Source organism: Brucella sp. NBRC 14130 (genome assembly GCF_040371715.1).
GTDB lineage: Bacteria > Pseudomonadota > Alphaproteobacteria > Rhizobiales > Rhizobiaceae > Brucella > Brucella intermedia.
Genome location: NZ_BAABTE010000018.1, coordinates 1 through 56,484, shown reverse-complemented (window position 1 = coordinate 56,484; position 56,484 = coordinate 1). Strand labels below are relative to the sequence as shown.

Genomic DNA, 56,484 nt, shown 5'->3' with positions numbered 1-56,484 from the left:
CATGGTCTTGACCAATGCGTTGGCAAGTTTCTGCGCATCTTCCTTATGTGTCTCAAGCCATGCGCTCTGCACGTAGAACGAAGCAGCCGGATAAGGTCCGCCAAGGGCTTCGATGGTTTTATCTGGCGTGCGCATGTCGACCAGCACCTTCGCATCGCCGCTTTTCAGCATATTGGCGACAGTCGGCTCCGTGGTCATGCCCGCCTGCACGGCATCCTGCTTGAAGGCTGCAATGAAAGTGTTGCCTGCGCCAACCGGCAACAACGTATAGTCGCCCTGCTTCAAGCCGTTGCGCATGGCAAGGTACTGGGTCAGGAAGTCTGTAGAAGAACCGAGACCCGTGACACCCAGCGTGTGGCCCTTGAAATCGGCGGGCGACTTGATCTGATCGGCATATTTGCTGGAAACGAGTTCCACTTCACCCGGCGCCTGGCTGAACTGTACGATCGACTGGATGAACTTGCCCTTCGATTGAAGATCGATGGTGTGATCGTAAAAGCCGACCACGGCCTGGGCTGCACCAGCCAAAAGCTCGTTTTCCGCATCGACGCCTGCACGGCTGTTGATCAGTTCGACATCAAGGCCTTCATCCTTGAAGTAACCGAGCTTTTCCGTCAGCACGGCTGGAAGGTAAATCTGCTTTTCCATGCCACCAACGATTACCGTCAGTTTTTCGGCATGGGCCGCGTTTGCGCCAATTACCATCGCGCCGCCAATAATGGCTGCGCCAAACAGATGGCGATATGAATCTATAGAGATTTTCATCTATGCTCCTCCGAGTGCTCCTGCTGGCCCGGCAAAACCAAGCCCCTCCTGATGCCGATTCCTCTATCGGTCTTGAATGGATATCGCAGGCAAGCTTTCAACCAGCTTTCAACACACTTGCAGCGGGATTTAGGGGCCAACGAAGTGGAAGACAGACTTTATCGCTGTTTGTATCCCATGAAACGGGGCTTTCGAAAACACTGTCCAACGTGGCTTGCGTCACTGTCATAAAACGATCAGTTGCATTCCCCTTAAATTAGGGGTTCAATCAGTTGAAGGGGAGGCCCCCAATGCCATTTCGCGGTAACAAATATCAAGGAACATACGCACCTGAAGACCTTCGGGTGCTTCAGGTTGCCTATAACCGTTGCTGTGCGGTTCTGGATCGCTGCCCCACAACACACGAAGATAAAGAGATACTCGCACGAGCAATCATCCGAACATATGAATCCGGTGCACATGACCCGGACAAGATTGCAGAAATCGTGGCCAAGCTCGAACTCGCGCGAGTCTAGTCAGTCGGCGTTGTGCAAGCGCTCGAATTAAGGACTGCGATGTAATTCTTTTGCACCCTGCCCTCACAGAGTATTTTACATAAAGTAAACAATTCTTCGATATAAAGTTTTGCAATCAGCTATATTTTAGTATAGTGGATCACGCGGATTTATGGGCTGACAGGACGATCGGTCGGCCAGCCATATGCGGAATGCATAGAATGCCATTTTCGAGAGATTACTATTTCGGGCGCTTCAAACCCGCCGAGTTGAAAGAGCTGCAAGCGGCTTATGTGAAGTCGTGCGAAGCAATGGCGCGTTGCCCGATCACCTCTCCCCATAAGGACGAAATGGCGCGCGAAATCATCCAGATTTATGAGTGCGGTGTCTGCGACGCCGAAAAAATCGCGGAACTTATGGTGCAGATCGAGGCGGTGAAGCCGCGTCCGATGAGCGAACTGTTGCTCGCACAGGTAAGTGCGGCCCAACCCAAAACCGCCTGATCAAGATCAATTCCATGCGATAACCGGATGCGAGGCTCGCATCCGGTTATTTTTCGTTCAACGTTTTGCAACGGGGCGGACAAGTGGCGTCACGCGACGGATGGTGACGCGGCGGTTCTCCTGCTCCGCTGCCTGTGTGCGAATTTTGAGGAAGCGTTCGCCATAACCCTGCGTCACGAGATTTTCAGCCGGGATATCATAGACTTCCGTCAAAAGGCTGGCGACGGACTCAGCTCGTTTGTCCGACAGGACCAGATTTGAGCGGTCCGACCCTACGGCATCAGTATGTCCTTCGATAAAGAAGGTCTCGCCAGGATCCTTCGCCAGCACCTTTTGCATGGCGGTCGCAACCTTGCGCAAGGTCTTGGCTTGCGACATCGAAACTTCGGCACTTCCGGTAGCGAAGTGGATCGTATCCAGATCGATGCGGCGCACCTTGTCACGCAGACGGGCAGAATGACGAACTTCATCGATCGTATAAACGCGCTCAACACGCTCCACCGGCGGCATGGCGAGGAAATCGTAGAAATCGCGATCCGGATCGTCAGCGACGTCAATGATATAATCTCTTACCGGAATCGTGAGACGCATTGGCGGCAGTTCGTAGCCGACATCGATAATCGAAGCATGCGGATTGTCGTCATATTCGGGCGCATAGATCATCAGATACTCGTTGCCGTCGCGGTCGATACGGGAACGCTGAAGAATGTCGCCGTAACGATCATAGATCGTGACAATCTGGTTCCCGCCGGGACGAACGATGGTTTCGCGGGTGCGTCCACGCGGCAATTCATCATAGTAAGTCTGCTCGGCATCGCGGCGCAGTCTCGGGCGGTCGTCGCCGCGAACGAAGATACGGTCGCCGACATCCAGGATGACGCGGTTGTCGACTTCCTCGATCACTTTGACGTTCGTGACATTGTTCGTCACGTTATTTACCGTCGTATTGTTTATGACCGTGTTGTTCACCACCGTGTTGTTGACGATATTGGTGGTTTCCGGCACGGCAAAGACGGGCGCTTCCTTGATCCGAGTACCCTCTTCCTTGAGATTGGCCTCGATCTTCTGAGGCAGCGCTGCCTTCACTTCTTCCGGCATAGCGACCTGCGCCGCCGCATCATTTGCGGGTGGCGGGGCGTTTTCCTCGGCTGAGCGCTGCTGCTCGCGCTGCTTGCGGCGCTCTTCACGCGACTGGCTTCCACCGGAATTGTCGGCATCCTTGTCGCTGTCGAGAATGGCGGCGCCATTTTCAACCGGCAAGACAACTGTGTCGTCGGTCTTCGCGGGATCTTTGGCGATCTCCTGTTTTTCCTCGGTCGAACGATGATCGACTATTTCCGGCGCAGGCTTTTGCAGACCGTCGGTCGATTGGGGCTGTTCAACCGGCTGTGCAGGCTGCGCTTCGTTCTGTGGAGCTTCCGTTGCTTTCGGCTCCTGCGGCGGAACCTCTTCCGGATGCTCAACGATGGACTCTTCTGCAGGTTCTTTCTGCTGAGGCGTCGCCGGAGATGCTTCTGCCGGTTGCTCGGCAGGCTTTTCCGCTTGCGGAGCGGGAGCTTCCTTCACGGGCTTCTCGAGTGCGGGGTGCTCGGGTTTCGCTTCGGGCTCACTTGCAGGAGCTTCCTTCACAGGTTTTTCGGCGGGCGCTGTCTGCTCCTGCGGTTCAGCGGCCTTGCGAGCAGCCTCTTCCTCTGCCTTCTTCTGTTCTTCGGCGCGACGCTGGGCTTCTTCTTCAGCAGCCTTCTGCTGCTGTTGTTCGCTCTGGCGCTGCGCCTCCTCCTCGGCTTTTTTCTGCTCGGCCGCCTGCCTGGCCTGTTCTTCGGCCTGCTTCTGCGCTTGGCGCTCTGCTGCCTTCTGTTGTTCCTCGGCTTGTTTCTCTGCCTCTCGCTCGGCCGCCTTCTGCTGCTCTTCGGCCTGGCGCTGCGCCTCCGCTTCCGCAGCTCGTTTCTGCTCTTCCGCCTGACGACGGTTTTCCTCGTCGGCAGCGCGCTGTTGCTCCTCAGCCCGGCGCGCTTCATCCTCTGCCGCCTTTTGCTGTTCCTCAGCCTCGCGCTGTTGCAGCAATTGCTCGTCGGATGGCTGGTCCCCATTCTCCTGTGCCAGCAGGATTGGAGCCGTCAGCGTATCTGCGAGCACGGGCTGCGCGAGAATGGAGGCCGACAGAACCGGCACCGCAACCGTGGCAAGAAGCTTCGAACGAATAGACATATATCCTTCTCCTTCTGGAAGGCAGAATTGGTGTGCGTCTGCCCATGGATTCGCAGGCAAGGACGCCGTACGTCGCCAGCGGTACCCACTGAATTGGGACAAATTCCGGCGACTTCACAAATCCGTTATCGCAATCCACATGAACGCAGGCTGAACTCAACCGTTCCTGAATTGAAAGATTTTTCGCATTCTTTTAGCCAGAAGTTCTATACCTTCCGCGATGCGGTTGAGTGGAATTGAAGAATAGGCGATGCGAAAATAACGGCAGGGCCGGTCGTCGCTCCAGAAGAACGGCGCTCCGGACTCTATCAGCACGCCGTCCTCTCGCAGATCACGTGCGAGCTTGTCGGCATCCATGCCTTCAGGTCCCTCGATCCAGAACGCAGTACCGCCAAACGCGGACTTGCCCGCGATTTTCAAACCTTCCCGATCGAGAGCCTCGATCATGGCTATGTGACGCTTGTGATATTCGATCCGCATTCGGTGAATGACTGCATCATAATGGCCAAGCGCCAGAAAATAGGCGGCAGTTCGTTGCAGATGTCCGGGCGGATGACGCAACATCAGCGCGCGCAACGCCCTCGCCTCGCGAATGACGGGAGCCGGGGCGACAAGATAACCGAGCCGAAGTCCCGGAAAAAGCGATTTGGAAAAGCTGCCCACATAGAGAACGCGACCATACTGGTCGAGCGATTTCAACGCCGGGGTCGGTGGCTGGAGAAAGCTCATCTCGAATTCGTAGTCGTCCTCGACGATGACGAAATCTCGTTCGGCCGCCGCCTCCAGCAACGCGATACGCCGCCCCCGGGGCATGGTGGCGGCTGTGGGGGATTGATGACTTGGCGTAACGAAGACCGCGTCAATCCCGTCCGGCAGAAGTTCGGGCGGCAAGCCGCCTTCATCGACATCAAGTGCCGTAACGCGGGCTCCCGTCAGATGGAGCGTAGCGCTGATGTCCGGATGGCCCGGATTCTCGCATACGACATGCGAACGCCGTGTCAAAAGCAGATGGCTGATGATCCAAAGCGCATTCTGCGCGCCAACCGTAACCAATATCTCGTCCTGCTCCGCGCGTATCCCTCGGCTCGGCAGCGTCCGGGAGCGGATATAATTGACAAGTTCAACATCGTCCGCCGCGGCGAAATCGCCTGCCATGAGGATGAAATCTTCCCGAGCAAGCGCACGCCGGGCGCAATCACGCCATGCGGCCAGGTCGAACAGGGTCTGATCCATCTGGCCATAAAGGAAAGGATAGCGGTATTTTCGCCAATCCAGCGGCTTGCGAATGGTCTTGGCGATATTAAAGCCGGGACGCAGTTTGGACGACCAGTCGACAGCGGTATCGGGGGTCTGCAAGAAATCCCTGTCGGGATGACTGATGGGCGGTGTCGTGGCCACATGGTAGGCACTGCGCGAACGCACTTCCAGATAGCCTTGGGAAACAAGCTCCTGATAGGCTAGCGTTACCGTCAGGCGCGAGACTTTCAGATAATCGGCCAGCCCTCGCGTCGACGGCATGCGCGCGCCCGGTAAAACGGCCCCAGACAGAATGGCCGATACAGTGGTTTCACGGATCTGCGATTGCAATCCGGTATTTCGGCTGCCGTCTATGAAGAATATCGTTGGCGAAACGGCGTCCAAAGCCCTGCTCCATTAGTAAATCTGCAACTGCGCCTCGGTTTGCGTCAGTTTTTCCGCTTCATGCTCCACTTAGCAATAGCGTTTCTTCTTTCTGATTTTCCCCATGGAATAATTGCGCCTGGCGAAAGTGTGTGCATGTCCGCATCTCCGGCGGCACCGTCTCCGCCGTCAAACTGGACTTATTGACTATTCCAACTGGATATAAGGCAAATGTGATGACGTGGCTATCGTTTGTAATCGGAACTGGAGATTGGCGAAAAACGCCAACGGTCATGACCAAGTCAGACGTGGTTCTTAAATGGAAGGGGAACTCCATGAACTATTTCAACAGCATAAAACGGGTGGTGTTATTTTCAGCCGCAGCAGCGCTTTCCACGTCTGCGGCCTATGCCGAAACCACGGTCGTGGTCGGTTATCAGCAGATCGTAGGGCCGTTTCTGACTGCGATTGCCAACGGAAAATTCGATGCGGCCGCCAAGGAGGCCGGATACAAGATCGACTGGCGCCAGTTCGCGTCGGGCGGGGATATTTCCACGGCCCTTGCGTCCGGCAACGTGCCGGTAGGTGTGATCGGCTCGACAGGAATCGCGGCAGCTGCCACACGCGGGGTCGACCTCCAGCTCTTCTGGATCCTCGATAATATCGGCAAGTCGGAAGCACTGGTGGCGCGCGAAGGTTCCGGCATCGAGAAGCCGGAAGACCTCAAGGGCAAGAAGATCGGCGTGCCGTTCGTCTCGACCTCGCACTTCCATCTTCTCGTCGGCATGGACGACATCTGGAAGATCAATCCACGCGATGCGGAAATCCTCAACATGACGCCGCCGCAAATCGTTGCCGCCTGGCAGCGGGGCGATATCGATGCGGCTTATGTCTGGCCCCCTGCTCTTTCCGAAATTCTCAAGTCGGGCAAGGAAATTGCCAATTCGGAAGAAATTGGCGCAAAAAGTGTTCCGACTTTCGACGGGCTTGTGGTCGACAAGAGTTTCGCCAGCGAGAATCCGAAATTTATGACCGCCTTCACCGCCGTGCTCAAGGATGCTTATGCCGACTACAAGGCCAATGGTGGCCAGTGGACGGCAGATTCGGACCAGGTGAAGGGTATGGTCAAGCTGATCGGCGGCAATGCCGCTGATATACCCGGCGCGCTCGCGCTGTTGTCCTTCCCGACAGTGGAAGAACAGGCATCGCCGAGCTGGCTCGGCGGTGGCAAGGACAGCGGTGCGCTCAAATCTGTCGCCCAGAGCGCAAAATTCCTCGTTGATCAAAAACAGCTCGACAAGGCTCTGGACGACTATAGCGGCAACGTAAATGGCAGTTTTGCCGAAGCAGCCGCAAAGTAATTACGTGAAGTAATTCAAGCGCCTCCGCCAGCGCATGTCTTTGAGGGACAGTCGCTGAACCGAGACGGTTCCAGCAATGATGCAACCTTTGGTTTATGCCGGAGCCGCTTTCTCGTTCCCGAAAGGTGACGTTATGGAAACCTTGAACGTATCGAATGTCAGTCTGACCTATCCCGGTCTTTATGTGGAAGAAGCCGTGATTGCACTGAAGGGTGTCAATCTGCGGATCGACAGCGGGGATTTCGTGGTGGCGCTGGGTGCGTCCGGCTGCGGCAAGACCACGCTTCTCAATTTGATGGCGGGTTTCATGATCCCGTCATCCGGTGAAATCACGCTGGGTGGACGGCAGGTGCGCGGCCCCGGCGCCGACAGGGGTGTCGTGTTCCAGAAACACGCACTTCTTCCCTGGCTCAATGTCATCGACAACACCGAGTTCGGCCTGAAGCTTCAAGGCGTGCCGAAGGCAGAGCGCCGCGCACGCGCCACAAGAAACCTGGCTCTGGTAGGCCTGCAGGATTTTCATAATCACAAGATCTACCAACTCTCCGGCGGAATGCAGCAGCGCGTGGGCATCGCCCGCGCTCTTACATGCGATCCAGCGATGCTGCTCATGGACGAGCCGATGGCAGCGCTCGATGCCCTCACCCGCGAGACGATCCAGGAGTTGCTGTTGCGGGTCTGGCAAGTGACCAACAAAATGTTCTTCTTCATCACTCACAGCGTCGAAGAAGCCCTGTTTCTCGGTTCGCGCCTGATCGTCATGTCGCCGCGTCCCGGACGGATCACTCACACCTACGATCTGGATTTCAACCGACGCTTTCTGGAATGCGGTGACGCGCGCGCCGTCAAGTCCAGTCCCGATTTCATCAAGATGCGTGAGACAATTCTGGGGATTATCTATGGCGATGAACGTGCATCAGGAAACCCGGAACTGGTCCATGCTTGAGTTCGTCACTCGGGCACGACCAGTCAAACCCGGTAAAATCTATGGCGCGCCCGGCGATGGCAACAGCGGCTTCATCAGCCTTGTGACCGCACTGATCTTGCTGGGGCTCTGGTTTCTCGTAACTGGAATGGGGTGGGTCAAGCCGCTATTTCTCCCCTCACCAATTGCGGTCTATGGCAAGTTCATGGTGGCGATGACCGACGGTGTGGCAAACTCCACTCTGGCCGAACATACGCTCGCCAGCCTTGGACGCGTATTGGGCGCTTTCGCGATTGCCTGTGTCACGGCAATTCCGATCGGGATCATGATGGGCATGAGCAGTTTCGTTCGCGGCGTGCTGGACCCGATTATTGAGTTCTACCGTCCGTTGCCGCCGCTTGCCTATCTGCCTCTGATCATCATCTGGCTCGGCATCGGCGAATTTCCGAAGGTGTTCCTCATCTTCCTCGCCATCTTCGCGCCGATGGCTATTGCGGCGAGAGCCGGTGTTCGCTCGGTCTCGACGGAACAGATCCATGCCGCCTACGCCATGGGCGCATCCCGGACACAGGTGATAACCCAGGTCATCATGAAAGCGGCGATGCCGGAAATCTTCACCGGCATGCGCATCGGCATCGGTGTGGGCTGGACGACGCTGGTTGCCGCGGAAATGGTGGCAGCACATCGCGGGCTTGGCTTCATGGTGCTCAATGCCGCGCAGTTTCTGGCAAGCGACACCGTCATCATGGGCATTATAGTCATAGGCGTGTTCGCTTTCGCCTTCGACCTCCTGATCCGTTATTTGGAAAAGGTGCTTATTCCGTGGAAGGGCAAAATCTGACGATGCCTCGACCGCTTTAAACAGCCCGTCCGAAATCCAATTCGTAAATATCAACCGCGCGGCAGTGCTGCCGCGCCACGGGCAAGCTTTGCCCAAAACAAGACGCATACCAGACTTGGCAGGGAGCAACCGAATGTCCGCAGGACAACTCACAGAGAAACATTTTTCCGATCTTTTCGACGCCTTCAACCGGCACGACATTGACGCGATCATGGCCTTTTTCGCCGACGATTGCGTGTTCTTCACCATCGGTGGCGATGAGGTCTACGGCACGCGCCTCGAAGGCAAGGACGCCATTGCCAAGGCATTCTCCGGGGTTTGGGCTGCCATGCCCGACGTGAGGTGGGACGGACACCGGCATTTCGTGAGCGGCGACCGCGCCGTATCCGAATGGACCTTTCGCGGGACCGATGCCAGCGGCGCGCGCGTCGAGGCCGAAGGCTGCGATCTCTTCACACAGCGCGGCGGCAAGATCGTCCGCAAGCAGGCATTCCGCAAGAACCGGCCTTTGCTGAAGGCGTAAGCCCCAACATTGTCCGTCGGTGATTTGGAGGACCGACATATGGATACCCACACGCTCAACAGTTTCTCGGCCACCCAACCATTCGATCCCGCCTATGATCCGGTGGTCTCAAAAACGCCAGGACAAGGCCGTGACTATGCGCCGACCTATTGGATCGGCACGGCCGGACCTGCGCCGGAAGATGACGGCCCCATTCTGGGCGACGTTGACGCAAATGTCGTCATCGTCGGTTCTGGTTACACGGGTCTTTCGGCAGCGATCCACCTTGCCCGCGACCATGGCGTCAAGGCCACGATACTGGAAGCGAACGGCGTGGCCTGGGGATGCAGCACCCGTAATGGCGGACAGGCGCAGATTTCCGCCGGACGGCTCAAACGATCGCAATGGATCGAGCGTTGGGGCGTGGACGTTGCCCGCAAGCTGCACAGGGAAATCGCCGAAGGTTTCGATCTCTTCCGGTCTCTGATTGCCGAACCCGAAATCGATTGCGACCCGCAGGATGGTGGTCATCTCTACATCGCCCATCGCGACAAGGTTCTCCCATCGCTGGAGAAGGAATCCCGCCTGCTGAATGACGTGTTCGGCTATCGCACACGGATGGTCAGCCGCGATGAAGTTCATCGCGATTTCATCCGCGATCAGGAAGCACGCGGTGCGATGTACGAACCGGACGGGATGGGGATTCACGCCGCAAAGTTGGCCTTCGGCTATCTCCGGCTGGCCCGCAAGCTTGGAGCGAAGGTACACACTTCAAGCCCCGTTCTAAGTTGCCGCAAGAACGGCAATGTCTTCCACCTCAACACGCCGAACGGCACGGTCAAGGCGCGACAGGTGTGCTTTGCGACGGCAGGGTATACCTCCCCCGGCCTTCATCCGCTCACCCGCTACCGGCTGATGCCGGTGCTGTCGAATTCCATCGTCACGCGGCCGCTGACAGCGGAGGAAATCGAGGCATGCGGTCCGAAAACGGGCATCCCGCTGACCGATACACGCACGCTTCGCCACTATTACCGATTTCTGCCGGATGGGCGGATGCAGATCGGCAGCCGCAGCGCCATTACAGGAGCTGATGCTCCAAACCCGAAGCACTACGATCTTCTGCTTTCTGGCCTTTACCGAAAATTCCCGGCCCTGAAAGGCGTCAAGATCGACTATTCCTGGTGGGGCTGGGTCGATGTCAGCCATGACATGATGCCCCGCATATATCGGCCTGATCCGTCGCAGGAAATCTATTATGCCATGGGTTATGGCGGCAATGGCGTGATGTATTCGGCGCAGGCCGGACGCCGCGTCGCCCAATTGATGACAGGTGGCGGACAGGGACTGGACCTGCCGATCTTCACCTCCGAGCTGCCGAGCTACGGCATGCTGACCCCATTCAGGCGCATAGGCCAGCGCGCAATGTATCGCTGGTATGCGCTGAAAGACGAAGTTCTCTGAATTCCAAGGAAAGGTACGCGCCATGAAAATGACGACGGAAGAGGCATTTGTTAAGGTTCTACAGATGCACGGGATAGAACATGCATTCGGCATCATCGGTTCTGCGATGATGCCGGTGTCTGATCTTTTTCCAAAGGCGGGCATTACCTTCTGGGATTGCGCGCATGAGACGAATGCGGCGCTGATCTGCGACGGCTATACCCGTGTGACCGGCAAGATGGGCATGGCCATTGCCCAGAATGGCCCGGGCGTGACCGGCTTCGTGACCGCCATCAAGACGGCCTACTGGAACCACACACCCATGCTACTTGTCACGCCGCAGGCTGCCAACAAGACCATTGGTCAGGGCGGCTTTCAGGAAGTGGACCAGATGGCGCTCTTCGAGGAAATGGTCTGCTATCAGGAAGAAGTGCGCGATGCGACCCGCATTCCCGAAGTGCTGAACCGGGTGATTGAGAAGGCATGGCGCGGTTGCGCTCCGGCACAGATCAACGTTCCGCGCGATTTCTGGACGCAGGTCATCGATGTTGACCTGCCGCAAATCGTGCGTTTGGAACGCCCGAGCGGCGGTCGCGAGGCGATTGCCGAAGCAGCAAAGCTTCTGACGGAAGCAAAATTCCCGGTTATTCTCAACGGCGCGGGTGTCGTCATCGGTGGCGCGATCCCGGAATCCATTGCACTTGCCGAAAGGCTCGATGCGCCGGTCTGTTGCGGCTATCAGCACAATGATGCCTTTCCCGGCACCCATCCGCTGTCCGTAGGCCCACTCGGCTATAATGGTTCGAAGGCCGCGATGGAGCTGATCGCCAAGGCTGACGTTGTTCTGGCCCTCGGCACCCGCCTCAACCCGTTCTCGACACTGCCCGGCTATGGCATTGATTACTGGCCGAAAGATGCAAAGATCATTCAGGTTGACATCAACCCGGACCGCATCGGGCTCACCAAGAAAATCTCGGTCGGCATTTGCGGTGATGCCAGGCAGGTTGCACAGCAGATCCTCGATCAACTGGGAGCCAATGCGGGCAATACCGGTCGCGATGAGCGCAAGCAACTCATCCATCAGCGCAAGTCCGCCTGGCTGCAGCAGCTTTCCTCAATGGATCATGAGGATGACGACCCCGGCACACAGTGGAATGCGGAGGCAAGGGACCGCGAAAAGGATCGCATGTCGCCGCGACAGGCATGGCGCGCCATTCAGGCCGGCATGCCGAAAAACGCCATCATGTCCACCGACATCGGCAATAATTGCGCCATCGGCAATGCCTATCCAAGTTTCGAGCAAGGCCGCAAATATCTCGCGCCGGGCATGTTCGGCCCGTGCGGTTATGGCTTTCCTTCCATCGTCGGCGCGAAAATCGGCCAGCCCGACACGCCGGTGGTCGGGTTTGCTGGCGACGGTGCGTTCGGCATCTCCATGAACGAGATGACCTCCATCGGCCGCAAGGGTTGGCCTGCGATCACCATGGTCATCTTCCGCAACTATCAATGGGGGGCCGAAAAGCGCAACACGACGCTTTGGTACGACAATAACTTTGTCGGCACAGAGCTCAATCCGAACCTGAGCTACGCCAAGGTGGCTGATGGCTGCGGCCTCAAGGGTGTGACCGTTGATAGCCAGCAGGCGCTCACCGAAGCCTTGCAGACGGCGATCGACGAACAGGCAAAGGGCGTGACCACCTTCATCGAAGTGGTGCTCAACCAGGAACTGGGCGAACCATTCCGCCGCGATGCAATGAAGAAGCCGGTTGTCGTGGCGGGCATCGACAAGGCCGACATGCGCCAGCAAATGCCGGTTTGACGAGTATGCCGGGAGGTTTTCCTCCCGGCCACTCCGGGGAAACACACTTCCATGCTGCCATTAGAAAAGATTATTGAAAAAGCGCGTTCGAGGCCGCGGCACATTGTGCTAGCCGAGGGTGAAGATCCGCGCATAATCGACGCGGCGCTGCGTGCAGAGCGCGAAGGTATTGCCCGCATCACGCTTCTGGGGTCCGAAAACGTTGTCGGCAATGGATCATCAATTGCAGTTATCGATCCCAAGACATCGGATAGAAGTGCGGATTATGCGCACAAGCTCTACCAACTGCGCCAGGCTAAGGGCACGAGGGAAGAACAGGCCGAGGCGATGGTGAAGACGCCGCTCGGCTTTGCTGCCATGATGGTGCGTGAAGGCGATGCCGATGGAACGGTTGCCGGTGCGGTTGCAACCACAGCCGATGTGGTTCGCCATGCGTTGCAGATCATCGGCAAGGCCGAAGGAGCATCGCTTGTTTCAAGCTTTTTCCTGATGCTTTTATGTCAGACCTATCATCAGAAGAAAGGCGCTTTCGTCTTTGCCGATTGCGGCCTCGTGGTGGAACCGGATGCCGCACAGCTGGCCGATATCGCCATCCAGTCGGCAGACTCTTATCGCCAGCTTACCGAAAAAGACGCAGCCGTCGCCATGCTGTCCTTCTCCACCGGCGGCAGTGCCGCACATGAGCGCGTGTCGAAGGTGGTGCAGGCGACGCGGACGGTCAGAGACCGGAATCCCGATCTGTGCATCGACGGCGAACTTCAATTCGACACGGCTTTTGTGGAGGCGATCAGCCACGCAAAATCGCCGGATTCACCCTTGAAGGGCAACGCCAACGTGTTCGTGTTTCCCAATCTTGAGGCCGCCAATATCGGCTACAAGATTGCCCAGCGCATCGGTGGCGCACAGGCCATCGGTCCCGTGCTTCAGGGGCTGGCCAAACCGGCCAACGACCTTTCCCGCGGTTGCAGCGCTGACGATGTCCTCCACATGATCGCTATAACTGTCAATCAGGCAAAGTGAGGACATCGCGCTATTTGCAACAGCTAGGGCTTGAGGAAACGCGCGGCTATGTCATAGAGAAACTGGGGCAGCACGGTAAAGGCATAGGGAGCGTAGACCCGTTCCAGCCGCTGATGGTACTCGCGGCCCCACGGACCGATATTCACCACAGGATATGAAAGCGCCTTCGGATTGGCACGGTCTATGAATTGAGCTGCCGGTGTGTTGGCCGCAATGACCTCGCTATCCGCCGCATCCGGCACATGGCCGAAGAAACTCATATCGGAGATACCGGCAAATATCTCCCGATACCGGATGGTCGTGTCGAACTGGCGCTCCGCGTCCACACGTGCGGTTTCCAGAGCTTCGGCAAAACGCTGTTCTTCTACCGTTTCAACTCCCATGCGAACATGCGGATAGACGAGACTTCCAAAGCCGATAACCACCGTCGGGCCAGTAACGCGGGCCTCCGCGACCATTCGGTCCACAAGTTCGCGCGTAATGAGGAGCGGGTTGTCGCTGCTTGAAAGTTCAGCTTCCAACACTGCGATCCGTCCCAGCGCCGCATCGCCGCCAACGCGGCGAACCTCCTCGCGCAACTGGGCTGTGGTCAGAATTCGGCCCTTGTGATTGACGTTCGCCTCGCTGCCGACCAGCTTTGCAAACCGGTCCGCCTCGACATTGAAATGTGTGATTGCACGATCCAGCGCCTCGCCGACAATCGACTTGAAACGCTGAAACAGGGCATCTGGCGAGACGGAATGGGTCAGCCAGTTGAACGCAACCCATGTCCGTTCCGGCGTGGTCACTTCATAACCGCCGCGGAAATCTCGTGCTTCAAGACAGATAGGCGGAGGCGAGACCTCGCCGTCGCCCGTATCGCAAACAGCCGCATTGGCTTCGACCGCCCGCATGATTTCGGACGCGATGAGATGCGCGCTGACACCTTCGAACGGATAGCTCGCATGGGATGGCTGGCCAACCACGAAAGCAAAGGGAAGCTGTTTGCCGATGGTGCCACGATAGATGGCGCGGCCTTCCGCACCCTCGCCCTGATCGCTTGTAGCATCCAGATTGATACCGGCAGCGATATCGAGACCCCAACGTTCGACAAGTTCCGGCAAGGCGTCGCGCAGACTGCGCATTCCCCGCGACCCGCGTTCTTCGTCAGGTGTAGCGTACAGGATCAGATTGCCTTCCCGGTCCGGCTGCTGCGAGAAACGTTCCAATACCGCAATACCTGCGGCGACCCCGCTTTTCATGTCGAGCATGCCTCGGCCGGGAATGTAATTTCCGCTCCTGAAATCGGCGAGAGCCTTTTCCTCGTTCGGTGCAAGTGGACGGCTCGAAAGGTCAGCAAGAAGCGCTTCAAGCAAGGCGTCGGGCTCAAAAGCCAGATGTTTCAAATCCCGGTAATTGCCGGTTTCCACCACATCGAAATGGCCGGCCAGCGCCAAAGTCCGCCGCCCGGTGCCGCGAACGACCGCAACGACATTCCTGGTCATTGGTGAACCGTGGCTGTCGATGACAGCAATGTCGTCAGGATTTTCCTGGAAGTAGGGAATCTCGCGCAAAAGTTCGGCAAGCTTGGGTCCGAACGATGCCTCGTCAGGTGTTCCGGTCTCACTTGGCCATTTCACCATGCGATAGGAGAGTTCTCGCACCCGTTCCGTCGGGTTCCATTCATTTGGGCTTGCCACGGTCTTTCCTCGCTCAATAGTTCCCCGTCTCCGTACCTTGGGCAAGGTACAGGCGGGTCTCATGATCTGTTTTAAAAAGTCACTTACTGGTTGAGATACTTTTTCAGGAACGCACGCGTTCTCTCATTTTCCGGATTGGTGAAGATCACATCCGGCTTGCCTTCCTCCACCACCACGCCCTTGTCCATGAACAGCACCTTGTCGGAGACTTCAGCCGCGAAACGCATTTCATGGGTCACGATCAGCATGGTCATATGCTCCTGCGCGAGCTGTTTCATGACCTGGTTGACCTCCTCGACCAGTTCCGGATCGAGCGCGGATGTCGCTTCGTCAAACAGCATGACTTTCGGCTGCATCGCGAGTGCGCGGGCGATTGCCACACGCTGCTTCTGTCCGCCCGACAGACGCGACGGATACATGGAAGCCTTGTCGGCGAGACCGACTTTCTTCAAAAGGGAAACGGCCAGTTCCTGGGCTTCCTGCTTGCTCTTGCCCTTCAACTTGATAGGCCCGAGCGTGATGTTTTCCATGACATTGAGATGCGGGAACAGATTGAAGTGCTGGAAAACCATGCCCATCTGCTGGCGCACGGCATTGATATGCCGCTCGAAGGCACGTCCGCTCAACGACTGGTTCACCTGTACGCCGTCAAGCAGAATCTGGCCCGAATTGACTGTTTCCAGATGGTTGATGGAGCGAAGCAACGTGCTTTTACCGGAACCGGAAGGGCCGATAATGGCAATGATTTGGCCGCGTTCGACCGACAGGTTGATGCCTTTGAGAACCTCGAGTGCGCCATAAGCCTTGTGGACGTCGCGCACTTCCACCATGGGTTTGCTGTTACTCATCGGTAAGCCTCGACTTTCTTTTCCATCCAGTGCAATCCGGCTTCCAGGATGAGATTGAGTACGTAGAAGATCACTGCGGCAGTGATGTAGAATTCAAACGGGCTGTAGGTTTCACTGATCGCCTGCTGCGATGCATGCACCAGCTCGGTAATCCCGATTACCGACACGAGAGCCGTGTCCTTCAGAAGGGCAATCAGGTTGTTGCCCACCTGCGGGAGCGCATTGCGCACGGCCTGCGGTACGATGATGTAGCGCAAGGTCTGACCGCTGCCGAAGCCTAGCGAACGGGCGCCTTCGTTCTGCCCCGGATCGACGGTCAGGATCGCAGTGCGGAAAAGATCGGAATTATAAACCGCGAAATGCAGGCCAAGGCCTATAATGCCGGTCCACAAGGCGGGAATGTTGATGCCGATCTGCGAGAGGCCATAGTAGAGCAGGAAGAGCTGCAGGAGCAGAGGCGTGCCCATGAACAGCCAGATGAAGAAACGAACCGGATAACGTACCAGCCAGTTGCCGTATAGGACGAGCAAGGCAAACGCGATGCCGCCGAAGAAGCTGACGATAGATGAGGACACAGCGATGATGAGCGTCCACCAGACGCCGGTCATCAGCAGTTCAGTATAAGGCGGGACGATGGAGAAATCGAGTTGCATGGTGTCACCGCCTATTTGAGTGCGTAGCGGGCTTCGAGGAAATCGACGAAGCGTGCAACGATATAGATGAGGACCATGTAGATGGCCGCAGCGATCCCGAAGATTTCAAAGGGCCGGTAGGTCGAGCCGATGAAGCGCTGGGCCGTATAGGTCAGTTCGACCACCGAAATCGCTGAAACCAGAGCGGACCCCTTGATCAGCATCACGGTGTTGACGCCGAGCGAGCGGATCATCAGGCGGGCTGCCTGCGGCAGCACTACAAAGCGCATCGACTGTCCGCTGCTGAAACCGATGGAACGGGCAGCTTCGTTCTGGCCGGCATCCACCGTCAGAATGGCGCCTCGCATGGCTTCGGCGTAATAGGCGCCGATATTGAGCCCAAGGCCAATGGCACCGGCTGCGAAAGGCTCAAGATTGATGCCGATCTGCGGCCCGCCGAAATAGAGAACGAAGAGCTGCAGAAGACACGGGGTGCCGCGAAACACGCTGACGTAAGCGGCTCCGATAAAACGCAAGGGCCAGAAGCGCGATAGTTTCGCAGCTGTGGCAAGTGCGCCGACGCTCAGTCCTATAAGAATGGCCAGCGCCGATATTTCGACGGTGACCAGGGCGGCTTCCAGAAAATATGGAAAGACCTCCGCCATCAAAGAGAAATTCATCATCTCCCCTTTCCTGTCTGGAGAACCAAGTCGGAAAGACATGTTGCCGGGACAATTGTGGAACAGCCATCCCGGCAAGGGGTTTCAAATAGTTAGCGGATGTCGCGGCCGATCCATTTGGTCGAGATCTTCTCGTAGGTGCCATCGGCCTTCATGTCGTCGAGAGCCTTGTTGATGGCATCCTTCAGCTCAGGATTACCCTTACGCAGGGCGATGCCGACATTGTCGGTGCCCTGAAGCTCAGGCGTATCGAGCTGGCGAACCTTCTCGCCGCTTTCCTTGATGGCGATCAGGATCGGAATATCATCCGAAGCAATGGCGTCGACGCGACCTGAACGAAGCTCCAGCAGTAATTCCGGAATGCCCTTATAGGTGCGAACCGTCCAGCCGCCCTGCTCGCGCGCCCACTTGTCGCTGGTTTCACCAAGCGTAACGGCGATGGTCTTGCCCTGCTTCAGTTCGTCCATGGACTTGATCGGGGAAGCTTCCGTCACGAAGATGCCACGGCCACCACGATAATAAGGGCCTGCAAAATCGACGGCCTTTTCACGTTCGGGCGTGATGCTCATGCTGCCGACGACCACATCGAACTTGCCCGCGCGCAGACCGGCAATGATGCCATCGAAAGCGGTGGTTACGACAACCGGCTTCACACCAAGGCGCTTGGCGATTTCAGTGCCGATATCGACGTCGAAGCCAACAACCTGGTTCTGACCGTCGACAAAGCTGAATGGCGGGAAAACGCCGCTCATGCCGATGCGCAATTCACCGCTCTGCTTGACCTTTTCAAGGTCATTCGCCTGCGCGGGTGCGAGCATCATCAGGGCACCGATGCCAGCGGCAATAAGTGAAGACAGAAGAGTTTTCATTTCGTTTTCTCCTAAGTGATCGTGACGCGATCACGGGCGACGCCCGTTCCGAGCGCCCGGCTGGACGCATCTTTCCAGATCACCGACGCCTGAAGGGCGGCGGCAAATTGCTCGGGAAAACAGATTCGGAACAGGCAAGATCGTCGCATCCTGGTTATCCAGGAGCGGAAAAACGAAACGTTTCATCGATCCACCTCCGAAATTCCCCCGCCGGTTGCGTTGCTGCTTGTCCGGCTTGTTTGTTTTCAAGCACGCTAACGGAGCAAAGGATCAACGAAAACGCCAATTCTGTATAGAAAAGTCCAACAATCTGCGATAAACGCAATCAAACTGACGAAATCGTCAAAAGGCGGTGTGACGATGGATGATCTGGATCAACGATTAATCTCGGAACTGCGTATCAATGCACGTGCGTCCATCCCGACACTGGCAAGCATCCTTGGGGTAGCGCGCGGTACGATCCAGAGCCGGATGGAGCGTTTGATCGCATCGGGCGTCATTGCTGGCTTTACGGTCCGGCTGAAAGATCATGGGTCTACAGACATGATCCGTGGCATCATGATGATCGAACTGACTGGACGAAACATCAAAAGCGTTATCGCGACATTGCGTAAAAATCCGGGCTTTTCCGCAGTGAACACGACAAACGGCACCTGGGACCTGATCGCCGAGATCGAAGTCCCCAATATGAATGAATTTCACCGGCTGGTAACAGGCATTCGTGCCATGGACGGGATTGCAAAGTCCGAGACGCACATCTTTCTCGGACCCGCATAAGTCCCGACGGTTATTCGGCAGCTTCCGCCCCGTAACCGAACTGCATAACCCCTTGCGGCGCAGAAACGCCGGGCAGAATACGACCATCATTCACCGGCGTTCCCATCTGGATAGTCATGGGAATGACACCGGCCCAGATCGGCAGCGCATAATCGGCATCGTCATCCTTCGGTGGGCCGGAACGGATTTTTGCTGAAGCCTCGTTCAGTTCCAGTTCGAGAAGCATGGTGGCCTTCAGCTCCTTTGCCATCATCGGGCGCAATCCTTCCCAGCGACCGGGGAAAAGGCCGTTTACGAAACTGCGCAGGTGATGCTCCTTCATCGCGACGTCGGAAACTTTGCGCGCTGTCCCAAAAGCCATGACCGAGCGATAATTGCAGGAATGATGAAACGCGGAACGTGCGAGAACCAGTCCGTCGAGCAGGGTAAAACTGACGCAGACTTCCGCCTGGTCGCAGCTTTCCAGCATTCGGCTGGCGGATGAGCCGTGCCAGTAGATGGAATTGCCTTCCCGCCAGACAAGCGTTGGCGTGACATAGGGCGTTCCGTTGAACACATAGGCCACATGTGCCAGAGGTTGGGCATCAATGATTGCATGAACCGTGGCTGCATCATAGGCGCCGCGTTCGTGCAGGCGCTTTACGCGACTGCGTTCGGTGGGGGCTTTCGTCATGGCCGATATTTCTCCTTTATATCTGGCCAAACTGCCTGCATAGTGGCTTTGACAAAATAGCCACTTTGACCGAATACGAAGATGCCAATTTCCAATACACTTCCGGAGTTCGGGATCGATCGCGGCAGCGATATTCCGCTTAGCGCCCAGTTGGTTGACCAGATAAGGCAAGCCGTTTTAGCCGGACGGCTGAAGCCCAATGCCAGACTGCCGTCCACCCGCGCCTTATCCTTGGAGCTTGGCTTGTCGCGAACAACGGTCCTTGCGGCATTCGATCAGTTGATTGCTGAAGGCTATCTGGAGGGAAGGCTGGGTTCGGGCACTCACGTCGCCGCTGAACTTCCCGACAGCAGCCTTACCGTAAATCAACCGCCTCTTCATGTGATTGACCAGCTGCATTTTCACCGGGAGAATCCAAAGCCCTTTCGTCTCGGCGTATTCGACAGCGATCATTTCCCCCACGATGAGTGGGGAAAGCTACTGGGCCGCATCTGGCGCAAGCCTTCCCCGGACCTGTTGAACAGTGACGATGTATTCGGCTTCTATCCTCTGCGTTCATCGTTGGCCCGCCATTTGCACGAATGGCGCGGCATGGTCGTGTCGCCGGAGCAGATCATAATAACCGGCGGCAGCGCAGATGCGCTTTCACTGATCCGGGAAGCCTTGTTCACCCACGGCGACAGGCTGTGGATGGAAGAACCGGGTTATCCACCGGCGCGTAAGATCCTTGGCGTCAATGGCCTGAACATCATTCCTGTCCCGGTCGACGGCGGAGGACTCGATGTTTCCACCGGTCGAAACAAGGCCGATGATGCGCGCGGTGCTTTTGTTACCCCGGCACGGCACCACCCGACAGGCGTAACCATGACCTTGGGACGCCGTCTCGAACTGATTGCCTGGGCAAGAGAACGTGATGCGATAATCATCGAGGACGATTACGACAGTGAGCATCGTTATATCGGCCAGCCGCTGCCGGCGCTGATGTCGCTGGACCCGGACCGTATTCTTTATATCGGAAGCTTCTCCAAGGTCTTCTCTCCCGTCTTGCGGCTCGGCTTTCTGATCGTGCCGTCGCATAGGGTGGCGCAATTTCGGGAACTACGTCAGACGTTGTTTCCCGCGCCCTCGCCGCTCGCGCAGCCAGCCCTGTCCGCGTTCATTGAAACGGGGGCCTTTGCGCAGCACATAAGACGCATGCGCCGCATCCATGCCTCGCGCCGCCGCAAACTGATAGCAGCGCTCGCACCCGGAGAACCTAACCTGTTCCGGATTGAAGCCCCGCCTGCCGGACTATCCTTACTGTTGGCCCTGCCAGAGGGACAAAGCGATACACATCTCGCGTCCCTTCTGGCAGAGGCTGATATCGAGGTTCATCCGCTATCGACGCTCTTTACAAAACTGACGCCACGTCAGGGACTTATCCTCGGTTTCTCAGGATTTGATGAAACCGCACTGGAAAATACTGCAACAGCTTTGATAAAAATCCTCAAACAGTCGAATTAAAGAATTTGCATTAGCAATTTCGTAAACTTTGGATTCAGCTTTTCCCGGTAAGCTTTGATTAGCAATTAGCTCGGGAGGAGCGTTGCAACCCATTTGTTTTGCGTCACGGGTGCTCATGCGTTCTTCGGTTGTATCAGTCATTGCCCTTGCCTGCGCTGCCTTGACGGGTTGTACGTCAAGCTCCGGCGTCGACAGCATCATGCTCCAGTCGAAAACCTCGGCCGAGACCACGAGTTCGGTGGTCCGCCCGGTTCCGCCCGCTCCTTTGGGTGAAATGGCGAGCGCATCCCAACCGATGCCTGCCGCCAGCCCGGAGGAAGTACTGGCATGGGCAGGCCCTATTCCAGATGCCGGTCCATTCAAGGCAGAGCCCCCAGCACCTGTTGCACCGCGACCGCAGCCACAGGAGCGGCCGCAAGCCCGCATTTCGGTACCGGCTCCGGACGTCGCGGCCTACCCACCCGTGCGCCTTGCACCGCAGGAACGATCCAGAGTCTATAGCCACCGCTTTCGCGATGCGAAGCCAATCAATTTCGGACGTTCATCGCCGCGCAAGCTGGCGGTGCATGGCGTGGATGTATCCCGCTGGCAGGGCGATATCGATTGGGTGAAACTGCGCACGCAGGGCGCAAATTTCGCTTATATCAAGGCTACTGACGGGGGTGACCACCTCGACCCAATGTTCCGCAAGAACTGGCGCGAAGCGAAAGCCGCTGGCATCAAACGCGGTGCCTACCATTTCTTCTATTGGTGCCGCGTGGCAAGCCAGCAGGCAGATTGGTTCATCCGCAATGTTCCCAAGGAAGCCGATGCGCTTCCTCCGGTCATCGATGTGGAATGGAATGGCGATTCGTCCTGCAAGAGACGGCCATCCCCGGCGCAGGTGCGGGAAAAAATGCAGGTCTTCATGGACAAGCTGGAGCAGCATTATGGCAAGCGGCCGATCATCTATACCGCTCCGGATTTCTACGACGACAATCTGAAAGGTGCTTTCACCAATTATCCATTCTGGCTGCGCGCAGTTGCACAGCACCCATCCAAGGTCTATCCGGGTCGTCCATGGACGTTCTGGCAGTATTCCGGATCGGGCCTGTCACAGGGCGTGAATGGCAAGATCGACCTGAATGTGTTCCACGGTTCGGAAGACGACTGGCACAGATGGCTGGCGCGTGCCGCCAGTTGATTGCCGTCAAAAGCTGGCGACAGACCAGTTTGAATGATATGAGATCACATCAGGGATAACCGAAGCTTTGCCTCGAAACCCGGCATGCAACATCGCCATGCCGGGCCGCTTGTCGCCCGCATGGTGTTACCATGAAAGGGAACGGCAAACATGGATACCCGGATATTTGCGCTGGCGCTGGCAACATTCGTTACCGGCACCGCCGAGAATATTATTGTAGGCATTCTTCCCGGCATCGCCCGCGGCCTGGATGTTTCTGTCAGCGCCGCCGGTCAGTTGACCTCAATCTTCTCTATTACCTTTGCGCTTGCCGCTCCGCTGGCGCTCGTCCTCACCACGCGGTTTGAGCGGAAAGTCATTCTGGTCTCTGCGTTGGGTGTTTTCATTGCAAGCAATATCCTCGCGAGCTTGAGCCCCAATTACGGGGTTCTGTTTGCCGCGCGTATCGGGATGGCGATGGCAAGCGCGGCGGTTTGCCTGATCGCCACGATGCTGGCAACGGAATTGGTCACCCCGGCAATGCGCGGGCGCGCCATCGGAATCATATTCGTGGGTATCAGTGGTTCGATGGTCGCCGGTGTTCCCACGGGAATGATGATCAATGAGTGGCTTGGCTGGCGCGCGGTTTTCCTTTGCCTGGCATCAGCCGCAGCTTTGGTTCTGCTTCTGTCAATGCGTACATTGTCCGGCGCGGGGCGCAGCCGGCGCGGCTTGCCGCCTTACACGCCGCACCTGAAATCTTTCCGGTTGGTATCGGCGCAACTGGTTTCCATCCTGATGATCGGCGGTCATTTCGTGTTGTTCGCCTACCTCACACCCTATCTTATGGAAGCGGTGCACGTCTCTTCGCAGAGAATTATATGGGCGATGTTGGCCTTTGGGCTGGCTGGCATGACGGGCGGGTATCTCGGCGGCCTGCTTGCTGACAAGCTATCGCCGCGACTGGCCATCGTGCTGACGCCACTCCTCTATCTAACGGCGTTGATGGCAATACCGGTTGCGATCAACTCCAGCACTGTTTTCGGTATGGTGCTGATGATCTGGGCTTGTTTAAGCTGGATGATATCGCCCGTCGTGCAGAGTTTTCTCATGACAACCGATCCCGCAACAGCGGACGCCGGGGTCGGGATCAACCTGTCTGCCATGCACGTGGGCGTGGCCCTGGGCACGGCAACAGGCGGGCTTGCGTTAGAGTACATGTCATTGCAGGCCCTGCCCTGGACAGGGTCTGTTCTGGTCGGGCTGTCCTTGCTATGTGCTCTTAGCGCTTCCCGATCTTTTCCAGGTCGTATGGCGTCGATTGATACATCTCGTTGATCCAGTTTCCGAACAGAAGATGCGCGTGGCTGCGCCAGCGATTTTCCGGCTGGCGCGTCGCATCGTCTCCGGGGAAATAATTGGCCGGAACCTTCGTGTCGGGCTGAGCCTGAATGTCGCGGAAATACTCATCCGCAAGCGATGTGGTGTCATACTCCACATGATTGAACATATGCAGCGAGCGGTGATGTGGATCGTCCAACAGACAGAGACCCGTCTCCGGACTGTCGACCAGCACCTTCAACCCGCTATCGGCCGGAATGTCGCTCTTGCGCACTTCGGTCCACCGGGAAACCGGAATCTTGAAATCATCCGAAAATCCGCGGAGATATGGTGAAGACGGAGCAAGGTTGCGCTGGCTATAGACACCCGAAGCCTTGTCCGGCAGTTCATATTTGCCCATACCATGGAAATGATGGACGGCAGCCTGCGCCGCCCAGCATATATTCAGCGTCCGGTGCACATGGGTCTGCGTCCAGTCGAAAACACGCTGCATTTCGTCCCAATAGGTGACTTCCTCGAATTCGAGACGCTCGACCGGGGCACCCGTGATGACAAAGCCGTCGAAGCGTTGCTCCCGCACATCTTCCCACGGCTGATAGAAGGACAGCATGTGATCGGCAGGCGTATGGCGCGCCACATGGTTGGTAATCCGGACGAGCGTCAGCTCCACCTGCAACGGTGTTGCGCCGAGAAGACGCGCAATCTGCGTCTCGGTCGTGACCTTGTTCGGCATCAGATTGAGGAGACCGATCTTCAGCGGACGAATATCCTGACGAATGGCATCTGCTTCGCGCATGACCATAACGCCCTCGGCCTGGAGAACACTGGTTGCTGGCAGATCGTCAGGAATTTTAATCGGCATGTCGCGTCGGTCCCTAGTTTATGTCGGAGCTGACGCGAGTGGCTTTATCCGTATATTTGCCGGTTGGGCCACATCCTCCCTTTACAGAGAGTACCACCTTGCCCGGAGAGGCAGGTTGGCGTTGGGCGTCGCCCCAACTCTTGATGTGATGTCACTTCTACTCAAACTCTTTCAGGGTGGCAATAGGGTTTAAGTGCCACCTCGAACTGTTTGAGAAATTTCCTTTTCAGCGGCTGGCCATTGCGCGAAATCAGCACTGCCATAGACACGGAATTTGGAATGAACGGCCTTTAAATATGTCCCATTGCGGCTTTCAGCGCACTCACGCGCTGGGCTGATGTTCGAAATGATCGTTCCCCAGCGAAACCGAACGCGATTGCACGAGAATCTTTTTCTTCGACTGCGACGCGACATGAAGCATGAACTTCTGTCGCGCCGGTGGCCTCGATTATCCGACCTACATTGCCGGCACTGACGCCGCTGCCGGGCATGATGCTGATGCGCTTGCCGGCCTTTCCCGCCAAATGCCGCAGATTGTCCAGTCCCTCTTCCGCGGTCTGGGAGAGGCCGGACGTCAGGATGCGTTCGAAACCAAGCGCGATTGCCTGCTCCAACGCGGTCTCCGCGTCAGGCACGAGATCGAAGGTGCGGTGAAGCGTGGTTCCGAGACCTTTTGCCTCTGCAATCAGTCTTTCCAGCAAGGTAACATCCAGAGAACCATCGGCAAGCGAAGCACCGAGGACGACCCCTGCCAAGTCGGCATTTCTGGCGTTGCCAATATCTGCCGCCATGATGGCTTCGTCTTCAGCCGAAAAGCAAAAGCTGCCCGCACGGGGTCTGATCATTGCGTAGACTGGGATCGGCGCATCTGAAGCAAGCTCCATCAATGCCTGCGAGGGCGTCAAACCGCCCAGTTCAAGGGCGGAACAGAGTTCGATGCGATCCGCGCCACCTTCGATCGCCGAATATAGGCCTTCGGCGCTATCCACGCAGACTTCGAGTAACACGCTCACGCCTGATGCCCCAATATTGCTGCCCCGACCAAACCGCCATCGCTTCCGAATATTCCGGGAACGACTATAGGCTGCTCCGTTTTGCGCAGGATTCGGGCTCTCACCGCCTCGTCAATCGCTGAAATCAGCTCGGACGCCGTGGCAAGCCCGCCACCCACGGGAATGATCGATGTGCCGGTTACGTTGACGACGGCAGCCAGCGGATCGGCAACGAGTTGGAGATAGGCTGAGATTGTCCTTCCGGCCATCTGACAGCCGTCGAGCCAATCCTGCATAATTCTATGGCTCGTTGCATCGGCCGCATTCAGAAAACGGTGCAGCCTCTCAATCCCGCGCGCGCCGCCGACGGTATCGACACAACCGCTTTGCCCGCAACCGCAACTGAAGCGCGGGACCAGCACAGTTTGTCCATCGAGGTCCACCGATGTGTTGAGGATCGGGCCATGTCCCCATTCACCAGTCAATCCGCCCTTACCTCGAACCAGCCGGCCATCGACAACAAGCCCACCGCCGACGCCTGTGCCCAGCACTGCGCAGAAGACGATATCGTGGCCCTTACCGGCGCCTTCAATCGCTTCTGCCAGCGTCAGACAATCGGCATCATTGGCCGCGATGACCCGGCGCTGCAGGCGCTCCCCAAGTTCGAGACTTAGCTTGTGACCGGTAATGCAGGGAATATTTGCCGACAGCGCAGTCGTTGTATCCGGATCGACCAATCCGGCGATGGAGAGGGCAAGTGGCCACTCCTCTTTCGACGCGTGAGTTCGTAGCGCCGTTTCCAGCGCGCGCCCAAATTCTTCCCAGCTGTCAGCGGGAGTGGGGAGCTTTTCGAGAAGCTCGATATTTCCCGGATGCGTCGAGCGCGCAAGCCGAATGAAGGATCCACCGACATCTGCCGCGAGAACAGTTCCAGACCTTTGAGACTGACGCGTGCTTCTGTGGTGCATGGTCGATCTTCCGCCGATACGTTTCGATGTATCATCCAATCATCGCAAATGTACCGGCAGTCAATCGCGGGGCGCAGTCTTTCCTAAGGTTTCGACGCTACAAGCGAGATGTTCATACCTTGCGGATCCTTGCATTGAACGACCCACTCGCCGTTCGGTACCTCCATAGGTCCTTGCAGGACGGTTCCGCCAAGAGACTTGACCCTGTCGGCTGCATCCTTGACGCCTTCCACCATGAAGTAAAAACCCCAGCCGACCGGTGTGCCGGGAGGCGCGGTCATGATGCCTCCATGATCGGCGCCATCGACGCTGAATACTTTGTAATTGCCCATAGGGCCCATGTCGAAATTGCGTGAGAGTTTCCAGCCAAACACTTTCTCGTAGAAGGGAAAAACCGTCTCGCAGTCCTTCGCATAAAGTTCGTGCCAGCCCGGATGTCCCGGTTTGCGTGAACCGAAATCAACCGGTGCCGGCATATCCCCCATCGGTTCGAAAAGCGCAAAGATGCCGTCTTGCGGGTCGGACACAATCGCGAACCGTCCGATATTCGGGATATCCTGTGGCGCCCTCAAAACCTTGCCGCCTTCCGCTTCCACTTTCCGCGCATATTCGTCGGCATTCGCCACGCCGACATAACCGAGCCAACCCGCCTGGCCGCCGCAATCCTCCTTCGGCATGTCCGCCATCGACATCATGCCTGCAATCATGCATCCGGGCACTTCGAACAGCGTATATTTCATGCCGGGAACACCGGCGTCCTTCGCCGCCCAACCGACGACTTTGGTATAAAAATCCTGCGCGCTGTCCGTGTCTGTCGTCATAAGTTCGTACCAGACGAACGGAGATGAGCCCTGTTTCATTGAACGTACTCCCTTGGTTCTCTCTTTTGTTCGAACGATCAGCTACAACAGCTATGACCGGATGCCTTTGTTTCGTATTCATCGTGCCGCTTGACGAAATGCATCGTCCCGTTTTCGTTGCGGCCCTTCGGCGCCCGATCAAGGATCATCAACGTGCCTATCCATTCTTCAATGCCGCGGGCATAGCTGGAATAGGTGTGATAGATCGTGCCGTTGTCATCCTTGTAGAAGGCGCTCATGCCCGGCAACTCATCGAAGGCGTCTTCTGCGGCAAGCTCGTTGAAATTGTAGAACACCCGATTGTTTTCGAGCTCTTCCTTCGTGAAGGAGACGTGATAATCGAAGTTGAAATCGCTGCCTTCCGATGAGACCCATGGGAAATGCCATCCCATCCGCTTCTTGTAGGCTTCAAGCTTTGCCAGCGGTCCGCGCGAAACGGCAACGAGCGTGACATCATGATTGTTGAGATGCGCCACCGCGCCATCAAAATTGTCGGCAAGAAACGAACAACCCGTGCAGCCTTGATCCCAGTCAGGTCCGAACATGAAATGATAGATCAGCAACTGGCTGCGCCCGTCGAACAGATCGGAAAGCGTTTTCCGTCCCGAAGGCGTATCGAACGTATAGTCCTTGTCTACCTTCACCCATGGCAGGGCTTGCCGCTCACGATTGACCTTGTCGCGCAGATGGGTGGCTTCTTTCTCGCTTGCCAGAAGCGCACGCCGCGCCTCAAGCCAAACTTCTCGGGATACGACCTCGTTCATGGTGCAAGCCCTCCTCCGGCTTTTGCTCCCGCCCGTAGATATCGATGTTCCTGCTTGACGATTTACATTGATATCAATATTAATAAATCATGTCAAATAGCCGTGATGTACCTTTTGAAACAACGCTTCTGGTTCGTGATACCTGCCTTTGCTTGCATGTTCAGCGCGCCGCCCGCGCCCTCGCCCGCCGCTTTGACGATGCCCTGCGCCCGGTAGGGCTAACGAACGGCCAGTTCTCCTTGATGATGTCGCTCAATCGCCCGGTGCCTCCACCAATGAAGCCGGTCGCGGAGCTTCTGGCCATGGATCAAACCACGCTGACCGCGGCGCTGAAGCCGTTGCAGCGGCAAGGCTGGGTGAAGATCATCGTGAATCCCGACGACAGGCGCGAGCGATTATTGCAACTCACACCCGAGGGCAAAGCTACTCTTGCGGCAGCCGTGCCGATCTGGAAGGCTACCCATCTGGACATTGAGAAGCAGCTCGTAAATGGCAATGGCGACGAAGTTCGTCGCAACCTGCTGGTTATGTCATCGGTGTGATTTGCTGCGCCTCCTTCAGAAATGCCCAGCCCTCGCAGACAAGCGGTCTGGAAATCGCAATCTACAGGTATACATTGATGTCGAACGGTCGCGTACTGCTGGGAACGGGCCGGTCACTCGCCGATTGATCCAGCAAGCAGGCGGAAGTAATGAGCGAACAGCGTGTCCCCCATCTTGTCGTTGTCGGCGCCGGTTTTGGCGGATTGCAATTGATCCACGATCTCAAGAACGTCAATGTGCGGATTACATTGATCGATCAGCGTAACCATCATCTTTTCCAGCCGCTTTTATATCAGGTTGCGACAACCATCCTCGCCACATCCGAAATTGCCTGGCCGATCCGCCACCTGTTTCGGGACCGCACTGAAGTGACCACACTGCTGGGTACAGTCACCGATGTGGATACGGAACTCCGGCAGGTGCAACTCGAAAACGGCACAGAAATTTCATACGATATCCTCGTCCTCGCCACGGGCGCACGCCACGCTTATTTTGGCAACGATCAGTGGGAAGCGCTGGCGCCCGGACTGAAGGCGCTTGAGGATGCAACAACCATTCGCCGCCGTCTGCTCCTCGCCTTCGAGCGCGCTGAACGCGAAACCGAGGAAGCAAAACGGAAGGCGCTGCTGACATTTGCCATCGTTGGCGGCGGGCCGACTGGCGTGGAGCTCGCAGGCATTATCGCAGAGCTCGCCAAGCAAACCATATGGCCTGAATTTCGCAATATCGATACGCGGCAAACGCGCGTAATGCTGCTCGAAGCGGGTCCGCGCATTCTGGCCGCCTTTCCGGAAGATCTGTCCGACTATGCATTGAGAGCACTGGAAAAACTGGGCGTGGAAGTACGGCTCGGGATTCCAGTGAAGGACATAACAGCCGAGGGCGTTACAGTCGGCGAAGAGTTCATTCCGTGCCGCACGGCAATCTGGGCGGCTGGCGTTGCGGCTTCCCCTGCCGCCACGTGGCTGGGCGCGGAGAGCGACCGTGCCGGACGCGTCAAGGTTCTATCAAACCTCAATGTTCCCGGGCATAAAGACATCTTCGTCATCGGGGATACGGCCTGGGTTGAGGGACCGGACGGGAAGCCGGTTCCGGGCATAGCGCCTGCCGCCAAACAGCAAGGTGCCTACGTTGCCACGGTCATAAAAAGCCGCATTGAAGGACAAACGCCGCCAATGCCGTTCCGTTACAAGCATCAGGGCAATCTCGCCACCATTGGCAGAGGCGCTGCTGTGGTCGATATGGGCCGCTTCAAGCTGAAAGGCATTATCGCGTGGTGGTTCTGGGGTATTGCACACATCTTCTTCCTGATTGGAACAAGAAGCCGTGCCGCGGTCGCGTGGAGCTGGCTGTGGACCTATATTTCCGGCCAGCATAGCGCCCGGTTGATCACCCAAGGCAAATCTGTCGAACGATGAATATGAAACGGCCCGCCAGAAGCGGGCCGTTTCCTTTCAAGTCGTCACTATTATTCAGCGGGTTCCAGCTGCGGAATAACATCCGTGATGAGAGGCGCACCGTTCATCGCTGCGGCGAGCTTGTCCGTGTCGAGTTCATTTTCCCAACGCGCCACCACAATGGTCGCCACCGCATTGCCGACAAGATTTGTCAGTGCCCGGCATTCGGACATGAAGCGATCGATACCCAGGATCAGAGCCATGCCCGCAACCGGAACGGCCGGAACGACAGACAGTGTCGCCGCCAGTGTAATAAATCCGGCGCCTGTAATGCCCGCCGCCCCCTTGGAGCTCAGCATCGCCACCAGCAAAAGCAGAATCTGATCGCTCAACGACAGCGGGATGTCCGTCGCCTGCGCGATAAAGAGCGCGGCCAGCGTCATGTAGATATTGGTGCCATCCAGATTGAACGAATAGCCGGTCGGAATGACCAGTCCCACCACCGAACGCTTGCAGCCGGCCTTTTCCATCTTGTCCATCAGCGCTGGCAGGGCCGCTTCCGACGAAGACGTACCCAGAACCAGAAGCAGTTCCTCCTTGATGTACCGGATGAGCGCGAGGATCGAGAAGCCATTGTAGCGGGCGACCGCTCCCAGAACGACAAGCACGAACAGCAGGGAAGTGAGATAGAAGGTGCCGATCAACAGTGCGAGATTGGCAATCGAACCGATACCATATTTACCGATGGTGAACGCCATGGCACCAAATGCGCCGATTGGAGCTGCCTTCATCAGGATTGCAACCAGCTTGAAAACCGGTGCAGTCAAGACATGAAGAAAATCGGTAACAGGCTTGCCCTTATCGCCGACCAAAGCCAGTGCGATACCGAACAGGACGGAGAAGAAGAGCACCTGCAGGATGTCGCCCTCAGCGAATGCGCCGACAATTGTCGTTGGAATTATGTTGCTCAGGAAACCCGTGATGGTCTGCTCGTGTGCCTTGGCGGCATAATTGGCAACGGCCTTCGGATCAAGCGAAGCCGGGTCGATATGCATTCCTGCGCCCGGCTGCACGACATTGGCGACGATAAGCCCGACGATCAGGGCCAGTGTCGAGAATGTCAGGAAGTAGATCATCGCCTTACCGGCAACGCGACCTACCTTCTTCATGTCGGTCATACCGGCGATGCCGGTTGCAACGGTCAGAAAGATGACCGGAGCGATAATCATTTTGACGAGCTTGATGAACGCATCGCCAAGCGGCTTCAGCTGCGTTCCCAGTTCGGGGTAAAAATGACCAAGGAGAATACCGGCAGCAATAGCCACCAACACCTGTACATAAAGGTGCTTGTAAAAGGGAATAGGACCACGCGGCGAAGCCGCGGCGCCTGTCGGTACTGCAATCATGACGTCCTCCGTTCGGCCCAGCTGGAACTCGTTCCAACCTCCCGAGCCATTCAGTCTCAAGTTTCAGCGATCAGAACCGCTGCTGAGTTGTTTGATTGCAATCTCCGTGCCAGTCTACGACGCTAGGTCTAAGTTATTGTTTTTAAATATTTTAATATGTCTTACGGTGACGGGCCTCGATAAAAAGTGCGATTATCCGCACATTTCTATTTCTCCCATGTCTGAAATATTGCACAATAAAGTGATGAGCCCGCCCCCTTCCACCATGGACATTCTAACCCTGCCCACAAACGCCAGCCGTCGCCCATGGGCGCTGTTTGGTTTGTTTTGGGCGGTGGTTTTTGCACTCGCTTTCTGGATCGTCGGCGACCTGGCGCGAGACAAGGCCATGCTGGCATTGAGCGAGCAGGCCCGGATCGATGCCAACCTCAATACGGCATTGTTGCGCGCAGTTCTCGACAAGCAGCGCGCTTTGCCTCTGGTGCTGTCAAAGGACCGGGCACTGGAAGCTGCGCTACAGGACAAGACGCCCGCTACGATCACTCCCCTGAACGAAAAACTGGAGGCGCTCGCGCGCGGCACGCAGGCAGCGGTCATCTATCTTGTCGGCATGGATGGCGTCGCCATTGCTGCAAGTAACTGGCGCGAACCGGACAGCTTCGTCGGCAACGACTACAAATTTCGCCCCTATTTTCACAACGCGTTGAGAAACGGTGATGCCGAATATTTCGCACTCGGCAATGTCAGCAATCGCCCTGGCCTCTACATATCGCGCCGCATTGATGGCCCGAACGGTCCACTTGGCGTGATCGTCGTGAAACTCGAATTCGACCGTCTCGAAAGCGACTGGAACAGTGCCGGCCGTCCAACCTTCGTAACGGACGAACGCAACATAGTGCTGATTACGAGCCTGCCGTCGTGGCGATTCATGACTATCGGGTCAATCGGTCAGGAACAGATCCAGTCAATCCGGGATAGCCTGCAGTTTGGAGACGCACCGTTGGCACCCTTGCCGCTTTCGGTGACTTCATTTGATAGCGGGGACTTTCTGCTGATCGACGCCCTGCTCCCCGGCAACGCGCGCAATACCGACTTTCTTGCAATCCGCTCTGCCGTGCCCTCCACTCCCTGGCAAATGTACAGTCTCGCACCAATTCGTCCGCAAATTCCTGCTGCGGTCCGAGAAGCACGGCTGTTCGCCTTTATCGTTCTGACAGCGATCGCCAGCTTCGCAGGACTTCTCCTGCGGCGCAAACAGAAGCTCGCGGCCCGCATTACCGATGCCCGACGCACACGGATGGAACTTGAAGAGCGGGTGGAAGAACGCACCCGCGACCTCAGCCTGGCGCGGGACAGGCTGCAAGCGGAGATCAGTGATCATCGCCGCACCGAAACGATGCTGCAGGGCGTGCAGCAGGATCTTGTTCATGCCAATCGTCTCGCCATCATGGGTCAGGTCGCAGCAGGCGTGGCGCATGAAATCAACCAACCGGTTGCAACCATCCGCGCTTATGCAGACAACGCAAGAACCTTCATTGAACGCAAGAGACTTTCGGATGCAACCGACAATCTCAACGAAATCGCGGCGCTGACAGATCGCATCGGCACGATCACAGGTGATTTGAAAGCGCTTGCGAGAAAAGGACGTTCTCCTTCCGAGCCAACTTCGCTCAGCAAGGTTATTTCGGGAGCCCTGGTATTGTTGCGAAGCCGTTTTTCCGGACGGATGGACCAACTCGACGTCGTGTTACCACCGCCCGAACTACGCGTCATCGGGCATTCCATCAGGCTCGAACAGGTTTTCATAAACCTGTTCCAGAATGCACTGGAAGCAGTTGATGCAAAAGAAAATGATGGCCGGATAGAAGTCCGAACCCATGTGGAGAATGGCAAGGTCATCATCACGGTCTCCGATAACGGACCAGGCATGCCGCAACATATTCGCGACAATCTGTTTTCGCCCTTCAATACATCGAAGGAAAAGGGACTCGGCCTTGGTCTTGTGATCGTCAAGGAAATCGTCACCGATTATGGCGGGACGATTTCTGCCGAAAGCGGCCCCGCGGGCACGTCTTTCCGCATCGAATTGAGAAAAGCATGATGGATAAATCACCTTCCGTTATTCTGGTCGACGATGACAGGGCGCTGCGGCGCGCCACCCGGCAGACGCTCGAGCTGGCCGGTTTCGATGTTGCAGATTTTCCGAACGCTCTGGATGCCCTGAACAGTGTTACATCTGCTTATGACGGCGTCGTCGTCACGGATGTGCGAATGCCGCAAATCGATGGCCTTCAGCTCTTTGCACGGATCAAGGCGGTTGACGCTGAACTGCCCGTCATCCTGATCACCGGTCACGGTGATATTCCTATGGCCGTGCAGGCCATTCAGGACGGCGCTTATGATTTCATCGCCAAGCCGTTTGCAGCCGACAGGCTTGTGCACAGCATCCGCCGCGCCGGGGAAACGCGCCGACTGGTTCTGGAAAACCGCGCTTTACGCGAAGCCGCGCAGAATGTGGAGGACGATCTGCCGTTGATTGGCCAGACACCCGCAATGGAAAACCTGCGTCGTACCTTGCGGGATATAGCCGATACCGATGTGGATGTGCTCGTAGCTGGCGAAACCGGCAGCGGCAAGGAGGTGGTTGCACAATTGCTGCACAATTGGAGCCGTCGCCGCAAGGGCAATTTCGTAGCTCTCAACTGCGGTGCGTTGCCCGAAACGGTGATCGAAAGCGAATTATTTGGTCACGAGGCAGGCGCTTTCACCGGAGCGCAGAAAAAGCGGCTCGGACGGATTGAACATGCAAGTGGCGGCACGCTGTTTCTGGATGAAATAGAAAGCATGCCGGCTGCGACACAGGTGAAACTGCTGCGCGTGCTCGAGATGCGGGAAATCACCCCGCTCGGTACGAACGAGGTGCGCCCGGTCGATCTTCGCGTCGTGGCGGCCGCAAAGATCGATCTTGCGGACCCTGCACAGAGAGGCGACTTCCGAGAAGACCTGTATTACAGGCTGAACGTCGTCACCCTTTCCATTCCACCACTGAGAGAAAGACGTGAGGATATTCCCTTGCTTTTCGCGCATTTCCTGTCGCGGGCTGCAAAGCGCTTCAATCGCGACGTGCCCGCAATCGAAGCCCCTACGAACCGCTATCTTATGAGTCACGACTGGCCGGGAAATGTCCGCGAGCTCGCCCATTTTGCCGACCGTGTGGCGCTCGGGGTTGAGAAAGCGGTTCATTCGACAACGCTCACGAGCAGCAATCAGGAGCCGCTTCCCAAACGGCTGGAGCGCTATGAGGAAACGATAATTCGCGAAACACTCGCCGCGCATAATGGCAATGTTCAGGAAACTATTGAAGCCCTCGGTATTCCAAGGAAGACCTTTTACGATAAGATGCAGCGTCATGGCATCAATCGTGCGGACTACCGCAGCAACGGCGATTGAGGTTGATCTGTAGCGATATGGGAGGACCATGATGTCGCTGAAACTCTACCTGCATCCCTTCTCGTCTTATTGCCAGAAGGCCATAACAGCTTTCTATGAAAAGGACATAGCCTTCGAAGCAAGAATGCTCGACGGCACCGAACCGGTTGCCAGCGAGTTCGCCGCGCTCTGGCCTTTTGGCAAATTTCCAATCCTGACGCACAACGGAAAACTGGTATTTGAAGCAACCGGAATAATCGAATATCTCGAAGCTGCCTATCCCCATTCCCGACGCCTGATCCCCTTGGAACCACTTGCAAGCGCTGATGTACGCATGTGGGATCGCTTCTTCGATAACTACGTAAACTACCCACAACAGCGCCTTGTCTATATTGCGCTTGGCCGCGAACATGATGATGGCGGCGACCGTTGGCGCGCAATGCTCGATACAGCCTATGCGTTTCTGGATCGGCACATGGCTGGGCGCGAGTGGGCTTCCGGCGATGAGTTCAGTCTGGCTGATTGTGCTGCGGCTCCCTCCCTGCTCTACGCAGATTGGACTTATGCCATTGCCGAAGAGTTCACCAATGTGTGGGCCTATCGCAAACGTCTGCTTGCACGCCCCAGCTATGCCCGTGCACTGGATGAAGCACGACCATTCCGGCATCTGTTCCCGCTCGGAGCGCCAGAAGAAGGCCGGGATTGAAACGTGTTTTGGTGAGGCAGACTACATAGACTGCATGAACGCGCGCAGAACCACAGCCTGGTTATGCTCTTCGTCTTTCGCACCATATAACAGCGTCAGACGACCGCCTTTCTCGCCAGCTTTGGCTATTAGCTCTTTCAGCGCGGGTTTGTTGCGTTCAAGCTCTTCGCGATACTTCTTCTGAAAATCGCTCCATTTTGCCGGATCGTGGCAGAACCATTTGCGAAGTTCGGCTGACGGAGCAATATCCTTGGCCCACAAATCTATATCTGCCTTTTCCTTCGTCATGCCCCGCGGCCAAACCCGGTCCACGAGAACACGGTAGCCATCCTCCGGTGAAGGAGCATCGTAAATGCGCTTCAAATCGATCGTCGTCACGGCGACTGCTCCCCTTTGCAAAACCGAAAATATGACCGTCGGGGCAGTTTCGGCAAGTCCCCCCCTCCGTGAACAAAAGAAAAGGCCGCTGCAAATCGGACATCTCATGTCCGACAGGCAACGGCCTTTGGTGGCAAGAACCGACTGCGAGGGAGCCGCCGGTTATCGCACGAAACGGAAAACTTAGATCTTCTTGGCCGGAGCGGCCTTCTTGTGCGACTTCTTCGCGGTGTGGTGCTTCTTGTGAGCCTTAGCCTTCTTCGCATGATGCTTGGCAACGCTCGTGTGCGTTGCAGCAGCCGGAGCAGCGTTAGCAGCGCTTGCCGTCAGGACAGGAGCGGACAGGCCCAGAACAGCGGCCACACCAAGAGCAGAAATAAGGGACTTCTTCATTTTCCGGTTCCTCAATTGGGTTTTCCGTTCGGGGTCTTCCCCGCCGGAGGTAAAGCACTTTCCTGTCCGCCCGTATCGGCCATGTCAGGTTTGATCCCTAGAAGCTTGAGGGCCTCGGCATAGGCTCGCAAGCCTTGCGCCTCTCTTCTGCTTGCGCAGAATTTCATCCCCCGCTTCTGCAAGGTCTCTGCCTGACGGGCCTGCCGGGTTTCGGCACGACCGGAAAGCGCGGTTTGCAGTTGATGCTGAAGCCTGTCACACCGTTCGCTACGTGTTACGAGTTGCGCTGCCATTGCTCCGTTGGGAAGCGGGAAGGACAGCAGACCCGCAAGACAAAGTGTTGAAAGAAGCGCTTTCGTTGCTGTTTTCGATATGAAAACCGACTTGAACATACGAATTCAATCTTTCACTGGACTTCAGTTTCTTCAGCGAAACCGTTATGACACGCCTTGTTTGCCCTTGTTTTTCGCATCTGTTGCAATTTGTTTCTGGATTGTAGCGCCATCCAATTGCCGGTTGAAAACCATTGCCCAAGGCTTTTTATCGTCGCAATCCGGGCGCTACTATCTCGTAACCTTAGGCTATTACGGATACTTCAAATTGAAAGAAGACGCCCACGTTCTGATTGTCGATGACGATAAGGACATACGTGACCTTCTGCATGAATTTCTCAAACGGCGCGGCATGCGCGTTTCAATCGCCCATGACGGCGAAGAAATGCATGATGTGATGAGCCGGACGGCAGTCGACCTGATTATTCTCGACGTCATGCTTCCCGGAAAAAGCGGCATTGAAATCTGCCAGGATATCCGCCGTCATTCGCGGGTGCCGATCATCATGCTTACGGCAATTGCCGATGCTGCCGACAAGATACTGGGCCTGGAAATCGGCGCCGACGATTATCTGGCCAAACCATTCGATCCGCGCGAATTGCTGGCCCGTATCCGTGCTGTACTCCGGCGCCTGGAAAACAACCGGGCACCCAGCCGTCCCGTCACTCATAGCTACCGCTTTGCTGGCTGGACCCTCGATTGCGCGCGAAGGAGACTTACGTCCCCATCCGACGTGCGCGTGGAACTTACCACGGCGGAGTTCAATCTCCTCGAAGCCTTCGTCAAAAGTTCGCAGCACATCCTTAGTCGTGATCAACTGATGGAAATGGCCGGAAATCAGGCGGTATACGGCTATGACCGCAGCGTTGATATCCTGATCAGCCGGCTGAGGCGCAAACTGAACGACGATTCTCGCTCTCCCAAATTGATTCTCACCATTCGCGGTGGCGGCTATCAGTTTGGCCATGAGGTCGAGGTGGAATGAGGTTCCCTTTTCCGCGTTCTCTACCGAGCTGGCTTCTCACGATACTGATCAGCGGCCTTCTGATTACCCAGATAGCAACGCTCTGGATCGTTTCGCAGGACCGGAAGGAAGCCAACTATGCGCTTGAACTTTTCCGTCTCAGCGAAAGGGCGACATCACTCGTCAAGCTCTTGAACACGACGCCGGTCAGTGACTGGAACAGCCTTGCTTCTCGCCTGGCAAGCTCAGGTCAGGGCCTCACCATCACAGCGCAACCCGATGTGCCAACTGTGCTGGCGAGTGAAGAAGATCTTGCGGAACTGGAAGATGTCCTTGTCGCGCGTCTGGCGCGCTACGGTGTCATCGATGCCCGCATTCGGCGGGACAAGCTTGCCCACGGCCCGCACGCCACCGTCGTGCCGACCGCTGACAGCAGTGATATTGGTGATGTCGAAAAGCAGATCAATGATCTTGCCGCAACGGCAAATCTGGGCGCCAGCCTGACGACATCCCTGCAGTTTGGCGATGGGCGCTGGATCAATTTTAGCACCCGCATCACCCCGGCTGATCCAATCATCACGACCGAAACCATTCCACTTTTCGCGCTTGTGGCGCTCAGCGTGGTTCTTGTCGCAATATGGGCAACGCGGCGCCTGACCGCACCTTACCGTGTGCTGGAACATGCCGTCCACCGCATCGGAGGCGACTTGAAAAGCTCTCCGCTGCCCGAAGACGGCAGCAGGGAATACAAGGCAGCCGCGCGAGCCGTGAATACAATGCAATCGAAGCTTCTCGATTATGTGGCAGAACGCGAGCAACTTGCAGCCGCCCTTGCACACGACCTGCGCACGCCGCTCACCCGTATCCGGCTTCGCCTGGCGCTGGTTGAAGATGAAGCCCTCGCAAAGTCACTGGCCAAGGATCTGAGCGATATCGAGGCTATTTCACGTTCCGTGATCGACTTTGCCACGTCAGAACTAGCGAATGAAGAGAAGGAGAAAGTCGATCTCTGGTCCCTTCTCCTTTCCATTGCAGACAATTACCCAGACGCAACTCTGGATGAAAGAAACTCGGACATGCTGGACGCCATAGCTTACTGCCAGCCAGTCTCAGTCCAGCGCAGCATCACGAACCTCATTGACAACGCCATTGCCTATGGCGGCAAAGCGAAACTGTCATTGCGCCAGGAAAATAACGAGCTTGTGCTGCGGGTGAAGGACAATGGGCCCGGCATTCCGACAGACCAGATCGAGGAAATGTTCAAACCTTTCAACCGTGTGGAAAAGTCCCGAAATCGGGACTCTGGCGGTTTCGGCCTCGGCTTGACTATCGCCCGCAACGTAGCGCGCGCCAATGCAGGCGATATTCTCCTGAAAAACAATCCGTCGGGCGGATTGATCGCTGAACTGCACTTGCCCGTCTGGCGGGCGTAGCCCCGAGGATTGAGTTCGGGGCAATCACTCATGCAAAGACGGTGTCGACAGCTTTTTTCGTAGCTGCAACAATCTTGTCCGCTTCCTCAGGCGTAAGGCAAAGGGGCGGCGCGAAGCCCAGAATATCGCCTTCCGGCATGGCCCGCCCGATAACACCGTTGGCCAGGAGCGCCGTCGAAACCTGTGCACCGATTTTGAGCGACGGATCGAAAAACCTACGGCCGTCACGATCTTCGACAAACTCGATCGCCGCCATCAGCCCCTCGCCGCGAATTTCCCCGACATGGCGATGTTCACCGAGAGCATCCGCCAATGCCTTGCGGAAATAGGCGCCTGTGGAACCGGCATTTTCGACCAGCTTCAGTTCGTCGATGAGTTTGAGGTTGGCCACGCCTGCCGCTGCACAGATGGGGTGGGCCGAATAGGTCCAGCCATGGCCGATCGGTCCCATCTTGTCCGATCCCTGAACCAGCACCTGCCACATACGGTCCGATACTATCGAGCCGGAAAGCGGTGCATAGGCCGAGGTCAATCCCTTGGCGATGGTGATCAGATCGGGCTTCATGCCATAGTGCTCGGACCCGAACATGCTACCCAAACGGCCGAAACCGGTGACCACTTCATCAGCAACAAGCAAAATATCATAGCGATCAAGAACCGCCTGGATCTTCTGCCAATAGCCAGACGGGGGCGGAACGATGCCGCCGGTACCAAGAACAGGTTCACCGATGAAGGCTGCGATTGTATCCGGGCCTTCTGCAAGGATCATTTCCTCGAGCTTGTCGGCGCAATGTTGCGAGAACTGCTCTTCGCTCATAGAGCGATCCGCCCGGCGAAAATAATAGGGTGACTCCGTGTGCAGGACAGGCGCGCGCGGCAAATCGAATGCGTTATGGAACGTCGCAAGTCCGGTCATGCTGCCGGTCATCACGCCGGAGCCGTGATATCCGCGCCAACGAGAAATGATCTTTTTCTTCTCCGGGCGTCCGAGAATATTGTTGTAGTACCAGATGAGCTTGATGTTGGTTTCATTCGCATCCGAGCCGGAAAGGCCGAAGTAAACACGGCTCATATGGTCGGGTGCGCGATCGATGATCATCTTGGCGAGCGTGATGGACACTTCGGTGCCATGACCGACATAGGCATGATAATAGGCAAGTTTGCGCGCTTGCTCTGCAATCGCATCCGCGATTTCCATGCGACCATAACCAACATTGACGCAATAAAGACCCGCGAAAGCGTCGAGGCTCTTTCGACCGTTCACATCGGCGATATAGACGCCCTCGCCGCCCTCCAGCACGCGCGTTGGTGTTTCACCCCGCGCATGCATGCCCATATGGGTGGAGGGATGAAAGAAATGATCCCGGTCCCAGGCGGTGAGCTCATTGCTATTGTTCAACATGGGTATGTTCCTTTCCTGTCGCCACGCTTTCACGCGGCGGTATCGATGCAGAGATATTTGATTTCGGTGAAGGCTTCGATGCCCTGATGGGAGCCTTCACGGCCAAGCCCCGATTGCTTCCAGCCACCGAATGGGATCGGTGCGCCGGTGATCTTCGCGCGGTTGATGGCCACCATTCCATATTCGAGGACACGGCCCATGCGGAGTTGTCGTGCGCCGTTTGCAGTCACGACATAGGCAACGAGACCATATTGCGTGGCATTGGCACGCGCGACAACTTCATCCTCGTCGTCAAAAGCCGTGACGGCGGCGACCGGCCCGAATGTCTCTTCCCGCATGATTGCAGCGTCGTCCGGCACATCAACCAGCAGAGTCGGCTCGAAGAAAAGCCCGACTTCTCCAAGCCGGTTGCCCCCGGTGACTATCCTGGCGCCGCGCTGCTTGGCATCGAGCACTTGCTCTTCGACCTTGGCGACCGCGCGACTATGCATCAGAGGGCCTATATCCGATGCCGGATCAAGACCGTTGCCGACCTTCAGGGCGGCGATGCGCGTAGCAAACGCTTCGGTGAAAGATTTCAAAATACCGCGTTGGACGAAGATACGGTTTGCAGCAAGGCAATCCTGACCGGACGTTGCAAACTTGGCAGCCATCGCCACATCGACGGCCCGCTCAACATCAGCATCATCAAAAATGATCAAGGGTGCGTGACCGCCAAGCTCCATGACGAGCCGCTTCATCGTGTTCGCGCTCTTGGTAGCAATCAACTGGCCGATTTCGGTTGAACCGGTGAAGCTCAGCCCCCGCACACGCTCATCGCGGCACAAAACATCGACGATAGGCGCAGCCTTGCCTGTCACCACATTGAATATGCCTGCTGGCATTCCCGCGCGCTCGGCCAGTTCGGCCAGGGCAAGTGCGGAGAGCGGTGTTTCTGAAGACGGATGCACGACAACGGGGCAACCTGCGGCAATCGCTGCAGCAGCCTTACGGGTAATCATGGCATGCGGAAAATTCCATGGAGTAACAAGCGCAACGACCCCAAGCGCTTCGCGGCGTACGAGCATCTCGGCATTCTGGAGATGGCTTGCTATGGTTTCACCATTAAGCCGCTTCGCTTCTTCGGCAAACCATTCGATGAACGATGCGCCATAGTCGATCTCGCCGCGCGATTCCGCCAGTGGCTTGCCCTGCTCCAGCGTCATCAGCAATGCGAGGTCTTCACGATGTGCAGTGATCAACTCGAACCAACGCCGCAAAACTGCTGATCGTTCCTGAGGCAGTTTATCCCGCCAGGACGGAAAGGCCGTTACAGCGGCATCAATCGCAAGTGCAGTCTCGGCTTCGCCGAGGCTTGCCACACGCGCAAGCCGCTGACCGGTTGCAGGATCGAGAATAGAAAAGGTTTCAGCCTTCTCTCCTGCTACCCAGCGCCCGTCGACATAGCCGAGTTCACGAAAAAGATGTTTATCGCGGAGCGCGCCAAGCCCGTCATGTTGTATCGGATGGTCCAGAACGGCATTCATTGTTCTTCTCCCAATTCAGGAAGAAGTCTGTCACAGGATAGTTCTGGTTTCAGACCAAATTCATCGCCACGGACATGCGAAATGGACTAACTTTAAGAGCCAGACAGTCTGTTTGGGCTAGTCCGCGGCTTCCTTGAACAGCGACAAAGGCGCACTTGCCTTCTCGTCCTTGACCAACTTGGTTACGATATAGGTGAAGTAGCGTTCTATGCCGATATTCTGGTCCAGAAGACGGTCAATAAGCCGCTGGTAGCCATCAATGTCGCGCGCCACGATCATCAGGAAATAGTCCACCCCACCGCCAACCGACCAGCATGACACGATTTCGGGTACAGCTGTCACGGCTCTCTCGAACCGGTCGAAATCGCTTTGGCGATGATTGCCCAGTGTAATCTGGACTATGACATTGGCAATCGGGGCTATTTTTCGATAGGCAATGCGCGCGTGATAGCCGGTCACAACGCCCGCTTCTTCCAGCTTGCGCAGCCGTAGCCAGCAAGGTGTCGCCGAAAGCCCGACCTTCTCCGCCAAAGCAAGCTTGGTGATCCGCGCATTCTCCTGAACGGCTCCGAGAATACGCAAATCGACGGCGTCGAGCTTCAAGGCGGCTTTCATTCTTTCGATCCAGCATCTGCAAACACTTCTGTTTTCATTGGCACGCCCCTGCGCCGCTGACAAGGCTCCCGCGCAGAAAAGTCGTTACAGATCAAAATTGTAATGATCCAATATAATTATTGACATGATCCGAATGGTCTTTCACACATAGAGCCAAGAACAAAAAATCAGACATATGGGGAACGAGGATGCGGACATACGGTTTCGCACGCGGTGCATCATTGCGCCTTCTGTCCGCTCGTCCGTCGCAGCGTTTGACAGAGTTCAACACTGCATTCCCTGTCGTCATGACGCTATGAGAGGCAGCGCCGTGCCACGAGTGACGAATGAAACGATTGACCTTGAGGTTATCGAAGCAGCGCGTGACAGGTTGAAAAGCCTCGTCGTAAAAACACCACTGACGCGCTCCGAGCATCTGAGCGAACTCACCGGGACCTCGGTTTATCTCAAACTGGAAAATCGACAGACGACGGGCAGCTTCAAACTGCGTGGTGCGACCAACGCTGTCCTTTGCCTGTCGTCCGATGATCGCAGACGTGGACTTGTGACGGCGTCGACCGGCAATCACGGACGTGCCCTTGCGCACGCTGCGTCGGAACAAGGATTGATCGCGACCGTTTGCCTCTCCTCGCTGGTGCCGCGCAACAAGGTCGATGCAATCCGCAATCTTGGTGCAGATGTGCGTATTGTCGGAAAATCGCAGGATGACGCGATGGACGAGGTGGCGCGCCTTGCCCGCGAAGAAGGAATGAACGTGATTCCGCCCTTTGATGATCCGCGCATTATTGCTGGACAGGGCACAATCGGCCTGGAACTCCTTGATGACCAGCCGGACATTGAGACTGTTATCGTTCCTCTTTCAGGCGGAGGGCTCGCTGCAGGCATCGCCGCAGCTGTTAAAGCCCGGCGACCTCATTGCCGTATCATCGGCGTTTCCATGTCTCGTGGCGCAGCCATGGATGCCAGCCTCAAAGCTGGCAGACCGGTCAATGTTGAGGAACTCGAAACACTTGCAGACTCATTGGGCGGCGGTATCGGGCTCGACAATCATTGGACTTTTGAGATGTGCCGCCTGGTATTGGACGAAGTGGTCCTGCTCGACGAAGAGGAGATTGCAGCAGGAATCCGACATGCCGCGACGCGGGAAGGTGAAGTCGTCGAAGGTGCTGCGGCAGTCGGCATTGGCGCCTTGTTGAGCGGAAAGATCAAGCCAACCGGACCGGCCGCCGTCGTTATCTCCGGCGGCAACATCGATCCTGAACAGCACCGCGCAATCGTGGAAGACCGCTATCGGAGGGCTGGCTGATGGCTGAAATGAGAATTCTCACCGAAGCTGATTTAAGGCAGATCATTACCCTCGACATGGCAAGCGTGTCGTGTGTGGAAAATGCTTTTCAGGCACTCGCCGGTGGCGGTGTCAACATGCCGCCAATACTTCGACTGGACATCCCCGCCCAACGTGGCGAAGTTGACGTGAAAACGGCCTACATTCCCGGACTTGACAGTTTTGCCATCAAGGTGAGCCCCGGTTTCTTCAACAATCCTTCGATCGGTCTGCCTTCTACCAACGGGCTGATGATCCAGTTCTCGGCGAAGACCGGGCTTGTCGAGGCTCTATTGCTGGATAATGGCTATCTGACCGATGTGCGCACTGCGGCAGCCGGTGCTGTCGCGGCAAAACACCTAGCACGGGAAGACGCCTGTGTCGCTGCGATCTTCGGTGCAGGCATGCAGGCAGGAATGCAGCTTGAAGCACTGACACTCGTGCGCCCGATCTCCGAGGCACGGATTTGGGCACGCAACTTCGACAGCGCACAAAAAGCAGCGCGAACCTTTTCAGAGAAGTTCAGAATACCGGTGACGGCAATTGCAGAGGCACGACACGCCTGCGAGGGCGCGGATATTATCGTGACGACAACGCCATCCGAAACGCCGCTCATAAAGGCCGAATGGCTTGTGTCCGGCCAGCACATCACCGCAATGGGTTCGGATGCCGAACACAAGAACGAGATTGATCCAGCCCTTTTCCAACGGCCGGTAATCTATGTCGCGGACAGCCTCTCACAAACGCGCAGGCTCGGTGAGTTGCATCATGCGATTTCGGCGGGAATTGTCGCAGCGGATGCGATTTTTCCAGAACTCGGTCAGATCGCTCTCAATGCCTCTGCCTTCCAACGAAAGGCAGAGGACATAACCTTTTGTGACCTCACCGGGACGGGCGTTCAGGACACGGCCATCGCTCGCCTTGCGACAGAGCGCGCCAGCCTGCGCGATGCAGGCACGAAAATCGATTCAACCAAAACTGCAGGAGCCAGTCGATGAGTGTGGAACTCAACTTCACCCGCGCGGAATACGATCAGCGGATAGCAAAAACCCGTCGCGCAATGGAGAAGACAGGCTTCGATGTCATCATCGTCACCGATCCATCCAATATGCATTGGCTGACCGGCTATGACGGCTGGTCCTTTTACGTGCATCAATGCGCTGTGCTTTCGATGGAGGGGGAACCGATCTGGTACGGTCGCGGTCAGGATGGAAATGGCGCGAAACGCACCGCGTGGATCAGCCATGACAACATCATCGGCTACCCCGATCATTACGTGCAGTCGCTTGAGCGCCACCCCATGGATCTTTTGGCATCGATATTGGAGGAAAAGGGTTGGGGCAGCAAGACCATTGCCGTTGAGCTGGACAATTACTGGTACACGGCTGCGGCCCATCACGCTTTGCAGAAACATCTCCCGAATGCCCGCTTCAGGGATGCGCAAGGACTGGTCAACTGGCAGCGCGCCGTCAAAAGCCCGACGGAAATCGACTATATGCGCAAAGCTGGCCGGATTGTTGAAGCCATGCATCGGCGTATCGTCGATAAAATCGAGCCGGGCATGCGAAAATGCGATCTGGTTGCGGAAATCTACGACGCAGGCACACGCGGCGTTGAGGGTTTCGGCGGCGATTACCCAGCCATCGTGCCTCTGCTGCCTTCCGGGCCCGACGCCTCCGCACCGCATCTGACGTGGAACGATCTGCCTATGAAGACCGGTGAAGGCACCTTCTTCGAGATCGCCGGTTGCTACAAGCGCTATCACTGCCCTCTGTCGCGTACTGTGTTTTTGGGCAAGCCGACGCAGGCTTTTCTAGATGCCGAGAAGGCCACGCTCGAAGGCATGGAGGCAGGACTCGCGGCTGCTCGACCCGGCAATACATGCGAAGATATAGCCAACGGCTTCTTCGCCGTGCTCAAGAAATACGGAATTATCAAGGACAACCGCACTGGCTACTCCATCGGCTTGTCCTATCCGCCGGATTGGGGTGAACGCACAATGAGCCTGCGTCCCGGCGACCGCACCGAGTTGCAGCCGGGCATGACCTTTCATTTCATGACGGGCCTTTGGCTGGAAACGATGGGGCTGGAGATCACCGAGAGCATCGTTATCACTGAAACCGGCGTGGAATGTCTTTCGAATGTACCGCGCAAGCTCGTGGTCAAGGTTTAGGACGTTGCGATGATGCACACCTCGCCTCCCTCGCGTCCTTCCCCGATCACGCCCACTGTCGACCTCAACCGCGACGGCGTTCAGCACGGACATCTGCGGCTGCCATGGTCCAGAGACGATTCCGCATGGGGATCGCTGATGTTGCCGATCTGCGTCATCCGCAACGGCGACGGTCCGACCGCGCTCTTAACCGGCGCCAATCATGGCGATGAATATGAAGGGCCGGTCGCTCTTTATGATCTCGCAGCCAATCTGAAACCGGAAGAGATCAGGGGCCGCGTCATCATTGTTCCGGCCATGAACTATCCGGCCTTTCTTGCGGGAACGCGAACATCTCCCATCGACAAGGGAAACCTCAACCGCAGCTTCCCGGGCCGTCCGGATGGCACAGTCACTGAAAAGATTGCCGACTATTTCACCCGCTACCTCCTGCCAGCGGCCGATATCGTCATGGATTTCCATTCCGGAGGGCGAACACTCGATTTCCTGCCTTACGCAGCCGCACATGCCTTGCCGGATACGGCACAGGAACTCCGCTGCTTTGCGGCGGTCAAAGCTTTTTCGGCGCCTTTCTCGATGCGGATGATCGAGATTGACGCTGTCGGCATGTATGACACGATAGCAGAGGAAGCGGGCAAGGTGTTTGTCACGACCGAGCTTTCCGGCGGCGGTACGATCTCCGCCCGCACTGCTTCCATAGCCAAGCGCGGCATTCGCAACCTTTTGCGCCATGCAGGCATTCTGCAAGGAGAGGTCGAGCTGCCACGAACAACATGGCTCGATATGCCATCGCAGGAATGTTTCGGTTTTGCCGACACCGAGGGTTTACTTGAACCTTTGGTTGATCTCGGAGCTCAGGTACGCAAAGGCGACGTCCTTGCGCGGGTTCATACCGTCACCCGCACAGGCATGGCTCCGCAGGAATACCGTGCCGCGCTCGATGGAATTCTCGCAGCCCGGCATTTTCCTGGTCTCATCAAAATGGGGGACTGCCTGTCGGTCATTGCCACGATCAGTGAGGAGCCGTCTCCGGGATAAGCCGATCATTAACGCCAACTGACAAGCCGGACAACAAAACAACCGGCGTTCATAAAGAGGAGTGAACACGATGCGCATGAAACATCTTACAATTTCCGCTCTGTTTTCGGCAGTTGCGGCCTTGTCTCTCACGCTTCCGTCACAAGCTGTCACCATCGACGATCTCAAGGGTGCGGGCTTTGTTCGTGGGGCGACGGCCAATGAGGTGCCTTACGGCTACATGGACGAAAGCGGCGCGGCCAAAGGGATAGGCCCTGACGTCGCCGCAGCAATCTTCAAGAAACTTGGAATTGAGGAAATCGACTGGACTGTTACCCCGTTCGGCTCGCTCATTCCCGGTCTGAAGGCAAAGCGGTTCGAGTTCGTCGCGGCAGAGCAGAATGTCTTGCCGGACCGCTGCAAGCAGGTCCAGTTCACCGTCGCCAATTCGAGTTACGGTGAAGGCCTTCTGGTTCCCAAGGGCAACCCAAAGAACATTCATTCCTATGAAGACATCAAGAAAGATCCATCGCTGAAAGTCGCAATCGTTTCCGGTGCAGACCAGATCGACTTCCTGCATGGAATGGGTATCGACGAATCCCAGATCGTCATGATCCAGGGCAATGCCGATGCAGCTTCGACGGTCCAGACCGGGCGCGCTGGTGCCTATGCTGCAACGGAACTGACGGTCGCCAAGCTGGTCGACAATTCACCGGAACTGGAACAGGCGCATCCGTTCACCGATCCGGTGGTGAACGGCAAATCTGCGAGAAGCTTCGGCGCGTTCAGCTTCCGTCCGGAAGACAAGGAATTCTATGAAGCTTTCAACAAGGCGCTCATCGAATTCAAGAAGACAGACGACTACAAAAAAATCCTGATGACTTATGGGCTTAGCGAGGAAAGCGTAGAAGCTGCACGAACAGTGGATACAGCAAGCCTCTGCAACGCAAAGTAAGTTGATTTGCGCCCGCCGAACCGCTCACGGCTCGGCGGGCATTGTCTCATCTCAATCGGGAGACGATCATATGCATTGGACGGAATATCTTCCCGCCCTTTTCAAGGGAGCGCAAATCACTGCCATTCTTGCCCTCAGTTCGATGGCCATTGGCACCATACTGGCATTTTCCGCCGGAATTGCCCGATTTGCGGGTGGACCGATCCTTTCCACGATTGCGGTGATCTATATCGAGATATTCCGCGGCACGTCTCTGCTCGTGCAGCTTTTCTGGTTCTATTATGCCTTGCCGCTGATCGGCATTTCGTTTGATCCGGTCACAACCGGCATCATGGGCCTTGGTCTCAACATCGGTGCCTATGGCGCAGAAGTGGTTCGCGGTGCCTTGCAGGCGGTGCCGGAAGCACAACATGAAGCCGCCCGGGCGCTCAATTTCAGCAAGGGTCATACCTTGTTTCATGTCATTCTTCCGCAAGCGGTAGTCGAAATGATGCCGGCCTTCGGCAACCTTGCCATTCACAACCTCAAGGACACCGCGCTTGCCTCGCTCATTGCGATCAGCGACCTCACCTTCCAGGCCCAGCGCCTGCGAAACCTGACGCTCGACAGCGTGACAATCTATTCGCTGACCCTTCTCGGTTATTTTGCAATGGCGCTCGTGCTGTCAGCGGCCATTCGCTGGCTGGAGCGGCGTCTGAGACGCCAGACCATGGCCGGAGGTTTCGCATGATCTACGGTTATGCCTGGGACACCTCGTCCACTCTTTCGTTCGCGATTTCCATTCTGCCAATTCTGGCGATTGGTCTCACCGTGACTTTGAAAGCCGCTACCGCGGGCTTTGGAATTGCGCTGGTCCTTGGCCTTGTCTTTGCGCTTCTGCGTCGCAGCCCATATAAGATCATATCCTGGCCAACGACGGTCGTGGTGGAGTTCCTGCGTGATACACCACTGCTGGTGCAGCTGTTTTTCCTCTATTACGTGCTGCCCGTATACGGCATTGTTCTGCCTGCATTTCTGAGCGGCGCTCTGGCACTTGGTCTTCAATATTCGGCCTATACGTCGGAAGTTTATCGCGGAGGTATCGAAGCGATCCCACGAGGACAATGGGAAGCCGCACGCGCATTGAATCTCACGCCCTGGCGCACCTATCGCGATATTGTCATCCCGCAAGCCATACCCCGGATCATCCCGGCCATGGGCAATTACCTGGTTTCCATGCTGAAGGAGACCCCGGTGCTCTCGGTCGTCAGCATCGTCGACATGCTGAACCTCGCCAATCTGATCGGCGACCGCACCTTCGAATATCTGGTTCCGCTGTCGATGGTAGGCCTGATTTTCCTGGTGCTGACCTTGATCTGCTCGGCACTCATACGCCTGCTCGAACGAACACTTCCAAAAAACGGGATCGCTCTCAAATGACCCAGGAAATTATCCGCTTTCAGGACGTAACCAAGCGCTTCGGAGCGCTGACAGTGCTGGATCGCTTCAATTTTTCCGTCAAATCAGGCGAGAAGGTCACCCTCATCGGCCCCTCGGGCTCAGGGAAATCGACAGTTCTCCGTATCCTCATGACCTTGGAGCCGTTTCAGGAAGGCACCCTCGAACTTGCAGATATGTCCTATCACGAGCCGAACGGCAAAGGACAATTTCAGGCTAGTGAAGGCCATTTGCGCAAGATCAGATCGCATGTCGGCATGGTGTTCCAGAGCTTTAATCTGTTTCCGCACATGTCCGTGCTGCGAAACATAATCGAGGCCCCGATTCATGTTATGGGCATGAAGCGTGGCGAAGCAGAAGCCCGCGCACTCGACCTGCTCTCCCTCGTGGGTTTGACCGACAAGAAGGATCACTATCCTTCCCAGCTATCCGGTGGCCAGCAGCAGCGCGTCGCCATCGCGCGTTCTCTTGCCATGCGCCCACGCGTATTGTTGTTTGACGAACCCACGTCTGCTCTTGATCCGCAGCTCGTGGGCGAAGTGCTGTCCGTCATTCGCGGGCTGGCACAGGAGCATGACCTGACCATGCTCCTTGTCACGCATGAAATGCGATTTGCCCGGGAAGTATCTGATCGCGTTTGCTTTTTCGATAAGGGGCGCATCTGCGAGCAAGGCACGCCCGAGCAGATATTCCAGACCCCGAGCGAGGCACGCACCAAAGAGTTCCTGCGTTCAGTGCTTTAGAAACAGGCTTTCAGGCGATTGATCCCACATCGTAGACAGGCGGCAATTGCGCAAAGGTCTCGCGGATGGTTTCAAGTGCCGTCTGCAATGCCGGGCGCGAAAGCCGTCCCCCAAGACAGATGCGAATACCACCACTTCCTCGATCAGCACCCGCAACAAATGGGTCCGATGGCGTGACCGCAACGCCTTTATTGGCAAGCGCGCGCACCAGCCCATCCTCAGACCAGTTGCGAGGTATTTTCAGCCAGGCGCATAGCGACAACGGATTGTTGCCCGCCACATGCGAACCCAGAATATCAGTTACCTGCGCCTGACGAGATCGCAACTCGCTGCGCTGGATTTCAATCAATTCCGCCGCCGTGCCATCTTCGATCCAGCGGCTGGCCATCTCACCCATAAGATTGACACCGCTCCAGCTTGTGACGCGCAAAATAGATGTAACCCGAATGGAATATTGCGTTGGAACGACGAGGTAACCGGTACGCAAGCCCGTCATAACCGTCTTGGTGAAACTTGTAACAAAGAAGCCAAGATCGGGCAGCAACTCCGGCATGGACGGCAATTTTTCTTCAAGGATGGGTTTGTAAACCTCATCCTCGATTACGCAGACATCGTATCGCCGGGCAATTTCTGCGATGGCGATGCGACGCCCTGCGCCCATCAGATGACTGGTCGGATTGCCCAGTGTCGGGATCGTCACGAGCGCACGAACATCACCGGCCTTGCAGGCGGTTTCAAAAGCATCCGGTAGAATGCCCTGTTCATCAATAGGGAGTCCACGCAAAGTAAATCCGAGCACATTGGCAAGACCTATGATGCCATGGTCGGTCAGGCTTTCCGTGAGCACTACTTCCCCGGGCTGAACGACGGCGGCAACAGCGAGAAACAACCCATGCGCGGCACCATTGGTGAGGATGATCCGGCCCGGATCGACATCAACAGACAGATTGCGCAGCCAATCCCGCGCGACAGCACGATGTCTGTCCAATCCCGCTATGGGACGGCAGGGGCGCATGAAACTTGCATTGTCCGACTGGCTCAATTCTTGCAGCAGGCGGCGCGAAGCATTCTCGTGTGCTTCGGTATAGACCGCCCGAATGATCGACAGATCCGCCGTTCCGCTAGGATCACGATCGAGCATGAACCGGTCCGCGCGCTCCGTCACCCGGTTGCAGACATATGTTCCCCGCCCAACCTCGCCGCGCAGATAACCACGTCGTTCAGCTTCCTTGTAACTGATACTGACCGTCTGCACCGAAAGGCCGAGCTTGTGAGCCAGGTCCCGATGCGTCGGCATCCGCATGGCGGGTTGAAGAATGCCCTTTTCAATATCATCGACGATTTTTTCCGTCAGAAGTCGGTGCTTGGTGACGCCCTTGCGCATTTCCAACATAGGTTCCCACATGCGTCCACCGACTCCATCATGACATATTGAGAATTGTCATATTATACTGAATTAACACCATGACATTCCAGTCAAAACAGCACAGAGGGCGAAGCCATTCCAACTGATGAGGACCATTGCCCCAATTTCCAAGAAAATGACTTTGTGGGTGCCTGTCGCGCAGAATAGTTGGTCTGAAATTGTATCGGAAATTAGCGATATCGGGTCATAAAAGATGACAAGTCCATCAAAACAAGCTATTGATAGATAAAGCGATTTCTATCGTTTGCCTGTCCACATCGTTCCTCGCCACCGGACGAAATGCGCATGAATGAAAAACGGAGCCAGCCGGTTTCCAAGCCGCCAAATCCAGCCAAACCGTTCCTCGAAAACGAACGTCCCACGCTGAAGACAATAGCATTCATGACTGGCCTGGGCGTAACCACGGTTTCCCGCGCCTTGAAGGATGCGCCTGAAATCGGCCCTGAAACCCGCAAACGCGTGCAATTGATCGCGAGGCAGATCGGGTATCGCCCCAATCGTGCAGGTGTACGCCTTCGTACCGGTAAAACAAACGTCATTGCGCTGGTCCTTAATACGCAAGATGAAATCATGGGTTTTACCAGTCAGGTCATTCATGGTGTTGCGGATGTACTGGCCGAAACGCAGTACCATCTCATTCTAACGCCCTATTTTCATTCACGGGCACCCATCGAGCCAATCCGCTATATCGTCGAGACAGGTTCAGCCGACGGAATTATATTCTCACGCACAGAACCGGACGATCAACGCGTCCATTATCTGACCGAACATGATTTCCCGTTCGCCACCCACGGGCGCACTGATACGGGCATCGAACATCCTTATCATGACTTTGATAATTTCACTTTTGCTCTGGAGATGGTCGGCAAACTGTCGGCGCTCGGGCGAAGGCGGCTTGCCCTGCTGACTCCGCCGGCACACCTCACCTATTACCGGCATATGGTGGGTGGATTTTATGAGGGGCTGCGGACCTTTCATTGCAGCGGAACCCCACTTGAAGGGGTTGATCTTGATACGTCCCTTGAGGACTTGCGGCTGCATGTTGCTCAACTGATGAAGGGAGCAGATCGGCCGGACGGCATCATCTGCTCCGGCAGTGCGGCTGCATTAGCGATTGTTGCAGGTATCGAAGATGCGGGGATGAACATCGGCAATGAAGTTGATGTAGCAGCCAAACAGTCGACCGAGATTTTGCACTGGTTTCGTCCGGGCCTGATTGTTGTTGAGGAGAGTTTCAAGCTCGCGGGCCAACAACTTGGTAAAGCCATTCTGGGCCGGATCAACGGCAAGGACATCAAGTCCCTGCAGACAATGGGCTAGATGGGTGGAGGCCACCCCAATCCCGCGAGATCGGGATAGCCTCCAATCGCTCGGGAGGAGCGATGCAAAGTCAGTTTGCCGCCCGTTTCTTTCTGTTTTCTTCCGGCTGAAGCAAGGCTTCTGCGGCAGCGATATCGAGTGCTTCCGGGCGCGTGCATCGTGTTTCAATGTCGATGAAACGCTTTTCTTCACCTGATCTCAGAATGGCCAGCATGACATCGACCCCATGCAGGGCGCGTTCCAGCGAACAGCGCATATCGCGACCATCCAGGATGGCGGCCGCCATATCTGCCAGTCCTGCCGCTCTATAGTTGGCCATCATGCCTTGCGAGTGCTGCTCATTGGCGATGCCAAAGGGGTGTTCCCAGTTTTCGACAGGTTCGGCTGGCTCACCCGGCTTTGCTATCTGGACTTCCCCACCGAAAAAATTGGGGTCCGGCAGATAGAGCGATCCGTCGGTGCCATATAGTTCCATGTTCGCATGGCGGTGCGCCCACACATCCCAACTCGCTGAAAGCGTTATTGTTGCGCCTTGCTCGAATTCCAACAGTGCGTGAATGGTCGTCGGTGTTTCCACGGGAATGGTTTCGCCTTTGCGCGGCTCCGAACTGATCCTCCGCGTCGGTGTCGCCATGGAAGTCAAAGCCGCGACACGCTTCACAGGCCCGAGGAGATTGACGAGATTTGCGATGTAATATGGCCCGAGATCGAGTATGGGGCCGCCGCCATGCTTGAAGAAGAAGTCCGGGTTCGGATGCCAATGCTCCATACCATGGCTCATGACGTGGCATGTGCCTGAAGTGATGCGGCCGACATTTCCACTATCGATTTCGCGCCGCGCCAACTGGTGCGCGCCGCCGAGAAACGTGTCGGGAGCGCACCCCACTTTGAGACCGCGGCCATCGGCAAGTGCCTTCAGTTCCAGCCCCTGCTCCATTGAAAGAACTAGCGGCTTTTCCGAATAGGCATGTTTGCCTGCCGCCAGTATCTGCTTGGTTACGGCATAGTGGGCATCTGGAATTGTCAGATTGACGATGATGTCTACGTCATCATTCCGAAGCAGTTCCTCAATAGTCTGTGCCTTTACGCCGAACTCTTCTGCCCGCGCATTTGCCGCCGCCAGATTGATATCTGCGCAAGCCCTCATTTCGATGTTTCGAAACATAGGCGATAGCCGCAGATATGCAGCCGATATATTACCGCAGCCGATAATCCCGACACCAAGTGTCCTGGTCATTTCTTTCTCCAACTTAGAAAGTTCTTACGGTTTCGATGGAACGGCTCGCAAACCGGGTATCGTCCGACGGGTTATCGTGTTCCATGATGAAATAGCGGGCAGGCGTCTTGCGCAAAGCCGTAAACAAGGCAGGCCAGTCGACGGTCCCATGACCAACATCTTCCCAACCGTCTTCGTCGACCTTTTCTCCATTCACCGCGATGTCCTTTACATGAACCGCCAGTATCCGGTTGCCGTAACGCTCGATCCATTCAAGCGGGTCGGCTCCGCCTTTGATGATCCAGGCAATATCGGCCTCCCAGACCAGATCGCGCGAAGCATTCAGGATGTGTTCCTGCGGCACGGAACCGCCAGCCAAAGGCCGGAACTCGAAATCGTGGTTGTGCCAGCCAAAGGCATAGCCTTCCTTGCGATAAGGCTCACCAGCAGCGACCAGGCGTTTACCAAACTCCTGCCAGCCAGCGACACTATCCGGGCGGCGATCTGCATCGAGATAAGGACAGAAGATCGCCTTCATATCGGCAACCTTGGCAATCTCCAGAACGCGGCTCACTTCATTTTCCAGCATATCCAGACCAAAATGGCCGGTGGGCATGGAAAGCCCCAAAGCGTCGAGATCCTTCTTTAATCGAACGGGATCACCATAAATCCCCCCGTAACCTTCTACACGCCGGTAGCCGAGGTCACGCAACATTGTGAGTGTGCGCTCCAGCGGCTGGAAATTGCGAGAGCTGTAAAGCTGATAGGAGTATCCGTTCATGTCCTTATCCTTTGAACTCGTTCCAGAATTGCGTTGGTTTTTCAGAGCAAAATGCGCCCATGCGGATCGACGCGGTGTCCGATCCGTCAGCAAAAATCCAATGGTCGCCTCTTGCGGAAGGCTGTTAAGGGGAGCGTTGTTCTCTGTTCATCTAAAGCCTCTCCTCCGTTTGAGCATCGAAAAGCGACAGGGTATCGGGTTTGAAGCCGACCCTGACCTTGTCTCCTGCCCGATAACGCTTTCCTGCTTCCACGCGCGCGGAAAGCGGATGCCCGTTCAGCCGAAGCCAGACCAGACTATCAGCACCCATCGGCTCATCCAGATCGACTGTCGCCTCGAAACCGTTCTCGACCTCAAGCCTGACATGTTCCGGACGAACACCGAGTGTTGCCTTCCGGCCCGGCTGTAGCGCTCCGTCATATCCGTCCAGCCCTACGGCTGTCTGTCCGATGTGGAATACGGCCCTTCCTTCTGCGACGGCAATTTCACCGGAGAAGAAATTCATTGATGGCGAGCCCAGGAAACCCGCGACAAACCGGTTCTTCGGGCGGTTGTAGATTGTCAGCGGGTCCGCGAGTTGCTGGACCACGCCACCTTTCATCACGGCAATGCGATCCGCCAGCGTCAGCGCTTCAATCTGGTCGTGGGTAACGTAGATCATCGTGTTGCCGAGTTTCTGATGAAGGCGTTTGATCTCGACGCGCAGCTCGGAGCGCAATTTTGCATCGAGATTGGAAAGCGGTTCGTCGAACAGGAACACATCGACGTCGCGCACCAATGCACGACCAATTGCAACACGCTGACGCTGACCACCAGACAATGCCGAGGGTTTGCGTTGCAGCAAGGGTTCGATCTGGAGAATTTCGGCAGCACGCTTGATGCGTTTGTCGATCTCCCCCTTCGGCAGACCGGCCACGCGCAATCCGAAAGAAAGGTTCTTTTCGACAGTCATTTGCGGGTAAAGCGCGTAGGATTGAAACACCATGCCGATGCCTCGATCCTTCGGCTCATCCCAGGTGACATTTCGGCCTTTGATGAAGATGCTGCCTTCGGAAATATCGAGAAGACCAGCCACGCAATTGAGCAGCGTCGACTTTCCGCAACCGGATGGCCCAAGAAGCACGAGAAACTCGCCTTCCCCGATTTCCAGATTGAGATTTTGCAGCACATTGACCGTGCCGAAGCCAAGCGACAGGTCCTGGATGGAAACGCTTGAATTCATGAACTCATCCTTTCACTGCGCCAGCGGCAATACCGCGAACGAAATAACGGCCGGAGAGGAAGTAAACGAGCAGTGGCACGGCACCGGTCAGGATCGTGGCTGCCATATTGACTGGTCTGCCCCCTGAAAAGTGATCCTTCATGAAGTATGGCTTATGAGCCGTAGAAGGACATTGAAATGGCAGCGAAAAGACATAAGGCAGAAGAGATTGTCACGAAGCTTCGTCAGGTTGACGTGCT

General features: G+C 56.4%; 54 protein-coding genes, 1 pseudogene and 1 riboswitch (1 of these 56 only partly in view). Of the genes and pseudogenes, 28 read left to right on the top strand and 27 right to left on the bottom strand.

From position 1 onward, the window contains the following. Positions 1-765, bottom strand: partial view of an ABC transporter substrate-binding protein gene (locus tag ABWW28_RS24305; protein WP_006468777.1) — the 5' portion only. Its footprint begins 273 nt before the window's first position; the window shows 765 of its 1,038 coding nt (coding positions 1-765); it begins with the start codon at positions 763-765; its stop codon lies off the left edge, out of view. A 715-nt stretch (positions 766-1,480) separates the two neighbouring features. Between ABWW28_RS24305 and ABWW28_RS24300 the strand changes: the two genes are divergently transcribed. Beyond that, complete coding sequence (locus ABWW28_RS24300; protein WP_113476074.1) at positions 1,481-1,762, top strand: hypothetical protein; 282 nt, start codon at positions 1,481-1,483, stop codon at positions 1,760-1,762. A 57-nt stretch (positions 1,763-1,819) separates the two neighbouring features. Here the strand turns inward: ABWW28_RS24300 and ABWW28_RS24295 are convergent, their stop codons facing one another. Both ABWW28_RS24295 and pdxR (ABWW28_RS24290) read right to left on the bottom strand, forming a co-directional pair. Further along, positions 1,820-3,970, bottom strand: a complete 2,151-nt coding sequence (locus tag ABWW28_RS24295) for an OmpA family protein (RefSeq protein WP_176587837.1) — start codon at positions 3,968-3,970, stop codon at positions 1,820-1,822. Positions 3,971-4,126: 156 nt separating this feature from the next. Beyond that, positions 4,127-5,611, bottom strand: a complete 1,485-nt coding sequence (pdxR, locus tag ABWW28_RS24290; RefSeq protein WP_176587838.1) for a MocR-like pyridoxine biosynthesis transcription factor PdxR — start codon at positions 5,609-5,611, stop codon at positions 4,127-4,129. Positions 5,612-5,925: 314 nt separating this feature from the next. On the opposite strand from pdxR (ABWW28_RS24290), the gene tauA reads away from it, so the two are divergent. From tauA to pta, 7 genes are all read left to right on the top strand, one after another. Continuing rightward, entirely contained in the window at positions 5,926-6,951 is a 1,026-nt protein-coding gene (gene tauA / locus ABWW28_RS24285) for a taurine ABC transporter substrate-binding protein (RefSeq protein ID WP_151569456.1), read from the top strand. Positions 6,952-7,084: 133 nt separating this feature from the next. Then, positions 7,085-7,897, top strand: coding sequence for a taurine ABC transporter ATP-binding protein (locus ABWW28_RS24280; RefSeq protein ID WP_006471747.1), 813 nt, complete (start codon positions 7,085-7,087; stop codon positions 7,895-7,897). Next, a complete protein-coding gene (locus ABWW28_RS24275; RefSeq protein WP_176587839.1) occupies positions 7,890-8,717 on the top strand; it encodes an ABC transporter permease subunit in 828 nt (275 codons plus the stop codon). Before ABWW28_RS24280 ends, ABWW28_RS24275 begins: the two co-directional genes overlap by 8 nt. A 133-nt stretch (positions 8,718-8,850) precedes the next feature. Continuing rightward, a complete protein-coding gene (locus ABWW28_RS24270; protein WP_113476063.1) occupies positions 8,851-9,240 on the top strand; it encodes a nuclear transport factor 2 family protein in 390 nt (129 codons plus the stop codon). 39 nt (positions 9,241-9,279) lie between these two features. Beyond that, positions 9,280-10,680 (top strand): NAD(P)/FAD-dependent oxidoreductase, encoded by a 1,401-nt coding sequence (locus ABWW28_RS24265; RefSeq protein WP_176587840.1) that lies wholly within the window; start codon positions 9,280-9,282, stop codon positions 10,678-10,680. Between the two features lie 22 nt (positions 10,681-10,702). Then, on the top strand, positions 10,703-12,478 hold the full coding sequence (xsc, locus tag ABWW28_RS24260; protein ID WP_021585614.1) for a sulfoacetaldehyde acetyltransferase: 1,776 nt from the start codon (positions 10,703-10,705) through the stop codon (positions 12,476-12,478). A gap of 51 nt (positions 12,479-12,529) precedes the next feature. Further along, complete coding sequence (gene pta / locus ABWW28_RS24255) at positions 12,530-13,498, top strand: phosphate acetyltransferase (RefSeq protein WP_176587841.1); 969 nt, start codon at positions 12,530-12,532, stop codon at positions 13,496-13,498. 23 nt (positions 13,499-13,521) lie between these two features. Here the strand turns inward: pta and ABWW28_RS24250 are convergent, their stop codons facing one another. The 6 genes from ABWW28_RS24250 to ABWW28_RS24225 all read right to left on the bottom strand — a co-directional run bounded on the left by ABWW28_RS24250 (position 13,522) and on the right by ABWW28_RS24225 (position 18,355). Continuing rightward, positions 13,522-15,120, bottom strand: a complete 1,599-nt coding sequence (locus ABWW28_RS24250; RefSeq protein WP_210268880.1) for a M20/M25/M40 family metallo-hydrolase — start codon at positions 15,118-15,120, stop codon at positions 13,522-13,524. Positions 15,121-15,260: 140 nt separating this feature from the next. Next, positions 15,261-16,025 (bottom strand): amino acid ABC transporter ATP-binding protein, encoded by a 765-nt coding sequence (locus ABWW28_RS24245; protein WP_282187530.1) that lies wholly within the window; start codon positions 16,023-16,025, stop codon positions 15,261-15,263. Continuing rightward, a complete protein-coding gene (locus ABWW28_RS24240; RefSeq protein WP_176587843.1) occupies positions 16,022-16,678 on the bottom strand; it encodes an amino acid ABC transporter permease in 657 nt (218 codons plus the stop codon). The genes ABWW28_RS24245 and ABWW28_RS24240 overlap by 4 nt, the downstream gene beginning before the upstream one ends. 11 nt (positions 16,679-16,689) lie before the next feature. Then, complete coding sequence (locus ABWW28_RS24235; RefSeq protein ID WP_006471742.1) at positions 16,690-17,337, bottom strand: amino acid ABC transporter permease; 648 nt, start codon at positions 17,335-17,337, stop codon at positions 16,690-16,692. A gap of 92 nt (positions 17,338-17,429) precedes the next feature. Continuing rightward, entirely contained in the window at positions 17,430-18,206 is a 777-nt protein-coding gene (locus tag ABWW28_RS24230; protein ID WP_176072914.1) for an ABC transporter substrate-binding protein, read from the bottom strand. An 11-nt stretch (positions 18,207-18,217) separates the two neighbouring features. Further along, a complete protein-coding gene (locus ABWW28_RS24225; RefSeq protein ID WP_157808402.1) occupies positions 18,218-18,355 on the bottom strand; it encodes a hypothetical protein in 138 nt (45 codons plus the stop codon). Between the two features lie 211 nt (positions 18,356-18,566). Between ABWW28_RS24225 and ABWW28_RS24220 the strand changes: the two genes are divergently transcribed. Next, positions 18,567-18,983, top strand: coding sequence for an Lrp/AsnC family transcriptional regulator (locus ABWW28_RS24220; protein WP_006471741.1), 417 nt, complete (start codon positions 18,567-18,569; stop codon positions 18,981-18,983). 10 nt (positions 18,984-18,993) lie between these two features. Here ABWW28_RS24220 and ABWW28_RS24215 read toward each other — a convergent pair whose 3' ends face one another. After that, positions 18,994-19,656, bottom strand: a complete 663-nt coding sequence (locus tag ABWW28_RS24215; protein ID WP_353392584.1) for a pyridoxamine 5'-phosphate oxidase family protein — start codon at positions 19,654-19,656, stop codon at positions 18,994-18,996. A gap of 81 nt (positions 19,657-19,737) precedes the next feature. Here ABWW28_RS24215 and pdxR (ABWW28_RS24210) point away from each other — a divergent pair, with 81 nt between their 5' ends. The 3 genes from pdxR (ABWW28_RS24210) (at position 19,738) to ABWW28_RS24200 (ending at position 23,659) form a co-directional block, all read left to right on the top strand. Beyond that, positions 19,738-21,159, top strand: a complete 1,422-nt coding sequence (gene pdxR / locus ABWW28_RS24210) for a MocR-like pyridoxine biosynthesis transcription factor PdxR (RefSeq protein WP_176587845.1) — start codon at positions 19,738-19,740, stop codon at positions 21,157-21,159. Positions 21,160-21,274: 115 nt separating this feature from the next. Further along, positions 21,275-22,342, top strand: a complete 1,068-nt coding sequence (locus ABWW28_RS24205) for a glycoside hydrolase family 25 protein (RefSeq protein ID WP_176587846.1) — start codon at positions 21,275-21,277, stop codon at positions 22,340-22,342. A 150-nt stretch (positions 22,343-22,492) separates the two neighbouring features. Continuing rightward, entirely contained in the window at positions 22,493-23,659 is a 1,167-nt protein-coding gene (locus ABWW28_RS24200; RefSeq protein WP_176587847.1) for an MFS transporter, read from the top strand. Here ABWW28_RS24200 and metA read toward each other — a convergent pair. The 5 genes from metA to ABWW28_RS24175 all read right to left on the bottom strand — a co-directional run bounded on the left by metA (position 23,604) and on the right by ABWW28_RS24175 (position 28,108). Further along, positions 23,604-24,524 (bottom strand): homoserine O-acetyltransferase MetA, encoded by a 921-nt coding sequence (metA, locus tag ABWW28_RS24195; RefSeq protein WP_025091985.1) that lies wholly within the window; start codon positions 24,522-24,524, stop codon positions 23,604-23,606. The genes ABWW28_RS24200 and metA overlap by 56 nt on opposite strands. 42 nt (positions 24,525-24,566) lie before the next feature. After that, positions 24,567-24,676: riboswitch (SAM-I-IV-variant riboswitch) on the bottom strand. 138 nt (positions 24,677-24,814) lie between these two features. Beyond that, positions 24,815-25,537 (bottom strand): copper homeostasis protein CutC, encoded by a 723-nt coding sequence (locus tag ABWW28_RS24190; protein WP_176587848.1) that lies wholly within the window; start codon positions 25,535-25,537, stop codon positions 24,815-24,817. Beyond that, complete coding sequence (locus ABWW28_RS24185) at positions 25,534-26,484, bottom strand: ROK family protein (protein ID WP_176587849.1); 951 nt, start codon at positions 26,482-26,484, stop codon at positions 25,534-25,536. Before ABWW28_RS24185 ends, ABWW28_RS24190 begins: the two co-directional genes overlap by 4 nt. Before the next feature lie 83 nt (positions 26,485-26,567). Further along, entirely contained in the window at positions 26,568-27,344 is a 777-nt protein-coding gene (locus ABWW28_RS24180) for a VOC family protein (protein ID WP_176587850.1), read from the bottom strand. 38 nt (positions 27,345-27,382) lie between these two features. Beyond that, the gene (locus ABWW28_RS24175; protein ID WP_176587851.1) at positions 27,383-28,108 is read right to left on the bottom strand and encodes a DUF899 domain-containing protein; all 726 of its coding nucleotides are present in this window, start codon (positions 28,106-28,108) and stop codon (positions 27,383-27,385) included. Between the two features lie 89 nt (positions 28,109-28,197). Here ABWW28_RS24175 and ABWW28_RS24170 point away from each other — a divergent pair, with 89 nt between their 5' ends. Together ABWW28_RS24170 and ABWW28_RS24165 are read left to right on the top strand one after the other, a co-directional pair. Next, positions 28,198-28,650, top strand: a complete 453-nt coding sequence (locus ABWW28_RS24170; RefSeq protein WP_176587852.1) for a MarR family winged helix-turn-helix transcriptional regulator — start codon at positions 28,198-28,200, stop codon at positions 28,648-28,650. Positions 28,651-28,799: 149 nt separating this feature from the next. Continuing rightward, on the top strand, positions 28,800-30,068 hold the full coding sequence (locus ABWW28_RS24165) for an NAD(P)/FAD-dependent oxidoreductase (protein ID WP_176587853.1): 1,269 nt from the start codon (positions 28,800-28,802) through the stop codon (positions 30,066-30,068). Between the two features lie 50 nt (positions 30,069-30,118). On the opposite strand, the gene ABWW28_RS24160 is transcribed toward ABWW28_RS24165, so the two are convergent. Then, complete coding sequence (locus ABWW28_RS24160; RefSeq protein ID WP_021585632.1) at positions 30,119-31,453, bottom strand: dicarboxylate/amino acid:cation symporter; 1,335 nt, start codon at positions 31,451-31,453, stop codon at positions 30,119-30,121. Between the two features lie 244 nt (positions 31,454-31,697). On the opposite strand from ABWW28_RS24160, the gene ABWW28_RS24155 reads away from it, so the two are divergent. The 3 genes from ABWW28_RS24155 to ABWW28_RS24145 are packed head-to-tail and all read left to right on the top strand — an operon-like array spanning position 31,698 to position 35,588. Further along, positions 31,698-33,554: a sensor histidine kinase gene (locus ABWW28_RS24155; protein WP_376780814.1), complete on the top strand. Its 1,857-nt coding sequence runs from the start codon at positions 31,698-31,700 to the stop codon at positions 33,552-33,554. Next, on the top strand, positions 33,554-34,903 hold the full coding sequence (locus ABWW28_RS24150; RefSeq protein WP_176588029.1) for a sigma-54-dependent transcriptional regulator: 1,350 nt from the start codon (positions 33,554-33,556) through the stop codon (positions 34,901-34,903). The genes ABWW28_RS24155 and ABWW28_RS24150 overlap by 1 nt, the downstream gene beginning before the upstream one ends. 31 nt (positions 34,904-34,934) lie before the next feature. Then, complete coding sequence (locus ABWW28_RS24145; protein ID WP_151569831.1) at positions 34,935-35,588, top strand: glutathione S-transferase family protein; 654 nt, start codon at positions 34,935-34,937, stop codon at positions 35,586-35,588. 21 nt (positions 35,589-35,609) lie between these two features. Here ABWW28_RS24145 and ABWW28_RS24140 read toward each other — a convergent pair whose 3' ends face one another. From ABWW28_RS24140 to ABWW28_RS24130, 3 genes are all read right to left on the bottom strand, one after another. After that, on the bottom strand, positions 35,610-35,966 hold the full coding sequence (locus ABWW28_RS24140) for a DUF488 domain-containing protein (RefSeq protein WP_176587854.1): 357 nt from the start codon (positions 35,964-35,966) through the stop codon (positions 35,610-35,612). 183 nt (positions 35,967-36,149) lie between these two features. Then, positions 36,150-36,359 carry a hypothetical protein gene (locus ABWW28_RS24135; protein ID WP_151569488.1) on the bottom strand — a complete coding sequence of 70 codons (210 nt, stop codon included), beginning with the start codon at positions 36,357-36,359 and terminating at the stop codon, positions 36,150-36,152. Between the two features lie 11 nt (positions 36,360-36,370). Beyond that, the gene (locus ABWW28_RS24130; protein ID WP_230349921.1) at positions 36,371-36,652 is read right to left on the bottom strand and encodes a hypothetical protein; all 282 of its coding nucleotides are present in this window, start codon (positions 36,650-36,652) and stop codon (positions 36,371-36,373) included. A gap of 307 nt (positions 36,653-36,959) precedes the next feature. Here ABWW28_RS24130 and ABWW28_RS24125 point away from each other — a divergent pair, with 307 nt between their 5' ends. Beyond that, positions 36,960-37,676, top strand: coding sequence for a response regulator (locus tag ABWW28_RS24125; protein WP_021585639.1), 717 nt, complete (start codon positions 36,960-36,962; stop codon positions 37,674-37,676). Then, positions 37,673-39,088 (top strand): ATP-binding protein, encoded by a 1,416-nt coding sequence (locus ABWW28_RS24120; protein ID WP_176587855.1) that lies wholly within the window; start codon positions 37,673-37,675, stop codon positions 39,086-39,088. Before ABWW28_RS24125 ends, ABWW28_RS24120 begins: the two co-directional genes overlap by 4 nt. Positions 39,089-39,116: 28 nt before the next feature. Here ABWW28_RS24120 and ABWW28_RS24115 read toward each other — a convergent pair whose 3' ends face one another. The 3 genes from ABWW28_RS24115 to ABWW28_RS24105 all read right to left on the bottom strand — a co-directional run bounded on the left by ABWW28_RS24115 (position 39,117) and on the right by ABWW28_RS24105 (position 42,631). Next, on the bottom strand, positions 39,117-40,490 hold the full coding sequence (locus ABWW28_RS24115; protein WP_176587856.1) for an aspartate aminotransferase family protein: 1,374 nt from the start codon (positions 40,488-40,490) through the stop codon (positions 39,117-39,119). A gap of 29 nt (positions 40,491-40,519) precedes the next feature. Next, a complete protein-coding gene (locus ABWW28_RS24110; RefSeq protein ID WP_176587857.1) occupies positions 40,520-42,016 on the bottom strand; it encodes an NAD-dependent succinate-semialdehyde dehydrogenase in 1,497 nt (498 codons plus the stop codon). Positions 42,017-42,133: 117 nt separating this feature from the next. After that, positions 42,134-42,631, bottom strand: a complete 498-nt coding sequence (locus ABWW28_RS24105; protein WP_247886193.1) for an Lrp/AsnC family transcriptional regulator — start codon at positions 42,629-42,631, stop codon at positions 42,134-42,136. A 295-nt stretch (positions 42,632-42,926) separates the two neighbouring features. Between ABWW28_RS24105 and eutB the strand changes: the two genes are divergently transcribed. The 8 genes from eutB (at position 42,927) to ehuA (ending at position 50,280) form a co-directional block, all read left to right on the top strand. Then, on the top strand, positions 42,927-43,937 hold the full coding sequence (eutB, locus tag ABWW28_RS24100; RefSeq protein WP_176587858.1) for a hydroxyectoine utilization dehydratase EutB: 1,011 nt from the start codon (positions 42,927-42,929) through the stop codon (positions 43,935-43,937). Then, a complete protein-coding gene (locus ABWW28_RS24095) occupies positions 43,937-44,953 on the top strand; it encodes a cyclodeaminase (RefSeq protein ID WP_176587859.1) in 1,017 nt (338 codons plus the stop codon). Before eutB ends, ABWW28_RS24095 begins: the two co-directional genes overlap by 1 nt. After that, positions 44,950-46,128: an ectoine hydrolase DoeA gene (gene doeA / locus ABWW28_RS24090; protein ID WP_176587860.1), complete on the top strand. Its 1,179-nt coding sequence runs from the start codon at positions 44,950-44,952 to the stop codon at positions 46,126-46,128. The genes ABWW28_RS24095 and doeA overlap by 4 nt, the downstream gene beginning before the upstream one ends. A 9-nt stretch (positions 46,129-46,137) precedes the next feature. Further along, a complete protein-coding gene (gene doeB / locus ABWW28_RS24085) occupies positions 46,138-47,166 on the top strand; it encodes a N(2)-acetyl-L-2,4-diaminobutanoate deacetylase DoeB (protein WP_176587861.1) in 1,029 nt (342 codons plus the stop codon). Positions 47,167-47,236: 70 nt separating this feature from the next. Beyond that, on the top strand, positions 47,237-48,100 hold the full coding sequence (ehuB, locus tag ABWW28_RS24080) for an ectoine/hydroxyectoine ABC transporter substrate-binding protein EhuB (protein WP_353392576.1): 864 nt from the start codon (positions 47,237-47,239) through the stop codon (positions 48,098-48,100). Between the two features lie 70 nt (positions 48,101-48,170). Beyond that, positions 48,171-48,830: an ectoine/hydroxyectoine ABC transporter permease subunit EhuC gene (ehuC, locus tag ABWW28_RS24075; protein ID WP_176587863.1), complete on the top strand. Its 660-nt coding sequence runs from the start codon at positions 48,171-48,173 to the stop codon at positions 48,828-48,830. Next, positions 48,827-49,519 carry an ectoine/hydroxyectoine ABC transporter permease subunit EhuD gene (gene ehuD, locus ABWW28_RS24070; protein ID WP_176587864.1) on the top strand — a complete coding sequence of 231 codons (693 nt, stop codon included), beginning with the start codon at positions 48,827-48,829 and terminating at the stop codon, positions 49,517-49,519. Before ehuC ends, ehuD begins: the two co-directional genes overlap by 4 nt. Continuing rightward, positions 49,516-50,280: an ectoine/hydroxyectoine ABC transporter ATP-binding protein EhuA gene (ehuA, locus tag ABWW28_RS24065; RefSeq protein WP_176587865.1), complete on the top strand. Its 765-nt coding sequence runs from the start codon at positions 49,516-49,518 to the stop codon at positions 50,278-50,280. The genes ehuD and ehuA overlap by 4 nt, the downstream gene beginning before the upstream one ends. A gap of 10 nt (positions 50,281-50,290) precedes the next feature. Here ehuA and ehuR read toward each other — a convergent pair whose 3' ends face one another. Then, positions 50,291-51,685, bottom strand: coding sequence for a MocR-like ectoine utilization transcription factor EhuR (gene ehuR / locus ABWW28_RS24060; RefSeq protein ID WP_176587866.1), 1,395 nt, complete (start codon positions 51,683-51,685; stop codon positions 50,291-50,293). Positions 51,686-51,991: 306 nt separating this feature from the next. On the opposite strand from ehuR, the gene ABWW28_RS24055 reads away from it, so the two are divergent. Then, on the top strand, positions 51,992-53,026 hold the full coding sequence (locus ABWW28_RS24055) for a LacI family transcriptional regulator (RefSeq protein WP_176587867.1): 1,035 nt from the start codon (positions 51,992-51,994) through the stop codon (positions 53,024-53,026). A 70-nt stretch (positions 53,027-53,096) separates the two neighbouring features. Here ABWW28_RS24055 and ABWW28_RS24050 read toward each other — a convergent pair whose 3' ends face one another. The 4 genes and pseudogenes from ABWW28_RS24050 to ABWW28_RS24035 all read right to left on the bottom strand — a co-directional run. Continuing rightward, on the bottom strand, positions 53,097-54,263 hold the full coding sequence (locus ABWW28_RS24050; protein ID WP_176587868.1) for a Gfo/Idh/MocA family protein: 1,167 nt from the start codon (positions 54,261-54,263) through the stop codon (positions 53,097-53,099). A 13-nt stretch (positions 54,264-54,276) separates the two neighbouring features. After that, positions 54,277-55,023, bottom strand: coding sequence for a sugar phosphate isomerase/epimerase family protein (locus ABWW28_RS24045; protein ID WP_176587869.1), 747 nt, complete (start codon positions 55,021-55,023; stop codon positions 54,277-54,279). 151 nt (positions 55,024-55,174) lie between these two features. Further along, positions 55,175-56,245 carry an ABC transporter ATP-binding protein gene (locus ABWW28_RS24040; protein ID WP_176587870.1) on the bottom strand — a complete coding sequence of 357 codons (1,071 nt, stop codon included), beginning with the start codon at positions 56,243-56,245 and terminating at the stop codon, positions 55,175-55,177. A 4-nt stretch (positions 56,246-56,249) separates the two neighbouring features. Then, positions 56,250-56,357, bottom strand: a pseudogene (locus tag ABWW28_RS24035) (carbohydrate ABC transporter permease); the annotation flags it as partial. Between the last annotated feature and the right edge of the window lie 127 nt (positions 56,358-56,484).

What these genes read in the sequence shown, in the direction of transcription:
- ABWW28_RS24185 (WP_176587849.1), bottom strand. Translation starts at nt 26,484, where the DNA reads ATGCACCACAGAAGCACGCGTCAGTCTCAAAGGTCTGGAACTGTTCTC.
- ABWW28_RS24245 (WP_282187530.1), bottom strand. Translation starts at nt 16,025, where the DNA reads ATGAGTAACAGCAAACCCATGGTGGAAGTGCGCGACGTCCACAAGGCT.
- ABWW28_RS24145 (WP_151569831.1), top strand. Translation starts at nt 34,935, where the DNA reads ATGTCGCTGAAACTCTACCTGCATCCCTTCTCGTCTTATTGCCAGAAG.
- pta (WP_176587841.1), top strand. Translation starts at nt 12,530, where the DNA reads ATGCTGCCATTAGAAAAGATTATTGAAAAAGCGCGTTCGAGGCCGCGG.
- ehuC (WP_176587863.1), top strand. Translation starts at nt 48,171, where the DNA reads ATGCATTGGACGGAATATCTTCCCGCCCTTTTCAAGGGAGCGCAAATC.
- ABWW28_RS24250 (WP_210268880.1), bottom strand. Translation starts at nt 15,120, where the DNA reads ATGGTGAAATGGCCAAGTGAGACCGGAACACCTGACGAGGCATCGTTC.
- doeA (WP_176587860.1), top strand. Translation starts at nt 44,950, where the DNA reads ATGAGTGTGGAACTCAACTTCACCCGCGCGGAATACGATCAGCGGATA.
- ABWW28_RS24170 (WP_176587852.1), top strand. Translation starts at nt 28,198, where the DNA reads ATGTCAAATAGCCGTGATGTACCTTTTGAAACAACGCTTCTGGTTCGT.
- ABWW28_RS24115 (WP_176587856.1), bottom strand. Translation starts at nt 40,490, where the DNA reads ATGTTGAACAATAGCAATGAGCTCACCGCCTGGGACCGGGATCATTTC.
- ABWW28_RS24165 (WP_176587853.1), top strand. Translation starts at nt 28,800, where the DNA reads ATGAGCGAACAGCGTGTCCCCCATCTTGTCGTTGTCGGCGCCGGTTTT.
- ABWW28_RS24055 (WP_176587867.1), top strand. Translation starts at nt 51,992, where the DNA reads ATGAATGAAAAACGGAGCCAGCCGGTTTCCAAGCCGCCAAATCCAGCC.
- eutB (WP_176587858.1), top strand. Translation starts at nt 42,927, where the DNA reads ATGAGAGGCAGCGCCGTGCCACGAGTGACGAATGAAACGATTGACCTT.
- ABWW28_RS24175 (WP_176587851.1), bottom strand. Translation starts at nt 28,108, where the DNA reads ATGAACGAGGTCGTATCCCGAGAAGTTTGGCTTGAGGCGCGGCGTGCG.
- ABWW28_RS24200 (WP_176587847.1), top strand. Translation starts at nt 22,493, where the DNA reads ATGGATACCCGGATATTTGCGCTGGCGCTGGCAACATTCGTTACCGGC.
- ABWW28_RS24040 (WP_176587870.1), bottom strand. Translation starts at nt 56,245, where the DNA reads ATGAATTCAAGCGTTTCCATCCAGGACCTGTCGCTTGGCTTCGGCACG.
- ABWW28_RS24150 (WP_176588029.1), top strand. Translation starts at nt 33,554, where the DNA reads ATGGATAAATCACCTTCCGTTATTCTGGTCGACGATGACAGGGCGCTG.
- pdxR (WP_176587845.1), top strand. Translation starts at nt 19,738, where the DNA reads ATGCCAATTTCCAATACACTTCCGGAGTTCGGGATCGATCGCGGCAGC.
- ABWW28_RS24095 (WP_176587859.1), top strand. Translation starts at nt 43,937, where the DNA reads ATGGCTGAAATGAGAATTCTCACCGAAGCTGATTTAAGGCAGATCATT.
- ABWW28_RS24120 (WP_176587855.1), top strand. Translation starts at nt 37,673, where the DNA reads ATGAGGTTCCCTTTTCCGCGTTCTCTACCGAGCTGGCTTCTCACGATA.
- ABWW28_RS24205 (WP_176587846.1), top strand. Translation starts at nt 21,275, where the DNA reads ATGCGTTCTTCGGTTGTATCAGTCATTGCCCTTGCCTGCGCTGCCTTG.
- ABWW28_RS24295 (WP_176587837.1), bottom strand. Translation starts at nt 3,970, where the DNA reads ATGTCTATTCGTTCGAAGCTTCTTGCCACGGTTGCGGTGCCGGTTCTG.
- ehuD (WP_176587864.1), top strand. Translation starts at nt 48,827, where the DNA reads ATGATCTACGGTTATGCCTGGGACACCTCGTCCACTCTTTCGTTCGCG.
- ABWW28_RS24270 (WP_113476063.1), top strand. Translation starts at nt 8,851, where the DNA reads ATGTCCGCAGGACAACTCACAGAGAAACATTTTTCCGATCTTTTCGAC.
- tauA (WP_151569456.1), top strand. Translation starts at nt 5,926, where the DNA reads ATGAACTATTTCAACAGCATAAAACGGGTGGTGTTATTTTCAGCCGCA.
- ABWW28_RS24275 (WP_176587839.1), top strand. Translation starts at nt 7,890, where the DNA reads ATGCTTGAGTTCGTCACTCGGGCACGACCAGTCAAACCCGGTAAAATC.
- ABWW28_RS24155 (WP_376780814.1), top strand. Translation starts at nt 31,698, where the DNA reads ATGAGCCCGCCCCCTTCCACCATGGACATTCTAACCCTGCCCACAAAC.
- ABWW28_RS24180 (WP_176587850.1), bottom strand. Translation starts at nt 27,344, where the DNA reads ATGAAACAGGGCTCATCTCCGTTCGTCTGGTACGAACTTATGACGACA.
- ABWW28_RS24160 (WP_021585632.1), bottom strand. Translation starts at nt 31,453, where the DNA reads ATGATTGCAGTACCGACAGGCGCCGCGGCTTCGCCGCGTGGTCCTATT.
- ABWW28_RS24225 (WP_157808402.1), bottom strand. Translation starts at nt 18,355, where the DNA reads ATGCGACGATCTTGCCTGTTCCGAATCTGTTTTCCCGAGCAATTTGCC.
- ABWW28_RS24045 (WP_176587869.1), bottom strand. Translation starts at nt 55,023, where the DNA reads ATGAACGGATACTCCTATCAGCTTTACAGCTCTCGCAATTTCCAGCCG.
- ABWW28_RS24280 (WP_006471747.1), top strand. Translation starts at nt 7,085, where the DNA reads ATGGAAACCTTGAACGTATCGAATGTCAGTCTGACCTATCCCGGTCTT.
- ABWW28_RS24050 (WP_176587868.1), bottom strand. Translation starts at nt 54,263, where the DNA reads ATGACCAGGACACTTGGTGTCGGGATTATCGGCTGCGGTAATATATCG.
- doeB (WP_176587861.1), top strand. Translation starts at nt 46,138, where the DNA reads ATGATGCACACCTCGCCTCCCTCGCGTCCTTCCCCGATCACGCCCACT.
- ABWW28_RS24230 (WP_176072914.1), bottom strand. Translation starts at nt 18,206, where the DNA reads ATGAAAACTCTTCTGTCTTCACTTATTGCCGCTGGCATCGGTGCCCTG.
- ABWW28_RS24130 (WP_230349921.1), bottom strand. Translation starts at nt 36,652, where the DNA reads ATGGCAGCGCAACTCGTAACACGTAGCGAACGGTGTGACAGGCTTCAG.
- ABWW28_RS24105 (WP_247886193.1), bottom strand. Translation starts at nt 42,631, where the DNA reads ATGAAAGCCGCCTTGAAGCTCGACGCCGTCGATTTGCGTATTCTCGGA.
- metA (WP_025091985.1), bottom strand. Translation starts at nt 24,524, where the DNA reads ATGCCGATTAAAATTCCTGACGATCTGCCAGCAACCAGTGTTCTCCAG.
- ABWW28_RS24220 (WP_006471741.1), top strand. Translation starts at nt 18,567, where the DNA reads ATGGATGATCTGGATCAACGATTAATCTCGGAACTGCGTATCAATGCA.
- ABWW28_RS24215 (WP_353392584.1), bottom strand. Translation starts at nt 19,656, where the DNA reads ATGACGAAAGCCCCCACCGAACGCAGTCGCGTAAAGCGCCTGCACGAA.
- ABWW28_RS24110 (WP_176587857.1), bottom strand. Translation starts at nt 42,016, where the DNA reads ATGAATGCCGTTCTGGACCATCCGATACAACATGACGGGCTTGGCGCG.
- ehuB (WP_353392576.1), top strand. Translation starts at nt 47,237, where the DNA reads ATGCGCATGAAACATCTTACAATTTCCGCTCTGTTTTCGGCAGTTGCG.
- ehuA (WP_176587865.1), top strand. Translation starts at nt 49,516, where the DNA reads ATGACCCAGGAAATTATCCGCTTTCAGGACGTAACCAAGCGCTTCGGA.
- ABWW28_RS24300 (WP_113476074.1), top strand. Translation starts at nt 1,481, where the DNA reads ATGCCATTTTCGAGAGATTACTATTTCGGGCGCTTCAAACCCGCCGAG.
- ehuR (WP_176587866.1), bottom strand. Translation starts at nt 51,685, where the DNA reads ATGTGGGAACCTATGTTGGAAATGCGCAAGGGCGTCACCAAGCACCGA.
- ABWW28_RS24235 (WP_006471742.1), bottom strand. Translation starts at nt 17,337, where the DNA reads ATGAATTTCTCTTTGATGGCGGAGGTCTTTCCATATTTTCTGGAAGCC.
- xsc (WP_021585614.1), top strand. Translation starts at nt 10,703, where the DNA reads ATGAAAATGACGACGGAAGAGGCATTTGTTAAGGTTCTACAGATGCAC.
- ABWW28_RS24265 (WP_176587840.1), top strand. Translation starts at nt 9,280, where the DNA reads ATGGATACCCACACGCTCAACAGTTTCTCGGCCACCCAACCATTCGAT.
- ABWW28_RS24135 (WP_151569488.1), bottom strand. Translation starts at nt 36,359, where the DNA reads ATGAAGAAGTCCCTTATTTCTGCTCTTGGTGTGGCCGCTGTTCTGGGC.
- ABWW28_RS24240 (WP_176587843.1), bottom strand. Translation starts at nt 16,678, where the DNA reads ATGCAACTCGATTTCTCCATCGTCCCGCCTTATACTGAACTGCTGATG.